Raw genomic sequence first — 47,053 nt, 5'->3', positions numbered from 1 at the left:
CGCTTGTAATCGTAGGTGCGACGCTCCGCCTGGCCTGGCCGCATCGGCAGGAGCGGCTGTGTCCGATCGAGCGCCTGGATCTGCGACTTTTCGTCGACCGACAGCACGAGCGCGTGCTCCGGCGGGCTCATATACAGGCCGACGACATCGCGGACCTTCTCAACGAAGTGTGGGTCGGTCGAAAGCTTGAACGTCTCGCTACGGTGCGGCTGTAGCCCGAAGGCCCGCCAAATTCTGGCGATCGCCGTCTGGCTCATCCCAAGCGCATTGGCCATCGAGCGCGTCGACCAATGGGTCGCGTTATGCGGCTTCGTCTCGAGCGTCCTGGTCACGACGCGCTCGACCTGCTCATCCGTGATCGTGCGAGGAGCCCCGGACCGAGGCGCATCGCTCAATCCCTGCAGGCGATGCCGAAGAAACCGACCTCGCCACTTGCTCACCGTTTGTCGCGAGACGCCGTTCGACGCGGCGATCTCGCCGTTGCTCTTGCCCTCCGCGCAGTCCAGCACGATGCGGGCACGGTCCGCCAGCGCCTGCGGAGACTTGGGCCGGCGTGCCCAGCGCCCCAAAGTCTCGCGTTCTTCAGCAGTCAGGACCAGAGGTTCGAGTGGGCGGCCAGTTCGAAGTCGCATCTTCCCACTCACCTCCATGTGTTGAGGGAGGGGATCGTCCAAAAAATGTTCGCGTTCTTCTAACTCAGGACACTAGTCCCCCAGCCGATGAACGATGAAGCACGTGAATTGCCTGGGTTTCGATGGGCCGCCCCTCACGTCAGCAAGCGGCATCAGCTCGGGGGAGATCCCCCGCCAGAGTTCGCGTCCGCGGAATGGCCCGCTGGCTCTCGGGCGGATGCTCGGCGTCATGCACATCCGCGGTGACCACGGCGCGATCGGGCACGAATGGACAGTCGTCCGGTTTGTCGGGCAGCCCGCGAAGTTTGTCTCTTCCCACCCACGGTTTGCCCGTGTACCGTGTTCCCTCATGGCAGAAGCTCGATCCACGGCTCAGCCACGCGGCACGTCTGCTTCCGGGACGTTTGTCCGCTCCCTGTTCAACTTCATCCTCACCGCACTCTCCATCGGCGTCGCGGTGATGTGCGTCGTCAATGTCTTTGCCTCCTCGATCGAGGTGGATCGTCTGGCGAACCAAACTACCTGTCAGGGTCAACCGGCGACTTGCGAAGCACAGTACACGATGTGGGAGCGAACTCCTTGGGGGCACACGCTCCAATTATCGACGCCCGCAGGGATGAAGACCGTGCAGTGCCAGCGCGAGTACCTCCTCGTCGGCGCGTGGAGCTGCGCGAAACTCGGCAAGGCACCCGAGCCAACCGCGAGCGTGAGCGCCGTGCCATCCGTCGGGCCGTCATCCGCCCCGCCGCGGAGCGTGGTGCCGAAGGCCAAACCCCCGGGGCCACGACCGATGCCGTCATCTCCCATGGCAACCCCCACGAACGCGATGGGGAGCCGATAGGATGCCGCGTCGGAGTTGGAACGAGCGCGACCGCGGCGGTAGCATCCTGCGCATGCGTGCGGCGATACGCGTGGGCATCGTGATCGCGGCCGGTTTCGCGGCAGCGGCGCTAGGGCCGTTCGCGTGCGGAGGTGCCAACATCGGCTCTAACTGTCCACCGGAGGTCCCGGACGAGTGCTGCCCTTGCCCTCTGCCTGAGTTTTGCCCGGACCCTGAGCATCCGGGGTATACAAGCCCAAACCCATCCCCTGGGACTGCCCGAACGCGTGTGATGGCCCGCAGCCGCTGCCGCCCAAATGTTCGGACGGGGGCGCAGATGGCGGCATGTCCTCACTCTGCACGGGCGGTGCGTGTGTCTCGCCAGCGCCCGACGGATGGAAGCTGGTCGCCTTCTTCTCGGACTGGCGCGAGCCGCCGCCGTGCCCGGTAGAAACGCCGATCCTCGCGTTCGAGGGGCTCCCTGCGCCGCCTCCTCCGTCCTGCGGCGCGTGCACATGCGAGGCCCCCGAGGGCAAGTGCAGGTTGCCGGAGACGTGGACCGTCAGTTCCGCCGGCTGCGACAATCCTGGGGGCGGTGTCAAGACAAACTTCGACGCCCCGACAAACTGGGACGGCACCTGCAACCAGGACAAGGCGATCCCCGCCTCGACGCTCTGTGGCGGGGTACCGTGCGTCCGTTCCATCACGATCTCTCCGCCGGTGATCGAGGAGCTACCCTGCAAGCCACACGCGGACGGCGATCCGGAGCAGCCCCTCCCGAAGGCATGGAATGGCGGGCCACTCACCCCTATCGGCCGGGCGTGCATGAGCGACAAACCGTGGCCGAGCTGCACCGAGCAGGCGGGGAAGGTCTGCGGTCCGGCGGGGGAGGACTACTCCTCGTGTATCCTTCGCGAGGGAGAGCATCCGTGTCCCGAGGGGTGGGGTAGCGAGAGGCACCTGCTCTACGGAGACATCCAGGACAACCGCGAATGTTCGGCGTGTTCATGCGGACCGCCGACGGGCGGGACGTGCGCCGTGTACGCGGCCGTGTTTGGTGCTCCAGCATGTTCCGAGGCCAAGGCCGGGGGCGAAGTCTCCGCGGGCATGATCGCGCCCTGCCACGACGTCATGCCAGGCGCCCCGTTGAGCGGGAAGACGGCCGACTTGCTGAACTACACGAAGGGCACGTGTATGCCGAGCGGAGGTGAGGTCGTGGGCGACCTCGTCCTCGCGAACGCGGCGACCGTGTGCTGCGCCGCGGCCACGAGCTAGGGCTACGGGAGCGCCCACACGATCGACGAGCCGACGCCAAGGCTGACCGGGAAGGGCCGCCAGAACTCCGGACGACGGGCCACGATCGTCGGGGGGAGGATGTTCCACACCCCTTCGAGATCCAGACGCAGGGACAGTGGCCCGAAGATGGGCGCCGCAACGGCTCCGCGCAGGCCAGCACCGAGGAAACCGCTCAGCCCACTGTCTGCGTGCGTTGCGTTCAGTGCTGTCGCCTGAATCGCGCCTGTCGCCAGCAGCCCGCACGCCATCACGGGCCCACGCCGGAGGCAGCCCGCGGCGGTCGCCGAGGTCACGTGCACCTGGACCTCCGTGAGGCCAACCGGACGCGTCCTCCAGAGCGGCATCCACCGAAGATAGAGCTCGGCGACGAACGCTCCCCATCGACGCCCAACGAGGAACTGCGGGCCGATCGCCGCCTCCGGCGCGAGGTTGTACGTGGCAGCCGGACCCAGCCCCACGAAGTAGCGCCTCGGCACCGCAACCGGCGACGGGGAGGGGGCCGGTGGCGGAGGCTTCGGCGTCTCGCAGACCGGGCACGGCTTCGGCTCCGGCACGGCAGCCGGGGGCGCGGGCGGCGGCGGCTCTGGCGGCACGAAGGCGCCCATGAGCGTCGCCGCATCGAACGCCGACCAGAACAGGATCTTGAAGCACTCCGTCGTCGGGGAGTAGTCGTGCCCGGCCTCCCCGAGCGCTTCCCCGGTCGAGCTCTTGATCGTCACCTTCGCTGACTTGCCGCCGTCGGGGAGCCGCTTTACGCGCACCTCGAGCACACGAGCCGCCGCTGGGTCGAGCACGCTCGGACGCACCCAGCTCGTCAGCGCGGTACGGAAGTCGCCCGGCTGGTTGCACGCCGCGGGGAGCGACCGATCTGCCTCGAAGTCCAGCCGGTGGTGCAGCATCTCACCCGCAAACGATTTCGATGGTGAAAGCGCCAGCCCCGCAACCACCGCCACAGACACTCCGGACCAACCGCCCTTCTTCGCCCGAACAACCGTTGTCCGGGACACACGATCGGCAACATCGCTGAACATCTTGAGGGCGCTGCAGATTTTTTTCGTAGATCGCTCCTGCTGGCGACATTTACGGTTGTGGGCACCTCGCGCATCGAAGGACCTGACAGTCCGGTGGACACCCCGCCCGGCGACGACGCCACGGCAAGCACGGATGCACCGGCAGACGCCCCCGGGGTGCCCGTCGAGCGGCTCCGCCGATACAGAACGGCGATGGCGGACGTCGCGCGACGAGGCGTTGGGGATGAGCATCATGTCGAGGACGTCGTCCATAATGCGTTCGTCGTGGCGTATGGCAAAGAGAAATCGAACTGGCCAGAACCAGAAGACGAGGGCGGGTGTTTGGCGTGGTTATGCAGAATCGTCCGACTGCTCGTGCTGAGCCACCGGCGCAAGTACCGCGAGGAGCCCATGGCGCCCGAGGATCTCGAGCAGCTCATGGTTCCGGAGGTGGAGCCGCGCAGTTATGATGATATCCTATCCGCGCAGTCGGCGATCGACACATTGAGCCCAGAGCAGCGGGATCTGCTGGAACAGCATTTCTTGCACGAAAAGCCGCTCTCCCAGATTGCCCAGGAACGCGGCGTCGCTTACACGACGGTCGTTTCGCAGTTCCACGGCGCGCTGAGCGATGCGCGCGCGTTCGTGGAGAACGACAAGCCCCCGTCCAGGCGCCGGCGCACGCGGGTCGCGGCTTTCCCGCTCGTGCTGTTCGCCATGTTCGCGCGCGAGGCGCGCGCGGCAGTCTCCGTGGCGCGGGCGCGCGTGGCGGCGTCTCTCACCCGTTCTCCGATGCGCTTCCTCGGTGGTGTCGCCGCGGCGGCAGCATTTCTCGGGGCCACGCCAAGTGATGCGCCCTGCGCGATGCCGCACGATCCCGATGGGGCATATGCGCAGACGGTGGCCGCCGGCGCGGTTCACGAAGACCCCATCGCGCCTTCTGTCGAAAGGTGCGAACGCGTCGAGCGGACAGAGTCGCTTACGCTTCCTCCGATTCCGACGCAAAAGCCAGCGGCGGCTCCGCGCCCGCCTCCACGAGCTCGGCCGTATGTGGAACGGTCGCTCGGTCAGGTGGTCGATGCGAACGCCGTGCGCCATGGCGATCTAAAACCGCAGTAACGGACCAGCCTGCCAGCAAACGACCCGCAGAAGGGGGCGATGGGGCACGGTTCTCTGGGCGAGCGTTCCCATCGCCCTCTCCTGGGGGTCGTTTGTCGCCGATCTCAGGCGGCGGCGAATCGAGGCGCCCCTTTCCACGCGCACGCCCTCGATTCGCCGCCGCCTCGGATCGGCGACGCCCACGGAGGAACCATGAATGCGTCACAGGACGTGGACGACGAAGCAGCAACGACGGTGATGGACCGCTCGGCACTTCCGCCGCAGAGCGGGACGCGCATAAGCGTGGCGCATTCCGAGCCGCCGCGCGACACGATCGTGGATCGGCCCTCTGCGTGGAGCCGTGCTCGAGCGTTCGTGGACGCCGTGGTTTTGCGTGTCCGCGAGCGATTCCGTAAGGCGCGCCTTTCTGATCGCCTTCCCCCGCTGCCGCCTCCGCGATCGGCAAGGGCGACCCGCGTCTCCGCAGGCGTCGCCGGCCATGACGAGCGCGGCGAGTTGCTCCTGCTCGAGCTCATGCGCGTCGACGCGGCCTACCAGGACGCGGCAATCTACATCGTACACTACGCGCGGGCGCTCCGTAAGCTCGGGTACGACGCATACGCCGAGGGGCTCGTTCATTTTGCTCTTTCGAGGATGCGTACCGACGCCGACGGGTTCGTCTCCGTCGCACGTTTGCGTGACCGCGTTCCCGAGCTTTCGTATTCAGGAGCGCTCGTGCCCGCGCTGCTTCGGCTGCAACGGAGCGGCATCGTGACGCTTACGTCAACGAGCGAGGAAACCTCACGGCGCCCGGAGCGGGTGCAGCTCCGGATCCCGTTGTGACTGCAGGGAGATCGACGATGGAGACGCTGCAAACCGAGCTTGTGCTCGCGAGCGATGGGATAATTTACGTGAACGTCGAGGACGACCCGCCTCCCGGTCGACGCGTGTTCGTTGGTTACGCACTGACCGCTAAGGAACGGGCGCAACATGGCACGCGCAGGCTGCTCCGGTGGGCGTGCCTCCAGACCATTGCGCTCGGGAGCGATGGGTGCGTGTACGTCGAGGATCGCGCGATCAACGCCGAGGGACGCAAGATGTTCCGCGGGTACGCCTTGACCGACGAGGAAGCCGAGCGCGTCTTCCAGGAGCTCCATCGTACGGCGCTCAACCTGACGATCGCCGCGCTGCGGGCGAATAGGGGCATGATGGGCGGATCCGCCCCGCCTGCATAGCCGCATTCCGCCACTCCCCTTGGCCGCGAGGCCGCACAACATGTACTCCCGTTCGGAGGAACGCCCGGTCGAATGGTCGATGACGGTGCGCGCAGTCCTGCCGAGCCGGCGAAATGGCTACTTCCAAGCGATCCGAGGGACAAGACGTTCGGGCTTTGAAGGTGGACGTTCCGGCTGCGCTCCGATTGCAGCTCAAACGTGAAGCACTCGAACTCGATGTCTCCGTGCGGGAGTACGTCCAGCGGATCCTGGAAAACCGCCTCCCAGCGGACATCATGGCGAAGGTCGAGGAGCAGGCGAAAGCGAACGGGGTGAGCCCGACGGAGCTTTTGATAAATGCGCTCCGAAGCGCCGGCGTCATTAGCTGAGCACGTCCGGGCGGACGTACATTGTGCAGGATGAACTGATTGCACCTTGAACGGGTGAACGTCGGGGCTACGTTTCTCGCCCATGGCGGCACGCACCTGTCCCATTCAAACGGGACGTGCGCCAGGAAAAGCCTGGCGAAGGAGGAAGATGAACTGAAACCTTCGATAGCAACCCGCGGGTGAGAGTCCCGACCGGCCAAGGTAGGGCCGCCAGCCGGAAGCGAGTCTTGCGTGGTTCACGGGTAACCGTGGCTGCGAAGCGTAGACAGCGGGCGTGCGGGCCGTGTGATGGAGCCCCGAAAGTTGAATTAGTCGTGGAGGCCGACGCCGTGTCTCAAGCGGAAGGCAACACCGACGCGCCGAAAGAAGGGCACTGCCCAAAGGCCTGGCGCGGAGGCTCCACCGGGGTCTGAGAGCAGGGCACGTACGCATGGGTTGCCCAGGAACCTGGGAGGCCCCGCCACCTCCGCGCGGCAGGAGAGCGCGGTAGCGCCAAGCGACGGCACAGGAGCGAGGCGCCAGGGGCGGCGGGGAGTCGGAGCGCCGCAGTAAGAGCAATGAAGTGGGGGAACCGTCCCGAGGGACCCCGCAGAGCAAAGGGCGGCGCCGGTTTACGGAACCGCTGGAGGGAAAGATGACGGAGACACCGAGCTCCACCAGCATCTCCACGAAACTCGAGCGGATAGCGCAGCAGGCAAGGGAAGCGCCCAACATGGCGTTCCAAACCCTCGCCCATCACATCGATGTCGACTGGTTACGCGAAGCATATCGGCGCACACGCAAGAGCGGGGCGACGGGCGTGGACGGGCAGACCGCGAAGGAGTACGCGAGCCACTTGGAGGAAAACCTCCGCTCGCTGCTCGATCGCGCGAAATCCGGCACGTACCGCGCGCCGCCTGTGCGGAGAGTCCATATCCCGAAGGGTAGCGGTCCGGAAACGAGGCCGCTCGGTATTCCGACCTTCGAGGATAAGGTGCTCCAGCGCGCCGTTGCGATGGCGCTGGGGGCCGTCTACGAGCAGGATTTCCTGGACTGCTCGTACGGCTTCAGGCCCAAGCGCTCGGCGCACCAAGCGCTGGAAGCGCTGCGCGACCGGTTGATCACGAGCGCGGGCGGGTGGATCCTCGAAGTCGACATTCGCAAGTTTTTCGACAATGTGGATCATGGGCACCTTCGGGCCTTCCTGCGCCGCAGGGTACAGGATGGCGTGCTTCTGAGAGTCATTCAAAAGTGGCTCCACGCGGGCGTGCTCGAAGACGGGTGCATTGCGTACCCGGACGCGGGCACGCCACAAGGCGGCGTGATCTCGCCGCTTCTGGCGAACATCTTCCTGCACGAGGTCCTCGACGCCTGGTTTGAGCATGTAGTCAAGCCGAGGCTGCGGGATTGGGCAGTGCTCGTTCGTTATGCGGACGACGCAGTGCTCGTCTTCGGGCGGGAGGAAGACGCGCGCCGGGTGCACGACGTGCTCGCGAAGCGATTTGCGAAGTACGGGCTGACGCTGCATCCGGAGAAAACGAGGTTGATCCCGTTCCGGCGCCCCGACCACCGCGCGTGGCGAGGTAAACCGGGGCAAGGTCCTGGCACCTTCGATCTCCTCGGCTTCACCCATCATTGGGGACGCGCGCACAGCGGGAAGTGGGTCGTGCGACGGCGAACCGCCAGGGATCGCTTTCGCAGGTCCGTGAGGCACGTCAAGGACTGGTGCAAGCGATACCGCCACAAATCGATGCGCGAACAGCAACGGAGCCTTTCGTTGAAGCTACGCGGTCACTACGGGTATTTCGGCATCGCCGGCAACTCGGAGGCGATCGGACGCTTCTACCAGATCGTCTTTCGGATCTGGGGCAAATGGCTTCGACGCCGCTCTCAGCGTCGAGGGACGTGGGACTCCCTGGTCGAGAAGATGAATCGGTATCCGTTACCGCAGCCGCTTCTTGCCCATGGACAAGCCACGGCCGGGCGGCGGACAGACCAATCACCTGTAGCGAAGCCGTGATCGAGGAGCCGGATGCGTGAATTGCGCACGTCCGGATCTGAGAGGGGCCGGGGCGGGCAACCGCCCCGGCCTACTCGACAGGTGAGCGGTGAATCCGCAGTTACCGACGAAGAAGTATCTCCTCGAAATGGCTGATTTGTTGTGGCGGCGCGCAGTGGAACGTATCCCGGCCGGGGTGCTCATGGAGGACGAAGAAGCGCTCATGGACGCGCTTTGGGAGGTGCGGCTGCCACCGCAGCCTGGCACCGCGCAAGAGCGCGAGATCGATCTCGCCCTCACGATCGAAGCGATGTCCGCCTGCTTCGACGGACAGATCGCTCTCATGTGCCTGCCGCGGTGGGCGCAGTGTGGATACCCTGAGATTCAGCTTCCCGAAACCTACGCGGCAGCGCTCTTGGCGACGACAGTCACCGAGGATGTCCTCGCGTGGGTCCGCCCGCCGTTCCGTACATTCGTGCTGGAGGTGCCCAATGCGCTACTCTCGCTCGACACCCAGCAGGGACAGTCTCCCGTTCGCGTGATTCTCGTACATCACGACCCGAAGCGCGAGAAGTGGGCATACGCTGCCTGGACCGCATCGACCGCGTGCATGTGGAGGTTTGGTGTGACGACGGCGGACCTCCTACCGCCGTCGCTGCCCGACTTCGACCTGACGGAGAGCTCGCTCTTCCCGATGACCGTGACGGAACACGACGAGCGTGTCGCCGCGCTGATCGGGCGGCTCATCGTGAACACGTGTCTCGCGATGACCGATCCCGCGCGCGTCCGCGCCCCTTCGGCCCCGCTGGGCAAGAGGAAGGGCGCGGGGGCCCGACGCGGAGCCGACTTGCCGAGGACGATGGTTTTTCGCGTCGGCAAGCCGCTCGAGAAGGATTTCCGTCCGGCAGTGCGGGATTACATCGCAGGGCGGAAGCGCAACCTGAGCGTCCAGACGTTGGTCGCAGGGCACTGGAGGATGCAGGCTCATGGGCCCGCGCTGTCGCTGCGGAGGCTCATCTACATCGAGCCGTACTGGCGCGGGGACGCGGACGCGCCGATCCACGTGCGGCCCATCCGGCTCGGATGACGCGCGCGCGCCAAGAGCGCGTCGAGGCATTGTACCGGGCGCATTCCGCTGCCATTCGCGCGAGGCTAAGGTGGTTCGGTCTCAGTGGAGCGACGCTGGAGGATTTGCACCAGGAGGTGTTCGTCATCGTGCTCCGTCGGGTAGAGGATATCCCGGAGGACGCGAGTGCATGGCTCGTGCAAGTCGCGCGATGGGTCATCACGAATCATCGACGGCGCCGCCGAAACATATCCGAGGTGCTCGACGCGGAGGCAGGCATGGGTGCGCCTGCCCTCGCGGAGGACGTGGAGCTCCGCGAGCTCGTGCGTCGCGGGCTCGAGGAGCTCGGCGACGCGGAGCGGCAGCTCGTGATCCGGCACGACCTCCACGGGGAGACGGTGGTCGAGATCAGCGGCGAGCTCGGGCTGACGACGCGACGGGGCTACGGGCGCCTGTACGCCGGCCGGGAGCGACTTCGCCGCATCTTTCTGGACGATGAGTAAACGCCCACGGCTTCGCCGGATCTGCTGCAGGAGGGCGGGCGCCTCGCGCTGAAGCTCGCGGCGGATCGGCGCCCAGCTAAGGCTCTTGTGGCCCGGCGCGAGACGCGCAAGCATCCTCCTCATGACAACCACACGCGATGCGGGGCAATTCTCGCGCCCCGCCCCAGGCGAGGCATGCCCGGAAGCATGGTTCGAGGCCTTCACAACCGGGCTGCGGGGGGAGGAAGCCCTGCTCGCCATGCTTCTGCCACGTGTCGCGCCGGAGGTCTCCGTGGTTGCCGCCGCAGCGTTGGGGCTCCAGCGCGCGGCCCCCGAGGAATCTCTCGAGCTCCGGCTCGAGGCGCCCACTGGCGACGGCCTAACGCGCGTCGACATGGTCGTTTGCCCCGCTGGCAGCGACAGTCGCTGGGCGTTCGAGTGGAAGCTGCTCTGGCAACTCGGACCTCGCGAATGCGTGGCCGGCATCCAGCGTGATCTGGTGAAACTGCAGGGGCGGCAGCGAAGCGCTGTTGTCGTGTTCGCGTATGCGGTTCATGAGGCGCCGGCTTATTGCCACGCTCGGGTAACCAAGGAGTCCCTGCCGACCACAGTTGCACATGCCGTCGAGAAACTCGGCCAGCCCTACCGGAGCTCTCCCATGTTCACCATCGAACAGCTCGGGATCCACGCCAAATACCAGGTCCTGGCATGGGTGCCGAGATGACGAGGCAATCCTCCTTCCGCGCCGGTCTGCTCCTCTTCCCCGACCTCACGCAGCTCGACCTCACGGGCCCTTACGAGGTGCTCGCACGCCTACCGGACGCCGAGGTCCATCTCATCGCAGGGAGCGCGGCTCCGGTGAAGACCGAGCACGGCTTGACGATGCTTCCCTCCACCACATTCGCGGACGCGCCGCCGCTCGATCTCGTTTGCGTGCCGGGTGGGTTCGGTGTGAATGCATTGCTGGACCACGAAGAGACGCTTGTGTTCTTGCGGAGGATCGCAGCGCGTGCCCGGTACGTGACCTCGGTCTGCACGGGCGCGCTGGTGCTCGGTGCTGCGGGGCTCTTGCGCGGCAAGCGGGCGACCACGCACTGGGCGTCGCTCGAGTTCTTGCGCGCATTCGGCGCGGAGCCCGTCGCCGACCGGGTGGTCGTGGACGGCGCGGTCATCACCGGTGCAGGCGTGACGGCCGGGATCGACATGGCTCTGCGCATCGTCGCGGAGCTCGCCGGGCCCCGCGTCGCCGAGCGAATCCAGCTCATGATCGAGTACGACCCCGATCCCCCCTTCAACGCCGGCTCCCCGCGCGTCGCCGAGCCCGCCCTCACGGCCGAGCTGCGGGCCGCGCTCGCCCCGCGCATGGAGGCGCGTGCCGAGGCCGTGCGACGCGCGGCCGAGCGTCTCGAAGGCCGAGGCCCGAACGCGTGAACGCACCGTACGGGCGCGCCTCGGTGCACTGCGCCAGGGCATGCTCGGGCGATGGTAGGGACGGAGCTCGGGCGACGGCGGCTCCACGGTCGCGGGGGCCGGCGTCGCCACTGGCTCGATGGCGGGAGGTTCGCCCGTCCGCGTAACGGGGGCAGCAGACTCCTCCGACGCGGGCTGCGTGGCAGGGGGCTGGACTTCCGCTGCAGGTCGAGCCGTTGCAGGTCGGGGCTGCTCCTCGCCACCCCAAATCCCCCGACCGAGCTTCATCCCATCCCGCACCCCCCGCCGAGCCCTCTTCGCCGCATTCTCCGCCCTGCGTTCATTGAGCTCGAACGCGAGCACGAGCAGCTCCTTCTGCCTCTCGTGCATGGCGAGGTCGTGGTCGAGGATCATGCGGACGAGGCTTGCCGTGTCCGCGCCGTTCGTCGGGCTCGCATGAAACGACTTCCTCGCAGGCGCTGCGAACACGACCCGCTCCGAATACGCCTGTACCGAACCCGTCTGCGTGCACATCGCGACGAGCTGGTACATGCACTCTCCTCCGTAAATCGCGAGGATCTGCTCCCAGCTCCGCAGCTCGGCGCCGAGCCACGGGCGCGGACAGCACTCGAACGTGCCATCGGGCAGCCAGCGTTGGATGAGGACGAAATCGAAGCGTCGGCAATCCGGTCCGGTCTCGGTTGCCGCTCGAGGGAAGAGCGGGTGTCCGGTGGGATCTGCGTCGTTCGTCGCGTTCGCGGCCATGGTTAGCGTTTCCTCAGTTCTTGCGTGATCGATCGTAGAAGTACATCGGGAACGGCTCCGTGCCCTCCGCCGGCGGCACGCGAACCATCTCGCCGTTCGACAAGTCCACCCACGCCCCTCGTGCTTTCGATGGGGTTTTCGGATCGCACACGGCGGGATCGTTCGGCAGCGGGGTCCGAACAAATCCGTCGGGGGGCATGGCCGGAGCAGACTGCGACTCCTGCGTGGGCTGTCCGTCCCACAACCCCGTCGTGACGGCAATTCCCATCGCTAGCACAAACAGAAGCTCGGCGTCAGGGTGGCGGATTTGGCGGAGCTCCGAGCTGGCATAGGCCATGGCCATCGGTACCAAATAGGGCTTGCCTATCGCCTCAGGCGTGCAAACGAGATCCTTGATGCACGTGAAGTACGCAGCCACAGGGTCAGGTTGGAGGTAAAGTCGCCCATAGAGCAGGATGACCATGGGATGGGGAACTCCAGCAGGTCCATTCATCATCGTCATACCTCCCGTTTGGGGGTTGGTCTCTCATTCAGTGCGGAACGAACTTCCTTAGCTTGTCGATGAACTCATCGGTGGAGGACGAGCTTTCGGTCGCCTCGCCAACGAGGCGCATGAATTCGGCAGGCGACATGACAGAGACCCCGGCACCCTCCGGCGAGGGATTCGAGACACCGCCCTGCTGCGGCGACGGGACCGGGGAAGTCGCCGCGGGCGAGGGCTGCGCGTTCGGGCGTCCGTAGAGCGGCGGCACATGCTGCGGCACTGGCTGCGCCACCGGCGCCGGAGTGGGCACGGGCTGCGGGCTCATGGGCTGCGCGACGGGCGTAGGCGCCGGCTGCTGCGATGCCGGAGCCGGGGGCGGATGGGGGAACGGGTACGGATACGGGTATCCAGGAGGCATCGGAGGCGACGCCTGCGGGGGGAAACCATTGCCTACCGGTGGAACCTGCGGCGAGGCTACCGGGGGCGGTGGCCATCCCGGCATTGGGGGCTGCATTGCCATCGCCTGCGCATACGCCCACGCCTCCCAGCCCGGGGGAATCGGATACGGATAGGGATAGGGCATCGGGGGGACGAAATGCGGGGACGCTGGGGCCGGCTCTAGCTGGGGTTCAGGCGGCGGCGCCTGGGGAGCGGGCTGCGGCTGCGGCGCAGGGGCTGCTGCCGCGGGCGGTGAAGCCATTTTCGCCATCAGAAAGCTCTGGATGAGCCCCATGATGTCAAAGCCGTCATCGCCTGCATCCCCGCGCTCCGGCGCTGGCCCACCCGCAACGCGGATCTCCTTGGCGATCTCGAGTCCACGCTCGAGACCGCGATCATACTCGGGTCCCTTATTCTTCGCGTTGAGCACCTCGCGAAACAGATCCATGCTGAAGTCGTTTTTCGGCCGATCGACCGCGAGCTGGAGGAGCGAGGACTGAAAGCTCGCCGCCGCCGCAGCACTCGCCGCCTGCGCCTGCGCTTGGCTTTCGATCATGCTTTTCATCAGGATCAGAAACTCAGGCGACTGCGCCGGTTGCGGCGGAGGAGGAGGCGGCGGCGGAGGTGGCGGAGGCGGCGGCGCGTAGTAATAAGGGGGAGGGTGTCCCGGTGGAACACCCGGAATGGGGCCATGCCCCGCTTGCTGCGCCGATTCCGTGGCGGGTCGCTTGCGCTCCTCGTGGTGGAACGGCTTCCGCGCCGGTCCCGCGAAGTACATCTTTTCGGAGTACGCCTGGAACCGATGCGTCTTCCCACAGAACGCGGTGAGCTGATAGGTGCACTCACCGCCGAACATGTCGACGACCTGCTCCCAGCTCCGCAGGTCGGATCCTCGAAATGCCTTGGGGCAGCACTCCTTGATCCCGTCGTACCAGCGGGTGACCTGGATGATGTCGAAACGGCGAGGGTCCGGACCGGTCTCGGTCTCCGGACGAGGGCAACCGGGGAACACTGACCCCGCGGCGCCTCGTGATGTTCTGCGGGTTGAGGGGCGCTTGCAGCTTGCTCCGCGCTTCACCATTCAAGCATGGGCGGAAGAGGAGAACGCGAAGGGACACTTCTGCGCGTGCGGCTGCGGCCAGCGGGTTCGTGTCCTGCCGATGCACCGCAAAAACGCGATTCCCAAGTACGTTCCGGAGCACTGCCCGAGCCGTTTCGGCGCAGAGATCCAAGCGCTGCACGCTCAGGGCCTCATGACGGCGACCGATCTGGCGAGGGAGTTGTGTCTACAACGGAAGGCCGTTCATCCCTTTGCGGATGAGATCATCGGCCACACGCCGCGCGTAGGCTCCCGCCAGATTCGCGTCTTCACGCCCAAGCAGGTCGCCAAGCTCCGTGCGGAGCTCGCGAGAAGAGCCCATCCGCGACACGACCTTACTGATGCGCAATGGGCGAAGGTGGCGCCCATCGTGTCGCCTCCGCCCAAGCAGAGATCGGGGCGGGTTCGAGCAGACAGGGCCATGGTCAATGCCATCCGATGGATCCAGCGAACGGGTGCCTCGTGGAAAGCGATGCCAGATCGGTATCCGCTAGGGTCGACGTGCCAGGTGCGCCTTGCCACATGGAATCGGGATGGCACATGGGCGAGGGTTTGTCAGGTGCTGGCCTGACCCCTCCGACCGGCTGGGGTGGCCGCCTCCGCAAGGACCCCTGGCTGGGCGGGGATCTCGCCGCTTGGCCCCCGATGATGGTTGGGACCGCCGCCCGGGGCGGCAGGTGGCGCGCTCTAGATCCGCGGCTTGCCGAACGAGACCGGCTTCTTCGAATAGAGGGTGAGGATATTGTCGATCGTCAGCTTGTGGGCGACGAGCGCCTCCTCAATCTTCTTTTCCGAGATGGCTGCGAAGTCGACGTTGGCGAACTCGCGGTAGAAGGAACGGACGGCCTTCCGCAGCGCGTTGAGTTGGGTCTGCGACAGGATCTCGACATCGTCGTGGAATGCGGCGCTCTTCGCGAGCTTCTGCGCGGGGTGGATGATGAGCCGTTTGACCGGAACGTCGCCGTAGTTCTTGGCGAACCACGCGGACGAGTTGTTCATCTGCTGGGACTCGTCCTTGTGGATCTCCGCACGCGTCACATCGATCTCGCTTTTCGCTTCCGCGAGTAGGTATTGTTTCTCGCGGAGCGCCCAGAGATTATCCGGCCCCTCGCCCCAGTCCTTGTCGGGCCGCTCCGCGACGAAGCCGAGCGCGCGTCCCAGCTCGTCCCACGCGGCCTCGAAGCGATCGGCGCTCACTCCGAATTGAAGGCGATCGAGAAGCTCGGCGACACGAACCTGGAGCTGCTCACCGTCGCCCTGCTTGACGACCCACGCCTTTATCAACTCGGGCCTCTTCTGATTCACGATGGTGATGCGCTTGAAGTCCATCCCCGTGCGCGGCTTCAGCAGGCGCCGATTCCTCTTATGCGCAGCGGCTTGCAGCTTGTCGGCCTCCGTCTGCGAACGCGCGTATTCGTAGCGGGCCTTCTCCTGCAAGTACCAGCCTTGCTCGGAGGGGTCAGCGGCCTGGTTCCCGAGCTTATCGACAATCGCGATCGCCCCGTCGATGTTACCGTCCTGGAACTTCAGCTCTGCGGCACGTTCGAGCTCGAACGTCGATAGCGCGACGAGGTTTGGAGTCGGTGTCGCCATCGCGTTCATCTCCTCCTTGTAGTATTCGCGCCATCCATCGTCGCGTCTGAGCGACTGATTTATGACGTTCACCAGCGCCGTCGTCGCCTTGCCGTCTTGAACCTCTGTTGTCTTCGCGAGACGAGCTACCTCCAGGCCGATCTCGATTTGCCGTTGCGTCTGCACGGACAGGAAGCGTCGCCCCTCGGCGGTGCGGACTAGCGCTACCAGGTCGGGACCGATGAGGAGGATGACCGAGCTGTCCTTCTCGCCACGGACGCTGCGCCCAAGACCTTGCTCGATCTTCCGCATGATCGCTGCGGTGATCATCTCGCTGCCCGCCACGCAGTCGGCCATGTAGCGATCGAGCAGCGTCTCGGCGACGGGCTTGGAGTCGACGATTAGAATGCGACACGCCTTGTCGGGGAGATCGACGCCGTCGTAGCGATTCACCAGAACGACCGTCTTCTCGGCTTCGCCCTTCCTGAGGCGCGCAACGACCTCCTCAATGTCGCTTGTCTCAACGACGTGGGCGCCGACCGCCCCCCAGTCCTTCGTCCGCGCGAACCCGGGGACGAGTGCCACGACACCGTACTTTCGATCGGGCCGCGGCTTGCCGAACCGGTTGACGATCTCGGACCGGTCGAGCGAGTCGTCAATCAGCGACGGGATTAGGATCATCTTCTCGCCGAGCCACTTTTGCTTCTCGTAAACGAGCGGCTTCTGCACGACGTCCGGAGCTAGGCCAAGGCCGCGAACGAGGAATGCGTCGTTCGCTGTCGTGGCCGACATGAAGATGCGTGACGCCTTCGTGTACGTGCCGAATTCTTCGAGCGGTGGCAGGTACGGCGTGATCTGGAGCTTCTTGCCCGAGACGAGGCAGACGCAGTCGCGGAGACGATCCTTCAGAAGCGGCCAGACGTACTTGACCGCTTCCGACCCTTTCGCAGACGCGAGGACCCTGACCACCTCGTCGTGCTTCTCCTGCCAGGCCCAGTAGGGGACCATGAGGACCCCGTTTGAGTCGCCCGCCTCGATGTCGGCGAACGTTCCGGCTCCTTGCTTGCGGAGCTCGTCCGCGAAAAGGTCGCGAATCGATCGATACGCGGCGGCGTCGTTGTCGAGGTTGATCGTGAACGCGTCGCGGATGGCGTCGACGCACGCGTGCGCATCATCCATCAGGAGCGTCCCGACCTTGATCGACTGCGTCCCGCGTCCGAACTTGGTAAGGCCGTTGAAGAGCTTCTGCACCGTCGTGACGAGGATCTTCTGACCTTCGAGGAATTCCGGAGGAAGGTCAGGCTCGGCGGTCACGATGCTGATGCCGAAGCGGCTCGCCTCATCACACGTCTGAGCAACGAGATACTTGTTCGGGCAAAGATAGAGCGCAGGTCCCTTACCGGCGTTGAGCTGCGACTGCCCGATCAGCAATCCGACGAGCGTCTTTCCGTCGCCCGTGTGGAGCTTTAGCACCAGGTCGCGGGCATTGCGCCGATTGTCGCGCCACTCCACGAGGACGCCCTCCTGAGCAGGGCGGAGCGGACCGGTGTTCGATGCGGGTTCGAGCTTCTCGTAGTAGAGCTTGATCGGATCCGTGACCTGCTCTTCGACGCGTTTCTTCGTGAGTTTCTTGAAGTCGATCAAGCGCGCGCATCCTTCCCCATGCGACCCGGACACGCGGGCGCGGCGGGGCCGTCAGCATGCGCATCAGGCGCGCGGTGCGCTAGCCCTGGCGGGAGGATTTGCGTTGGCGCCAGCCACGAAAGCTAACCGGCGGCGCGGCGGAGTCCGTGTCGACGTGAGGTGGAATGCTTTACGCTCGGCATCCAGCTCAGAGAGGTTCCACACGTGCGGATGGGAAGGTCGCGCGGACCAAACATGGGCCAGCGCCGGCGCGCCCGCCCTTCGACGACGCCCCCCAGCCCGCCGCTTTCCTGCCGTCATGCGGCCCGCCACGGCATCCCCACCGCCTCCCGCGCCGACGCGCCCTCCGCCGAACGGCCCGTGACCCCCGACGCGCGGCGTGAGCTCCACCCCGAGATCGCGAACGCGCCCCGACGTCCCGAGTGAATCGCACCATGCGTCACCTCACTTGCTTCGAGCACAGACACGTAAGAACTGCTCACCGAACGCGCTCAGCCGAATCGCTCGGCCGGTTATGTTCCTTACGCTCGCTTGGACTGCGCCGTGATCGGTCCAACGCTTAGGCTGATATAGTCCTTCGGCCCACGTTTCTTCGCTTAGGAGCTTCAAGCGAAGAAGGTTGTCAAGGTATGAGTCGCTTAGCTTTGGATGTCCAACTCTAGCATCAACACAAAAACGCTCATACTGCGCGGATATGTGCTCGCCATCGGGGCCATCCACGTGTGCCCCACAATCGTCAACCCGCTCAGAAAGCCTGAACTGGTGAGGTAGGGCTGCGATCTTGTTCAGGATGACGGCTTCGTCAGGGCTTAGTTGTTGAACGATTTGAGTAAACGCTGGATGAACCTCGTCCGCGGAGTGCCTTCTCATTGCCGATGCCAGAAGATTGGCGTACATCTCGCGCAGTTGCTCCTGGGTGGCACAGAAAGACAATTGCAAAAGAACGGGGCCCGCGATGTGAGCTGGAGGAGCTTGGACGTCTTCGGGTCTGGAGCCGGCTAACCTTTCTGACAGTGCTGCGTTGAGCCAATCGCGGATCTTCTCTACGCCCCAAACGAGGTCATGAAGCGGCGCCAGTTTATCGTGAATCAACCTATGGAGTCGTGCTTCGCTCATGAGCCGATCGCCGATTGATTGCAGAGACGAAGCGTCGAGCACATGTAGAAAATGAATCGTAATAGAGTCCTGGTCGCGCCAGCCGGGCGTGTCGCGCTCGATTCGCTCAACTTCGTCGCGGGCGAAGGCGTAGCGGAGTTCGCGCACCTCCGGACGATATAGGACATAGACCGGGCAATTGCCGTTGAGAAGGTAGTTGATGTTGTCTGTTGAGACGGACAACGACAAGGCGCCATTCTTGCCAGGAATTAGTCCGCGGCGCCCCTTCAACTGGAGCTGGGCGCGGCAATTGGTGCCTTTCTCGGAATCAACAAGCTCTAAGCTGGCATCGACGCCTAGATCGTCGACGCGCTCGTCGCGTAAGATGATACGATCGTGTGGCAAAATCGCAGCCAGAGCCGCGAGGCTTTCGCGTTGAAGTGCCGAATTTGCGTCCGAGGTAGGAAGGGGGCCGAGAACTGGGTGGCGAGCCATAAGCTTTTACTCGACTAAAACATGGTTTATGAGTCCCGCTACGCCGCCATTGGCCAGCAATACACTAGCTAAGGCGCGTGCTCATCTCCCCACCAGAGAACATAGCTGAGGGCTTCCCTTCGTTCGTCATCATAGACGATTCCTTTGCTTTCAACGTATGTGGACAGAGTGTCATGAGCGTCTCGAACCATCCTTTTTGCGATCGCTTCCAAGAATTCGATAGCTGCAAGAACATCATCGCGGTCAATCACCCTTGACTCCCAGAATGCTTGGTACTTGGTCCCCGTTTCGGCCAATCTGGGGTTTGCTGCCAAATAGTTCATCGTGTACATTCCGCCATGGCGTACTAACAAGTTACGATCACGAAGGAAGGTCGAGAACCTTTGGGTCTCGTCTTTAGAGAATGGAGCGATGTTCAGAATAGCGGCATACACGGCATTGATGCTATGCGCGGTGCCAAAGTCGTATTTCTCCGCCAGAAGGAAGCCGATCCTGTGGGCTATCGACGGTCCGCAGCTAGCAATGAAGCTCGCGTCGACTGTTACATCATGTCCGGAGTTCTTCAGGTGTTCAATGAGCCGGGGCTCGATGTTAATCAGAGACGCGAAGTGGTCCTTGCAGAACGATTCAAAATAAGAGAGCGCGCCGACAAAACAAATCTCCTGCAGTCGATCAATGCCCCTGCCGGGTCGAGCGCGCTCTGCCGAAATTGCACGGATATCGTCGAGCGTCATGCGAAAATACATACCGGTTGGAACACCGCCGCAAAAGTAGTCGAGTGCCGCCGGCTCACACTTGCCGCTGGAGGTATCACCGCTCATCTTTCGCCGTCTCCGAATCTGTTCGGGATCCGAAGCTACCCAAACAGGGAGTGTGTGGCAAGACGCATCCGTGAGGGTCGCCAGGGGGCTGAGGGGAGGCGGGCCGAGGCGGGGGCAGTGAGGTGGACGCGCTGGCCGCGCCAGCATGGCGAGGAGAGGAGCGTTCAGCTCAAGATCACGGCAGTCGGGGAAGCATGAGGCAGCTCCGCCCGATGCCAAGAGTCGAGCATGGGGCGGGTCCCCGAGAACCTCACGAGGCGACTCACACCGGAACCTGCACCTCAACGTGGGTAACGCCCTCACGGAGGATCTCCGCCATCGGGTCCGCCGTCCTGGTCTGCACCAGCGTCACGACGCCCTGTTCTTCGAGGCGGATGAGCGCCGGCAGGATCGTGCGCTCGTACGGAAGGTGCGGGAGCTTCTCGCGCAGCCGCGCGACAGAAACACGGCCGTCCTTGTCAGAACGCAGCTGTGACAGCGCCAGATGGGTAACGAAGTTCGCGTAGGCGGCTTCCCCCTCACGACGGGCGGCCAACGCTTCGCGAGCCACCTCGATCGCCGCTCGCTGATACACCGGGGACGCCAGCACCACTTCGAGGAGCACAAACTCCCCGTGGTCATGATCGGCAATGTTCCCGAACGAGACGCCCGTCACCTCCCGCGAACGCGGCGGAGGAACGGGTGGGAGCCGTTCGGACACACGCGGCGCGCCGAAGAAGGCATCCGCCACTGCATCCCAGAAAGACGTCCACGCCGCCTTCAACCGCAACCAGACCGGCAGCGCCGGCGGCCCTACAATCGTGTCGCGAACGGGGAGCTCGGTGAGCGTCGTCCGATCCTGGACGACGGCGCCAGTGGGCGTGCTCGCCACTGCTGCCATCCCGGCGCCGCCGTCCACGAGCGGCGATCCCTGCCACAGGTGCGTTGCCTCGTCCTCGTCATCCCCCATTGGAACGGGCGTCGGTCGGTCTTGCTGGGCGAGCATGACACGATCTCCTTCCGGATGAAGGCTCATCGCCCGAGGACGAGGCGTGCGCGCACCATTCCGCTTTCACAGGACCTGGCCATTGCCATGACGCAGTCAGGCGCGCGACGGCGCCTCGTCCTCGAGCGACAAGCCAAGGAAAACCTCCCCCTCCCGGGCCGATCACGGTGCCTTTTCTGGCCTTGGCGCGCGAGCAGTCAGCAGGTCGCAATCGACCCGGGAAGGGTGAGGCCGGGGGTCGTTTATGCCCAGACGCCCCCAGCGAGCCCGCCTGCACGGGAGCGCAGGCGGGCTCGCTGCGAGCGTCGGGTTGTACCGCCCGTCAGATGGATATTGGCCGCACGTCGATCACGGTGACAGCGAAGCCCGAGATTTTCCCGCGCGGCTCGATGCCGCCCTACGCCTGCTCGACGGTGAGAGCGAGGCCCGTGGCGCCGCGTTTGGCGGCGAGCTCGGTGGCGTGCCACGTCCGGATTGGGAGGTCGCACGGGCGGAGCATGTAGAAGATCGCGACCATGCCAGGGGCCTGGTACGCCACGAGGTCAACCCCCGGGAACACGGTCCACACGAAGCGCCGGTCGTCAGCGAGGCGAGACAACACGCCCGTGATGCTAGCGCGGCGAGTTTGTCCAGGGAAGGACTTACTCGATGATCCAGTGCGATCTGCGGCAACAGAAGGTGATCGCGCTGCTCTTGTTCGGCGACGCCGATCCCTTCCGGCGCCCAGCGCCCAGACGGTTTTCTCGCTGGCCGCGCTCAACGAATGGATCGCCGAGCGCGTGCGGGAACTCAACGAGCGGCGGATGCGCGTTATCGGGGAGGCGCCTCAAAGGACCTCCCGGATGGGGGGATCTGCTGGGGTCGGGCTCCACCCTTATTCGCATACCATGCAACCGCAGCCGGGTGGTCCCGAAGCGCTCGTGCAGCTCCGCGCGGTGAAGGCGCAAGAAGGCGAACTGTCGACGGCGCTTGCCGAGTCGGTCCACCATCTCCTGCTCTGCTCCTTCAAGTTATTCAACACAAGCACGGAAGACCCGAGGGAAGTGTGCAAGCAGCTTACGCTTTGTGCGAGTCTGAACGCGGCGTGAGCGAGGATCAATGTTTGCTTTGCATTGTGGTGAGGTGCCACGGCGACGGAGCCACACGGACACGCCGGTGCATGATTGAGAAAACACGTAGAGCATGTAAATGAAAGGGGGACCGAATGAAATCTCTGGTCGCGCTTGCAATGGCTGCTATCAGCGCTTGCTTTTCAGTGCGGACCGCCATGGCCTGGGACCGCATCACCGGTGGCAGCGTAACCAGCATTTCGGTCACGCCGGACGGCTTTATCTACGGCGTCGGCCTGGACAAAGCCGTGTGGCGCACGCGTCCCAACGAGACCTGGCAACGCATTACCGATGGCAGCGTAACCAGTATTTCGGTCACGCCGGACGGCTTTATCTACGGCGTCGGCCTGGACAAAGCCGTGTGGCGCACGCGTCCCAACGAGACCTGGCAACGCATTACCGATGGCAGCGTAACCAGTATTTCGGTCTTGCCGAACGGCAAAATCTATGGCGTTGGCCTGGACAAAGCCGTGTGGCGTACGTGTCCAAATGGGACCTGGCAACGCATCACCGACGGCAGCGTAAGCAGCATTTTAGTCCTGTCCGATGACGCGATTCTCGGCGTCGGCCTGGACAAAGCCGTGTGGCGCACGCGTTCTTATGGGACCTGGCAACGCATCACCGACGGCAGCGTAACCGCGATCTCAGTCGTGCCCAATGGCGATATCTATGGCGTCGGCACCGACAGCGCCGTTTGGATAATTCGAAACACCTTGTGCGATGCCAGTTGCAAGCTCACCAAGATAATACAAGACCTTGATGAGGACGCTCGGGGCAGGATCTGGAGCCTGGATGCTAATGATTCCGTCCAAATTCTAGCAGGACCCGAGAAGGACGCAAGTATATCTGCCCCCGCGCAGGAGATGGTCAGTGCCGTCAAGCTGGACCTGGAGGGAGGGGACAAGCTCATTGATATTAGCACGCTGGCCGATATTACGGGCGATTGGCCCAATGTGCTGGCTACCACGCTCAAGGCCGTTGAGGCCAGAGCTGCCGCCAACAACACCGCGCCCGTGGTTCGAATCTACATCGGCCTGAGTGGCTACTTCAGTGGCACCTACGACCGGTGGCTCGATACCGCAAGTCGCTGGTCTGGCCTCTTGCCGGACTTTGGCATCGCCGAGTTTAACTGGAACAGCCACCTCAGAGGAGTGCTAAGCAAGCTGACCGTACAGCTCGTCGGCAATAGCCAAATGCAGATTTATATCGGCGGTGGGCGCAGCCAGAAAGACACCAATTGGAACCACTCCAAAATTGTTGCGGTCGATGGCACCCGAGCCATCGTCGGAGGCCACAACCTGTGGAGTGAGTACTTCGGCACGCAGCCGGTGTTCGATACCTCCCTCAGCGTCGTGGGTAATTCGAGCAAAGCCGCACACCGCTTTGCTGACCAACTGTGGCGCATCCATCAGCGCGACTTCCCATCTGGCTCCAACGGAACCCATATTCTGCGGTGGGAGGGCAACATCGTCACTGAAAACGTGACTGGTATTCCGACCTCGACCGAAATCCTGCGCCAGGGTGGCGGCACGATGGGTAATATCCAAATCTTGAGTGTGGGTCAGCTTGGCAAAAGTGAGTACCCTAGCCAGGTAAAGAAGGCGGTGATAAGGATGATCGATGTGGCGGAGAAGAACATTTACATCTCCCAGCAATCGATTGTACACCCCTTCGTTAGTAACCCGCTGCTCCGCTTATGGTACCAGACCATTGATGCGCCCCTGGTGACCGGATTGGTGCAGAAGGCGATTGCTGGGGTAGATGTCAAGCTCGTGCTCTCCAACGAGAATGCGCCACACAACACCAAAGCTAACATGCCTACCCGGGATATTCTAAAACTCATTTGGCGCACCGCCGTGCTTCATGGCGTTGGTAATACCCGCGATAACCGGACGAAGTTCTGTCACAATTTCTATATTGGCAACCTGCGGGTTGGTTGCTATGACACCTACCCTGGAGGTACTCAGTCGTTTGCCAATCACTCAAAGGCCATTCTGATTGATAAGCAGGTGTTCATGGTCGGTTCGCACAACCTGTACGAGCAGGACCCGGCACAGCTGAGCGAGTTCGCCTACGTGGTCGCCGATAGCAGCAAGGCGGAGCAGTACTACTACCAGTACTGGGAGCCGGTGCTAGCCGACTTCGCGCGGACTGTCTATAATGATACCCAGTGCTTGAGCATCCTCAGCGAACGCGATGAACTGTGAGTGCCCCGACCAAGTAGGTCCTTTGCCGGCGACCGCATCTTTTTACGTACAGCGCCGGGTGCAAGGAGGGGGGCTTGGAAGAGGGCGTACCCCATCACGGCCAATACGGCGCTTGGCTACCCCGAGCCGCGATACGACGCAAGGCGGGCCTCTTAGGCCAAACCTCGGTCATCACACGGGAACCCGCAGCTCGACGTGGGTAACGCCCTCGCGGAGGATCTCCGCCATCGGGTCCGCCGTCCTGGTCTGCACCAGCGTCACGACGCCCTGTTCTTCGAGACGGACGAGCGCCGGGAGGATCGTGCGCTCGTACGGAAGATGCGGGAGCTTCTCGCGCAGTCGCGCGACAGAAACCCGGCCGTCCTTATCCGGACGCAGCCGTGAGAGCGCCAGATGGGTGACGAAGTTCGCGTAGGCGGCTTCCCCCTCACGCCGGGCGGCCAACGCTTCGCGAGCCACCTCGATCGCCGCTCTCTGATACAGCGGGGATGCCAGCACCACTTCGAGGAGCAGAAACTCGCCGTGGTCGTGGTCGGCGATGTTCCCGAAGGAGACGCCCGTCACCTCCCGCGAACGCGGCGGAGGAACGGGTGGGAGCCGTTCGGACACACGCGGCGGCGCGCCGAAGAAGGCATCCGCCACTGCATCCCAGAAAGACGTCCACGCGGCCTTCAACCGCAACCAGAGCGGCAGCGCCGGAGGTCCGACAATCGTGTCGCGAGCGGGGAGCTCGGTGAGCGTCGTCCGATCCTGGACGACGGCGCCAGTAGGCGGCGATCCCTGCCACACGAGTGTTGCCTCGTCCTCGTCATCCCTCGCTGGAACGGGCGTCGGTCGGTCTTGCTGGGCGAGCATGACGCGATCTCCTTCCAGATGAAGGCTCATCGCCCGAGGACGAGGCGTGCGCGCACCATTCCGCTTTCACACGGACCTGGCCATTGCCATGACGCAGTCAGGCGCGCGGCGGCGCCTCGTCCCCGAGCGACGAGCAAAGAAAAAACCTCCCCCTCCCGGGCCGGCCGATCACCGTGCCCTTTTCTGACCTGGCGCGCGAGCAGTGCAGCGTCGAGAAACCGGCCCGGGAAGGGTGAGGCTGGGGGTCGTTATGCCCAGACGCCCCCAGCGAACACGCATGCACACAAGGGCGCATGCGGGCTCGCTGCGAGCGTCGAGGTGTACCGCCCCTCAGATGGATATTGGCCGCACGCTGATCGCGGTGACAGCGAAGCCCCAAATTTTCGTGCCGGGCTCCGACGCCCTACGCCTCCCCGACGGTGAGGGCGAGGCCGGCGAGACGCCAAGTCGGGACCGGGAGGTCGCACGGACGGAGCATGTAGAAGATCGCGACCATGCCAGGGGCCTGGAGCGCCACGAGGTCAACGCCCGGGAACACGGTCCACACGAAGCGGTGGTCAGCGAGGCGAGGTTCCACGCCCTGATGGTAGCGCGGCGAGTTTGTCCGGGGAAGGACCTACTCGACGATCCAGTGCGATCTGCGGCAACAGAAGGTGATCGCGCTGATCTTGTTCGGCGACGCCAAGCCCTTCGGCGCGCCGCCAGAACTCGAGCACGTGCCGGGGACATACGTCACGCCCGTGACCGCCTTGGCTCCGATGGCGCGCCCAACGGGGAAGACGTCGATGCACTTGTCGTCGGTAGACCCGAGGCTCGCCTGCTCGAACTGAGACGCGCACGCGGCATCATCGTAGAGACGAAGCGACCCCGCGCACGCGCTCCCCGCCGGCGCCCCGCATTCGCACGCCTCGCAACCGCGATCATCGATCGGCTCCTCGGGGTACATCTCGTGCCGCTCGAAGTTGTAGTTGTCCGGGCACGGCTCCATCACGCCCTTGCCGTGCACGCAGTAGAGAAACTCGGGGCCGGGATCGGCCACGCAGTACTCCTTGATCGCGCTCTGGCCGCACGTGTCGTCGTTCGTGTTCGCCATGCACGCGAGCGCGCCGAGCTTCCACTCCGTCTTCGTGGTGAACGCAGGCGCGGCGCTCGTCGCCGCGCAGGACTCGCTCGTCGGACCAGGAAGCGCCGAGACCAGCACGGACTGCGCGCAGAGCTCGCCCCCGCAAGACGCACCGGCCGGGAGCGCGCCCGCGCTCGTGCACGCCCCGCTCCATCCCGCGGGCCCGCTGAACGGCAGCGTCACGGCTGCGCTTTCTGCGCACGTCCCGGCACGGATCTCGATCGTCTGCGGCGGCCCACCTTCGCACGTCCCTTCCGAGGGCTCGCACGCGCACGCCTCGCACTCGGCCGGCGGCGCGACGAGCTGGTCGAAGAGGCGGAACTTCTCGTTCGGCACGCCTTCAGGGCAGAACTTCGGGAGAGCGTCCGCTTTGTCGAACCGGACCGAAACCGGAACCTCGCTCCAGTAGCCAGCGCCGCCGCTCGGCACGGGCACGCAAGCCTGCGTGCAGGTGCTCCCGGCCTGCGGTGTGGGGCCGGGGTTGAACATGTCCGCGTCGCCCGCGTTCGCGTCGGCGCCCGCATCCGCGAGCATCGCTTTGCATAGTTCACTTGGAAAGAGGTTCTCGGGGTCGCATTCTGCGACAAAGACCGTGTCGGCGCCGGAGCATGCGACCACGGTGACGAGGAGGCTCGTCGCTACGAAACCAATTGACGTTCGCATGATTAAAAAGTCCATCCCGCCCCAACCTGTACCCCCGCCATGACAGGCGGTTGAGAGGCCAAAATCGTCTCACCGGCCGCGATCTTGACCCCGCTCGAGAGACCAAGAACATCGGCCGATGCCTGAATAGCGAGGGACTCGGTAACCCGCAGCTTGGCGCCCAGGCGCCCACCCGCACCGGGCTTCACCCCCACGACGCTTGCCGGCTTGTAGCTCTCCCCCGAGGTTTCTACCCTGATCACGCCGAGGTGCCCGAGCACGCAGCCGAAGAACCATCGATAGTGCCCGCAGGCGCTCAACACCCCTCCTGCCGTCATCGCGTCGATCGGTTGGCCTCCGACACCCGACGTCAGCCACGCCGCCCGCCCCTCCAAGCCAAGCGACACGTGCTCATGTACCTGCATGCTGCCGCCGAGCACCGCCCCCACCGCTGGCTGCCACGACGCGACGCCGAACACCACGACCGGCCCCGCGCTGATCGAGCCGCGGACGCCGCTCTTCTTCTCGTCGCCGAGAACACCACCGCGGATGGGCTCCCGCTTCGGCTCGTCGTCGGGGGGCTCCTCGACGTTCGTTGCTGGATCGAGCTGGCGCCGCCGGAGCAGCCGCTCCGGTGGATCAATGGGCGCGAACGAGGGAAGCGGACGCAGAGCCAGCGTGTAACGCAGTGTCCCGCCTTTGATCGCCTTGAAATCGATGACCGCGTCCTCGAATCCCTTGAGCGCCGCCCGCAGCTCGTGCTCGCCGGGTGGGACGAAAAGAATGAAGCCCGTGTGTCCTTCGCGATTCTTGGGCACGCCGTCCAGCGTGACATGCGAATGCGGCTCGGATACGGTCACCTCGACGCGGCAAACCTGCGAGATCGCGACGTCGTACGCCGTGAGCCAGGCATGCCGTTCCTCGGGCGAGACCTCCGGCCCGCGTCCGCGTTCGATCGCGTCGAGCAGGAGATCCGCTGCCTGCAGCGGGTTGCGCAGCTCGACGAGCAGCGCCCCGAGCCGCCCGCCGACGATGGGGTCTTCCTTGATCTTGAAGGCTTCGGCGTACGCCATCGCGGCCTCGGGCAGCTTCCCTGCCGCCCGCTCGCGATCCGCCTTTGCAACCAGGGCTGTGAATCGTGCGGCCTGGACGGCTTCGTCCACCGAAGGCTGCGGCGCTTCCTCGGCGAGCGCAGGCGCCACGAGTACAAGAATTGCGGCAATGACGAGCCCAGACCGCAGCATGCGGTCAGGATACCCGATCCGGGACAAACCGGTCAAGATGGGCGAGACAAACCCCCGCGAAGGAAGATGACCTACCGGTTGCCCTTCGGGAGGAACGAGAGGCCCGAAAGATCTACCACGACTGCGGGGCGCGTGACGCTCCGTGGACCTTGAGCACGCGCACGAGTCGGCGCTTTCACCGGCTTGACCGTGGAGTCGGACATAGGTTCCACGGGAGCCCCCCGTGGCTCGTTCGGCCCCTGGGGAGCCTCCTGCACGGTGGCGACGATCGGCGTGCGATACCGGAGCCCGGCGCGCGCGAGGGGACGCTCGGGCCCTGGCGCGAACAGGAGCAGACCGATGATCACGCCCAGCGCGTTCCCCGTTGGGTGGACGAAGCCGAAGAGCTTGCGGAGCCGTTCGAGGCGGGAGGCGTGCCCCTCCCCGACGAGCCACAGGAACGGCATGAAGCTGCGCAGATCGTCGCGCGAAAGCCCGCTCTTCTTCAGGAGGTACGTGCGGGCGCGTTCGAGCCGCTTCTTGGCCAAGGCTTCGGAGATCCCGAGCTTCTCGGCGACCTCCTGGTGCGACCGTCCCTCGATGCCGACGAGCAGGAGCACCTCGAAGAACTCGGGAGGCATCTGCTCCATGGCCTTCGCGATCTTCCGCTGCATGTCACGCCAGTGCGCGATGCGCTCGGGGGAGGCGAGCGGTGAGGGCGTGCACTCGGTCTCGCCGTCCTCCGGCGAGAAGCGCGCGTCGTAGCGTCGCTTGGCGCGGTCACGTTCGCGGACGACGTTCGCGGCGATCCCGAGCGTCCAGGCGCGGACGTCTCCGGCCTCTGGGTCGTAGTTCTCCTGGCTCTCGACGGCCGCGGCGAGAACGTCCTGCGACCTGTCCTCGATGCCGTCGTTGCCGTTGGCGCGCTTACGGCTCTCACCCGCAAGGAAGCGCTGGACGTCGGCGCGCAGTTCGACCAGCAGGGTGAGGAACCCGGAGCGGGCCCCCGGCTTGTCCTTTGGCTTGTGCCCCATGACGACGTATTGACCGCACGGCAGGAAAGGTGACTCAAAAATTTCCCGCACCCGTCGGCGGCCCGCACATGTGTAGCCAAGTGCACCAAACAAGCCCTAGCGACTGTTGACTCTCGTGGCTCCTGGCGTGGCCACTTGACGCCAACGTCTTTTTGTGCGCCCATTCCGATGTAACGAGCGCCTCACTTCTATCCTGCAAACATATGAGCGACGAGCTGATCATCCCTAACCGCTTCGAGTCCATTTTGGCGGATCCAAAGCTGAACCCGCCGACGCCTCTTATTCTGCCGGTAGAGCATGACCTCGCCCTGTTTGATCGACTGCACCGACGCGCGAGACTTCAGGGAGGTGGAGTGCTTGCATTCCTTCGCGGGCAGACGGGCACAGGCAAGACGACGGCTGTCTACTCGGCCGCCGCACATATGTCGGATCGATTTGCTAGCGTCAAGCTAGTGCCAGAAGAAGTGGCACTCAAGGATATCAATAACTGGCTGAGAGCCAACTTACCCCCAACAGATGGGCGGACACACATAGTCCTACTCGACGGGCGAGAGATAACGGATGACACCGTTGGTCTTTCGCAGTTTCTTTCTGGCCTCAATCAGTTTCTGCGCCGGAGGAAAGACGTTGTTGGCTGTTGGCCTACCAACGACACCGAATGGCTCGCATCCCTGCGTGACCTTGCACAAAAGATCGGCGGAGAAAATTTCACGCCTTCAGATGCCGTGATGGAAATTCATGGACCTGACAAATCCATGTGGGAAGCAGCCCTCGAACGATTGCTGATTCAGCTCGATCTGGAGCTTGACGACCTTGCACTCGATGAATCGGCAGTGAGGCAAATCGTTGAGTCCGAGTCAACCATAGGTAATTTCCTGGGCAAGATCGGGGCGATGATCACCGATCGAGTGAATGACGTACAGGCTGCAAAGCACCTCCCCTTGGTCATGTTTGTGGTCAGCTCGGGCTCTGACGTCGCAAGCGAAGCAAATCGAATTCGACGCGCAAAGTCGTTACTGCTAAAGGCGCCCGAGTTGTTGGCGTACTCCCCGCAATCACGTGCCGGAAAGTGGTGGGCTGCTCGCTCTGGAAATCCTGAGCACCATCTTGGTTACATAATATCGCTCTTCAGGTCACGGTTAGCGACTATGACACCGAGCCCGGTCTCATACGCATGTCTTCACTACGGGCCCACACAGCTCAAGCAAGCTGTAGTGGCTGCCGGCGTTAAGGAGCATATCTCCAACGCCCGTGTAACGCTTCAGGCAACCGATTTTTACCGCTACCTGACCAGCACAACCCTGAATGAGCTCACCTCCGGAAAGAAGGGAAAGACGAGCGACGCAACGGAGGAAGCGTACAAGGGTGTCCAGGCCCTTTCTGCACGTCGTCACAAGGATATCAATGTGGCGATCTGCAAGCTCATTTCGTCGACATTATCGACGTTTAGTGTACCGGACGACAAGTTCGAGGTTGACGGTGGAGACGGCAATCTGTTCACCGATGCCGTAGCCACAAACTCGGGCGAGGAAATCTACCTCGAGTTCCATCACCTAAGTCCCGAGAACTGCGTCGCGTCAAAGATGGCTTCATACATCATGGAAAAGCTTCAGATGTACGCCATACACTACAATTTGGTTCCCCGATAATACCGGAGAGGCGAGCAACGTCGCGACTCGTGCGGGGTCAGCAGTCGAACCGCCCGCTCGCGTCGTCATGAGCGATGAGGCGTATACGCGCGACCGTACCTGGCGTTCGGTGGTGGGTTGGTGGCGTGGGGCACGTATTTGGTGCGGGCGGGCCGACTTTACTCTTCGACCCAAACCTTCAGGGTGAAACTGTAGCCGGAAAACGCGTCCGCCCAACCGTGCACCTTGACTTGGTTGCTGTCGATGGACTCCACGTAGACATCTGCATGTCCCCGGGTATTACGCGTGAACTCGTGGCGGGTGACCTTCCTGCCGCCGAGCGGGTAGCTGTAATTGTCTCTACCTCCAAAAAGGCCACGGTTGACGTTTTCAGAGACATCGACAGCCAGGACTTCAGCTGCCTGCGCCGCGGTGCTGGCCATGGTTGCCACGGCGAGCATGGCGACGCTCAAACTTTGAAAGAACAGCCTCTTCTTCATGGATCCCCCTTCCGGGCATCGTTCCGCGAGCCCGTCAAGGACGGAACGTGGCCAAGCTGGCGGTCTGCAGCAAGTGCTATCTGACGTCAAAATCGCTGGCCTGGCTTGTGATTGTCTGCACAGCCACCACGTTTCCCAGCAGGCTGCGCACTGGAGGGGGATGAACATGAAGATTCTCGGCGTTCTGGCGACAATCGCAGTGGCTACGTACCCAAGCCTGGGAGCCGCCGAGCAGTTGCCCGTTTTTATACACAATTTCTATGCGGACGGTGACCCCGGGCAATGTAACGGCGCCGCTTACGGCAAATCCATGACCTCGATGGGCCAGTGGACTCCTACAATCCGTTTTGATACCGATGGTCGGTCAGGTGGTTGCTACCAGCAGTTCTCTGTTTACGATCCTGCTGGTGTCCTGGAAGGGCTCACGCTGCAAGTCGAGTTCTATCCGGATGGGAGAGAACAGTGTGACAACCCTGGGCTCAAGACCATTCCTATCCACGGCGACGTCATCGCCGCCATGGAGCGCATGAGCGATGCCTATCGGGTCGATACTGATAACCGCGCTGGAGGTTGTCAACAACGTTTCATCTTGGAGGGGCGGGATGATATTGCACTGGATGTCAGCTTCTACGCCGACGGCAATGCCGGACAATGTGGCAACCAAGGGACCCACACGGTTACAGCCGGTCGCCCTGTGACTCTTCGATTGGATATGGATAACCGTTCCGGCGGTTGCAGGCAAAGCTTCCGACTGCGGAAGATACCGTAGGCTTCCCCGGTTATCGCCCTGCTCGTTTCACATCGACGCGAGTCCGCCCCGGTCGCATGGGCGGGGGGCAAGGGTGAGCGCTGCGAAGATGCCGAGGAGGGCTAGAGGAACGGAGCGCGTTTGCTTGGGCTGCTCCTGCTTCCAGAGCCACGGGCCGAGATGGCGCGCGGCGAGCTCGGGCACGACGCGCACGAGCCGCGTGGGCCGGCGCGTCGATGTCTGCGCTCGCGTACGAGTACACGTGGAGAGCGCCCTCCGTCGTGACGACGGGCGCATCGAGCGGGCCCGCGCGGTCGAGTGGCCACCCCGTCGCCATGCGGAGGACCCGCGCAGTCGAGCAGAACGCTCTGCCCTGCGGCAACCGCTCCGTATACCCCTGCATCGTGTGCGTGGCGACAAGCAGAACCCTCCCCGCACGAGCCTGGCTCGCGACGTCTCGAAGCCAGCCGATCTGCCACTCCTCCGGCGGCCACGACGCATGCGTTCCGTCCGCGAGCAGATACGCGCTCGCGCTATGTGGAGCGCCCTGACGCGCTGGCACCCAGCCGAGTAGCCGATCAACGCCACGCGCGAGACCTCCTGCACCCCGGCCTGCCGATGCGCGAACTCCAGGAGCTCGCCCATCATGGGCCCCTTTGCGAGCCCATCAGCGATCACGCACGGCTGCGGTCCGAACGCTGCACGCAGCTTCGGATCGAGGTCGGCGCCCACGAGGAACGCCAGGACCAACGGCCGCGGATGTCCTTCCCCTGCTTGAACAAGTCGAAGCGCCACACCTACCTCCGCGTCATTCCCCTTCACTCACTGCGCGGCGGCGGCGGGGCCCCAGGCGGGACGAGACCGGGCGGGACGAGGCCGGGAACACTATGAACGCCCTCCAGAAGCCGCTGGCCCGCGAGTTCCTGCTCGGCGCTCATCGGCAGACCAGGTATGCGAGGGAGCGTGAGAGCAGATGCCGGCGGACCTGGTGACGTGGGTGCTGCTGGCGGGATCGCCGCCGTCGCGGCGGGGGCCGTCGTCTTGGGGGCCGCTTTCGTGCGCGCCGTTGGCTGCGGCGACGGCTGGGGCGATGGCTCCTCTAAAGGCACGCCCGTGTCCCGGGGCTCCGCGGACTCCACCCGAGCTTCCTGAGCGATCAGCCGCTCGCGCGCGCTCCGGAGATGCGCGTCGACCCCCGTGTACCCGGCGGCCATTGGAACGGCGCGCGGGGGCGTCAGCCGGTAAGTGAAAAACCCCGAACACAATGCGCCAACCATCGAAAATAGCAAAACACTCGTTCGTTTCATCGAGGAGTCTCATATACCAGATCGTCGCCCCACGGGTTTGTCAGATGGAGCCCGACACGGCGGGTTCGTCCCGAACAAATCCAAACGGTCGAGCAATTACCGAGCCAGTTCAAGGCCCGCCATGAGCCCCAAAATCGCCACTGCGGCCGCGCCGAGCCCCCCCGGATGCCGAAGGCGACGAAATTCGATGTCGTCACCGTAGAAGAAGCGCAGAATCGACCAGCAATTCCAGCCATGCATCGCAAGCCACTGCGCCCCGTTCTGGCTCATGCAGCCACGGTTGCCGGGATGCGCCTTGAGCGAGAGCGCCGTTTGTTTGACTTCGTTCCCTCTCCGTCCAAGGTTGTACGTCACCCACCGTTCCGTGTTCGTCGGATCGTCGCTGGGGGCTCCATCCCTGGTCCATAACGCGCCTGCCACGTAATTGGCCAGGATCAGTCGACCGTTGTGGTACATCACAACGCCACGCGTACGCGCCACCGCGTCTGCACATTCAGGGGTGGCCACCCGACCGAACAACTGAAAGCGTTGACTATTCGGTATCGGCGTGCTCCTACCGAGCGTCGGGTGATCGCGCATTGCACGCAGAACGAACGTTCGCGCTGCGATGGCGAGCGCGCACTTGGCCTCCGGCGCAGCGTGAAGATGCTCGCCCGCGATGACACGCGGCAAGTAATCTTCCTCGAAGGGTAGCTCTCCCTCGACCGTGAGCACCGTGAGCGCTGACTCTGTCGGCTCACCTGAATCCTGCGCAGCCTGCCAAACCGGTTCACGCATGACGCGCGCGTCCTCGAGCTTGCGAGCCCACAGCGAATCCGGCAGGTGATCGTGATCGTGGCGCCACCCTCGCCAGCGGAGCGCCTCCGAGATCGCCGTGACGTCACCCCATTTGAGCGCCTTTGCCGTCACTGGTTCGCGGTAGAGCCCGCGAAGCAATGCCGGGATGGCTACGGCTGCCGCGCCGCGAAGGACCGCCCCCACGGCTTGCAGCTCCGGGGGGCTGATCCGCTCCGCACCTACGGCATTGCTCCACGCTTGAAGTAGCGCGACGCGCATCGCGAATGGGTCCACGAGACTCACCGCAAGGCGCTGTGCGTCACGAAGATCCCGCACTCATGCATGGGCGAGGTCCCCGGATGCAGCCAAACAAGGGCTTTCGCTCGCCCATCGTCGCTCTCGAAACGAAACGACCACTGCGAGACCAGTCCGGCATACTTGGCCATGGCCACCACCTGCCGCTTGTGAATGAGCGGCCCGACGACAACCGTGGGCAGGTCCGCGAGTACGGGCTCCGGACCGAACAGGGGATCCCGCAGGGTGAGCGTGGCGGCGACACGCCAGCGGGGAGGCGGAGAAGCCCGCTGGAGAGGGAGCTGCTCCATGATCACAACGCAATGCGTAGACGGACCGAAGTTCGGGCTCGTCTCCACCGTGTTGCTTTTCTTCTCGCTGTCGATCTCCACCACGCTCATCGTCTCCTCCGCGCCTACGTGCGACCGCGGTTCTCGTGCTCGAAGCTGATCCCATTGAGCGAGAGCTGAATATAGAGCCCGATCGAGATAGGCTTGCTGGGAGTTCCGAGCCCGATATCGATCGGCTTGATGGGGAACGCGATGTCGTCCTCGACCCTGATGATCGCGGTGAACGCGCCCTCGTCGCTCTTCTCGGGGTTGTCTGTGAAGATGTAACCATCCGCCACGGGGAGCACCGGGGCCCCGCCCGATGTGCGAGCCAGGCTCTTGACCTTGGCGTCCGGCACGTTGCGCAGGTGGTCGATCAACAGGGTTTGGTTGATTCCGTTGCCGCCCGTCCTGCGCTTGTCCCAGTTGAAGTAAAGCACCCCCGAGCGCCTCAAGGCCCGGTACAGCAGGTTCTCCCCACTGAAGTCGTGGAAAATCTGCTGCGGCAAGAACGAGCCCGAGTCATCCCAGATCCACACCTTGCCCGTCAGAATGTCGGCGTGGGCCTCCGCTCCCTGGATCTGGCTGATCTCGGACTGCTCGTATCGAATCCGCAGCCCCGCCTCCTGCATCGTAATCGACCGGATGAGAAAGTCCTGCTCGTTGTAGGTATTCTTCGACGGCCTTTGCAGGTTGGTCCAGTTGGTCGTCACCTTGCCAGGATGCGCGCCCATGTACATGACGTCATCGTCCACCGCACGGTCGAAGAACTTGTAATCGCCCTTCGGGATGCGAACGACGCATTGGCCCTTGGTCGAGCCCACGACGTTGCAGACGATCTCGCACGTCGAGTAGTAGTGGCCCTCCTGGCGAGCCACGTACGGCTGCCCGCGCGCGCTCCACTTGGCCACGAGCTTGCGCATTCCTTCAGCCGGCGCGACCATGTTGGGCGGCAGCTTCGGCTTCTTGCTCTGCGCCTGCGCGCGCTTCTTGCCGACGGCCACCCCTCGCGCACGGGAGCGAGCCTGAAGGGTGCGCAGCTCCTCGACGGTCACCGTATGACGGCCGCGCCGCTTCAGGGCTCGCACGTCGCCCGTGTCGCCGTCCTCGGCCGCGAGCTCGGCGCCAGCGGTCTCGTTGTCGTCGTCGTCAGCCGGGCCGGCCGTGTCCATGTCCATGTCGTTCTCGGGGGCCGCGGTCTCGCCGTTCGCGTCCGCAGCGGCCAGAATGTCGGCGACGTCTTGTGCATTGCTCATGATCCTTCTCCTCCTCGTTCATGTCGTCGGCATGGAAAACACAGGAATGCGCACGTACTCGCCCGTCGGCATTTGGACCCAACCGGAGGCGAGGACAGGCGGGGCCATGGTGGGCCCCTCCGTTCCCATGGCGGGCCCCTCCGTCAACTTCTTGGGGGGAGGCGCCGGGTACTGCGGCCCGGGCTGCGGCTGCGGCGTCGGCGTCTTCGCCTGCGCCTGCTTCGATTGCAATGCGTATGCACTCGCAAAGAGAGCGCCGCCCACGGCGAGCACCGCATTCGCATACGGGTTGCCGCGCTTGCGCAGCAGGTAACCGATCGCAATGACCCCAAGAGGCAGGAGCCACCAATGGTCCTTCACCTCTTTGCTATTCTTGAGGTCGTCGAGGTTCGCGAGCAGCGCCACCACTGCGCCCGCGCCTGCGACGAGCAGCACGCCCTTCCCGGCACTTTGGACGAAGCGCTTGACACGCCGCCTCCTCGCTCCCCCGCGTGGGACCGCCACGAGCGACCTATCCACTCGGACGGTCTTCTTATCTCTTTCCGCCATGGTTCATGACCTCCTTTGTTTGAGCAAGAAAATAAGCCCCCACCAGCACGAGGGCGAGCGTGGTCATTGATGTCGCGACGCGCGTCGCCTCCCGGGCAAACTCCCTCGCCCCCTCGAAAGGACTGGGCAGCGGCCGGCCCTGCATCGTCGCGAGTCTCCTTTGATCGTCCTCCAATCGCATCAAAAGCGAGCGCTCCTCCTCGCTGAACGGCAACTCCTGCCCGACAGCGCGTTCGCGCTCGACGTGCAAGGTCAAGACCTGAATGGCCATGGCCTGGGCCGAAAGAAGCCTCCTCGTGACCTCGTCGTCGAAGTTGATCCTCACCGCAGCATGGGCACCCAGGTAAACGGCAGCCAGCGCGCAGACCGCTGCGAGAGCCACGACGACGATGGTCACGACGACGCCGGTATCCGTCACCCCGGCTCCGACGGTAGGGTTTCCCTCGTCGGTCTGCGCGTCTGAGATCGCGCGAAGACCGCTCGGCGACAAGAGCACGAGCGTTCGTGCAATTGCAGAGCCCGCAGCGTTGCGCTCGTCATTGCTGTAAAGCCCAGGCCGGAGATCGCCCAGCTCGATTTCGCGGTACGAAACGGGCGCGATCCGGAGCGATAGCAGCACGAGTGCCCGGAACTGGCGCACGCGTGCCTTTGGGTCGAGCTTCATCCAATCGCCACGCGTCGCCGTCATGAGGGCGGCGTACGACACGCTGTCCAGATCCGACTCCCGATGAAACCATCGAAAGAATCGCGGGGTCTCTCCTGGGGCAGGTGCCGGCTTGGTCTTCCACCACCTCCACCACCAATAAGCGAACAGCATCGTGGCACCAGCTCCTCTCGTTCGCGATGTCAGGAGAACGCGATCCCAGCGCCGAGCAATGCGAGCACGGGCAGGAGGCTCGATTTGGTATCGCTACCCTGCGTGGGGTTATTCGGGTCCCATACGACGACGGGCGGATTGTCGGGCAGATCCGGCATATCGGGCGGCCACGGTTGCGGCTGCTGATTGCCCCCCCAGGGCTGCGGAGAGTTCGGTACCTGCTGGGGCGTTTGAGGCCATGGCTGACCGGAAGGCGACTGCTGGGCAGGACCCTCGCCCACACCATATCGAGCTTGGAGCCATCGAAGCTCATTGGCCCGCGCACGGAAGGCCGCTGCTGCGACGGGAAAGCCGTAGGTCTGATAGTACGTGGCCGCCGAATCCAGGTAACCCGCATTGCCAGCCTGAAGCTGCTGCCGGACGAGTTGCTGGCTCTCGGGCGGCATGTTTTGATCGAGGCTGGTCCTGATGTATCGCAGGGTATATGCCCTCGAACGGAACCACGTGCCGGCCACGGGGAAGCCACCCTTCCCACATTCGCAAGCCACTACCTCGAACTTGAGCGGCGGCTCGAGCTCGCTTCGCATGTAGGTGCGGAGCGATTGCGCCGTGGCTGCGGGCATGTGGCCGTCAACCTGCATCTTGTCGGCCCATAGACTCGCCGCTCTCCACCGAAGCGCCTGCCCCGCCATTGGATAGCCGGACTGTTCGAGTTGAAGAGCCAGCACGTCGAGTTTGAGGGGATCTGCTTCGGTCGAGAGGACTTGCCGCACGCCAGCCTTGCCGGCCTCCGTCATGTGGGCGTCGAGCGGTACGCTTTCAGGGCCGGAGGTCGTTGCCTGTTGGGGCGGCTGTGCGCCCGCCTGAAACGTCGGCGCTGGCGCCTGGATCTGAAAGCCGGGAATGCCGAGGTTTTGAAGCCATGGGGGGACCTGCAAGCCGCCCGGAAGCTGAAACCCGCCGGAGGGCGCAGGAGGCGTCGTGGCCGGCGTCGTGGCCGGCGGCGTGGCCGGCGGCGTCGGTGCGGGGGACGTTTGCGCAGGCGGCGTCGGCGAAGGAGGGGTCGGCGACTGCCCGAGGCCCGGGATGTTCGGGATCTGGAACCCGCCGGGGAGCTGGAACCCACCGGGGAGCTGAAACCCGCCCGGGAGCTGCGGCCCGTTCGGCGACGGCTGGGGCTGCGGCGACGGCTGCGGCTGTGGCGTGGGCTGCGAAGGCGCCGGGGCTTGCTGCTGCGGTATCGGCGCGGGGACGGGCTGCTGCGGCCCCGGCTGCGGCAATTGCATGGGCAACCCGGCCTGCTCCGTTTCGTACAGGGCGTTATACGTCGCCTGGTCGAGCTCCCCATCGATCCGAACCATCCGCAAAGGCTGGTATCGATTCCACCAGAACTGGAACGATTGAAGTGCCATCCTGGTACGTGGCGTCCAGCTATTCGTGATGTCGAGCGGCGCTCCGCCGAACATGTGGCCGAAATCCGCAGGATTCGCTGCTCGATGGCGCTGGTTCCAGTGCGCGAGCATGAACTGCACCTGCCCGATCACGCCCATGTCCATCGTCGTGTTCTTCCCGGGCGCTGGCAGGCCCGGGTCGGTTGCGGAGGACGGCGTGGAAGGAGTTGCCGGCGACGGCGACGGCGCTGGCGATGGCGACGGTGACGATGGCGTGTTCGTGCTCGGGGCCGGAGCGGGCGCGGTCGATCCGTTCACCGGCACGGCGAGATTGCTGGCAGGCCATGCATCCGGGATGCCGAGCTCCTCGCCCGGGGTCAGGGACTTCCAGTTGTTCTTCTGGCTGTTGAGCGGCTTGTGTGGGTTTGCCGCGCGGAGCTCGGACCACCAGTTTCGATCACTGGCCCCGAGCTTATTGGCAATCGCGCTGGGAAAATCGCCCTTCTGGACGATATACTTGCGAGACGTCGTGAGCGGCGCGCCCGTATCTCCACGGGTGTATTGAAGCCATCCAGGCGGGATGTTCCAGATGGGCGAGGCGTCCATCGGTTTCTGTGGATTCGCTGCAAGCAACTCCTGGACGCGCTCGGTTTGCCCCGTAAGCTTCTTCGTGATGCCGTACGGCGTTTCGCTGGGCGTCGCATGGTAGGTTCCCGTCGCCGCATCGACTCCCGACACGTCGCGGGCCGAGCTGACGCCGCCAGAAACGACCCGGAGCACTCGCGGGTCGATGTCCTTCATTGCAGGCATATCGCGGAGGACCGCCGCGACATACTCGTCCTTCAACGGAGCGATCGAAATGTGACCGGCAGGCTTGGGCCTCGCGGCCACCGGCGCGCCCGTGTCGTCGTACTCCTCCCACGATTCCTCTTCCGGAAGTTCCGGCTCATCGGGCGGCGCCACGTCGACAGGTGGCGGTTCCGACGAAGCCACCGCGGGCGTGGGCGCCCGCGTCCTGGTGCTGGGGGGCGGCGGAGGCGGCGTGGAGCCGGTAGGGGGCTTGGGAAACTTCACCCGCCGCGTGGTCGGAGCGGATTGGGAGTTTTGCGCCTGCTGCGAAGGTAGTGTCCCAGCGGCGCGCCTGCGCTTGTACTCTGCCGGGCGATATACGCGCAGCTTGGCCTCCTCGGCAAAGGCCGGGTTTCCGGTCTTGCGCGTCTGCGCTTCGCCATCCGCGAGGATCCTCTGCTCGTGCTTCGTCAATCGCTTCTGCTGCGGGGGCCGCGCCGCAGGTTTACGCGCGGTCGCACCGCGGATGGCGGATTCGATCAGGTTGCCGCCGATCTTCCCGATCCCAGCGCCGATCGTCGCGCCCGCGGGCCCGAGCAGGCTCCCCAGTCCCGTACCTGCGAGGGTCCCGAGGCTCCCACCGATACCAGCGCCCCCGCTGCCACCTCCGCCGAAGAGCGAACCCAGGACCTGCGAGAAGTCGCCCGTGTCTTCGACGGGGGCCGCCGCATCGCCGTAAGGATTCTCGTCCCACGGGTCGCCAGTGTCGAATGATAGAGTGATCGCTCGTGACATTATCCATCCACTCCCTTCTCGGTTTGCGACGTCGTTGCCGAGGTTTGAGGTCGCTTGACGCTGCGCGGGCAGAGAGCCCAGCGGCATTTCGTGACCTTGACGCGGTCTGGCTCGACGATGACGGTAGCGTCGACGTCGTACTCGTTCCCCACGGGTCCAGCGAACCGGCCGGCCTTATTGAAATGTGACACCACGAGCACCGTCGGGGCCAAGCCCGACACGGCATCGAGCAGTTCGGTCTGCTCCGCGAAACCGCGCGCCCACCGTTGCAACGAATCGATGACGATCACGGCTGCATCTCGCGGCACGACTTCCAGCGCGTCGCGAAAACTTGCGCCCGCTCCTGCTCTCCCGCGCTCGCGGCTCACCAGGCGGACACGCTGCGTGGACGAGCCCGTCCTCGGGAAGAGCTCGCGCACGATGTCCCTGTTTTGCTCGGCGTCGAGCCAATACGCGAGGCTATCCAGGCGTTCGGCCATCTGCGCCGCGAGCTCGCCACAGAGGGTGGACTTGCCCGATCCAGGTATCCCGCCGACGAGAATGTTCATGCCCAGCACGACGCCCCCCATTGCCTCAGCAAGGATCGCCGGAAATTGCTTTGGCCTGAGCGGAGTTCCGCCTTCCAGGGAGTCGACGATGATGCCGGGCGGCGGCTTGATCGGTATCGGCTCCCACACGTATGCCCCGCACGCGCAGAATCCACCGCAAATCTCGGGCCGGCGCCGATGACAAACGGCGCAACGAAGCGGCGTTACCATAAGCCCCCTTACCAGTAGTTGGTGACTGCTCTCCAGGCGGGCGGAATATCGTTTATGCCGGAATTGAGAATCGTCGGGTCAGCGCGGCGCCACTGCCCGCCGATCATCACTTCGGCGAGAACGTGCGGAAAATCCTCGGCTGGACGCACAGGGTAGATCCGCGCGCGGATGCCACAGGCACGACAGAGCGCCACGAAAACTCGAGTCTTCGCGTCACAATCGCCGAATCCACGCAGAAGGGTCACCGACGAGTCTTCCAGGACCTCGCGCTTGGGATCGCGCACGTAGTCGATTGCGTATTGACAGAACCGGAGAATCGCGGCAGGGCGGTCCGCAAGGGGCAGTTTGTTGAAGACTGCCGCCCAACGTTGGATCTCGTGCTGCCACACATCCGCCGCTCCCGCTTCGGCCATGTAACGGGCCTTCGCGAGATTCGAGGGGAAGTGAACGATACCCATCCGGACAGTCATGACAAACCACCTCCCCCGGGCTTGCCCAACAGGGCGCGGAGCATCGGGCGGAGTTCTTCAGGCAGAGCCGCTTCGAACGCCGGGTCAGCGGCAGCCATGGCGATCACTCCTGGCACGGCTGTTGTCGTGGCGCTCTCCTCGACGCCCTCGTCGTCCGATTCGTCGTCATCATCATCGTCGTCGTCCGGTGGGTCCGCCGTGCTCGAAAGAGGCAGGGGGAATCCACCACCGCTCATGAGCGCAAAGGCGGTCATCGGGTCGAATGGTGGCGATGCCGGGAAGCCGGGAGGTGGCGCGAACGGCGCCGGTGCCGGGAAGCCCGGGGGTTGCGCGAACGGCACCGGGAAGCCGGGAACCTCCGCGAGGGGCCCGGAGGGCGCCGACGCGTGCAGGCCCGCGATGATCGCCCGCAGCGGGGCGAGCGGATCGAAATCGTGGTTGGCCACGTCGAGCTCCTCGTCCGCCACAGCCGGATCCCCAGCGACGGCAACCACCGTCGGCGTGACGGCCGCGAGATCCTCGTCCGCCACGGTCGGCGCGACGAGCGCCGCCTCGGCCACGGCCGGCGTAACCGTCGAAGCGTCGACCAGCTCCGTCTGGGCAGCCGGCGCGGGTACGTCGTCGCCCACCGTCGGCGCGGAGGTCATCGTGGCGTCCTCCTGCGCAGGGTCGGGTGAAGCAGGAGCAGCTTGCGGCGCTGACGGCGCCACGCTGACCGCTGAGGTCACGCTGGCCGCCGGGGCTGGACTGGCGGTCGGCGGCTGAGGCGCGAACGGATACGCCGGAGGCACCACCGGCGTATTGCCGCCCATCGCGTGCGCGTAAGCGGCGGCCCATGCCTGGTATGCGGGATGCATCATCCCGTACAAATGGGCGGGTAAGTACGGCCAGGGCCACGGCGAAAACGGGGCGGGAAACCCCGGGGGGCTCGTCGGCGACGGTTGGGACTTCCGCGTCTTCCGCGGCCGGGTCGGCGCCGGTTGCGTTGCAGGCTGCGGCTGCGGTCCCGATGAAACCGAGGTCGGAGCTTGCTGCGCTGCATTCGTCGGGGCAGCGCTTGCTTTCACGGTCATGAAGGTTTTGATCAGGCTTGCGAGTTCGCCGAGGTCGTCGGCCTTGCTCGTTCCGCCGCCCGTCCCGAGCACTTCCTTGGCGAATTCCACCCCCTGCATGAACTGCTTCGTATTCCCGCCACCGCCGTTAAGGGCTTGCAAGAGGGGCACGGTGTCGCGCAGCAACTCGAGCGGGTTCTGCGCCTGCCGCTCCAGCAACCGCTCCAGCAACTTGCTTACCAGCGCGGTCTGGACGTTGGATCCGCCGTCCTGTCTATCGACCAAGAGCTTCAGGACGGCGGCGTTGCTCTCGAACATGACGCGCATCATGGCGACCATCATTTCGCTCCCGCCCGCGGCTGGATAGGGCGACGGCGCACCATAATAACCTTGCGGTGCGTGTGCGGGGCTCGGCGAAGGCGCCGGGGGGACGTCCACAAACGGCTTCGACGGCCCAGGGAAGCGCATCCTATCGGACCAGGCCGAGAATTGATGCGTCTTCGCATCTTGCGAGACGAGCTGATACTCGCCGCCGCCATACATGTTGACGATCTGCTCGTAGGTCCGAAGCTCGGAGCCCTTGAAGGTCTTCGGGCAGACCTCCATTTTTCCGTCGGGCCCCCAGCGGCGGATTTGAATAAGGTCGAATTTACGCATATCGGGGCCCGTCGCCGTTTCCGGGCGTGGAAATAGCGGGTGCCCCCCAGCGTCAGACGCGCCGGGCGCGTCGGAATCCGGGCTGCTCATATTCGCCCCTCCTAGCTTCCGGCCATGGTGAACCTCGACAACTCGGCTCTGCAACGGTTTTTTCTGGGAGACAGTCGAATTCACCGGACGAACGCAATGAGGCCATTCCAAACCGACCGCTAAGTGCCGGAAGCGGCACTCGATTTCCCGCTGTCGAGCAGGGTCGTATGTACGGACATTCCTGACTGCTGGTTTGCTCAGCATCCGCGCGTACCATGGGCGCACACTCGCGAGGCGAGGGACTCAATCCACGGATATCCTTATGCTTTCCCACGCGACGCGACCGCGCCTCGACGCACGCATGTGTCACGCGGAGACGAACCAGGGGGTGTCGTACAGAACTCGTGAAGTTTTCCTTGTGGTTGCAGTGGCCTCCTCGCAGATCGCCACATCGGGCCAGAGAACGGCCACGATTTGGGCCACTCTGACCCCATGCTGCCCCAGCTCGCGCCCTTGATGCGCCGTGGGGACGGCCTGGTCCTGAGATTGGGGACCCGCCCGGACGGGGGCCATGCGTGTCGCGCATCACGTGGAGGCACGCCTCGGGGCTCATTAGCACCCGGAAACGAGCTCGATGCACGGTTCAGGCCACAAGACGAAATTGCCGCTGGTTCTGCGGTTTTGCGCGAGGTCCCGCTCGGAAACCCCTGTTTCACGGCTGGTGCCGATCGAGTCGCGCCACTTTTCGATCCACTTTTCGCGTTGTGGCACGACCCCCGGGCGCACATTCGGATGTTTCACGGACGCCTGTTCGCGGTGAAGCCAACATTCCCGGAGAAGTGACGCCAGGCTTGGAGGGCACGCGGCAGCAGAAAACGCGAGGCTCGAGCGCAGTATCCCTTCCCTGGCTCGGGGATTTTGGCATCACGTTCGCGGAAGCCCCCTGTTTTCGAGGGGGCAATTTCGCGATGTGCCACTTTCCGATCCACTTTTTGCATCGCATGGGGCAGCGCTTGCGAGACTTGCCGATGGACCTGCGTCGAAGCTCGAGCGTCCGAACAGAAAAGTGGATCGAATCGTGGCCTGGCGCGGCTCCAGACTACGGTGAATCAAGGGGCGGGAGCGCGCTGACCGCATCAAACACGGCATAACGAGCACGTCGATCTCGTACTCGCAAACCATCGAGATTACTCGCGAAATCGATTGCGGTCGGGCGAGGGTTCGTGGTAACGATTGACGGCCAGGGAGATGCGTCCGGGCGAGGAGGAGGGGGAACCTCGCCGGGACTTGCGTTTCGGGAAGGAGGGCGGACATGCCGGACTCACGCTCCGACTCGTCCACGACCATCACGGCGACGTCTACCGGGTCGGTCCAACCGAATGGCACCGCTGGAAACGGAGGAGGACGCGCCTCGCGCCCAGCGTCTGCGAACGTGGAACCGAGCGTCCTCGAGCGCCCCGCTCGGCGCATGCGGCGCGTTTCCAGCAAGACGGCACCTGCCGTGCTGCAGTCGTTCGTGGTACACCTCACGCCATCTCCCGAGGGGGGTCCCAGCGTCACGGCGCGCATCGAGCCGACCTCCGAGGCCGCGGCGGAGCTCGTCGGTCAGGGCTTCGAGTTGAGCGATGCGATCCTGGATGTCGTGAGTAGCCTCCTCGTGGAGATCGCCAGAGAAGAAGGGCTGGAGGATCCATGAACGGCAACAGGCTGCAATCTTGGGACGAGGGCGCAAAGCCCCCGGAGCGCTGGTGGGCGTTCTACGTGCGTGTAACACGAGAGGAGAGCGTAAAGGCTGACCTTTCCATCCCCAACCAGTGCGCCCGCGCCCGCGAGCTTGCAGCTCAGCGTCGTTGGTACGACTACCGCATCTATATCGAGCCAAAGCACGTCACGGCCGAGCTCTGGACCGACAAGCGCCCCGCGTTGAAGCAACTCCTCGACGACATCGCCGCGGGCAAGGTCGCCGGCGCATGCGCACGGCATACGGATCGATTCTGGCGCAACAACGAGATTCAGGCGCGTTTCCTTCGCTTGATTCGAGAAGCGGGGGTCGAACTCTGGGACTTCACGAACCGCTACGACTATAAGAGCGCTCATGGGCGCTTTTCTCTTCAGGTGCTCGGCGCTGCGTCTGAGCTCGAGGTCAACCTGACTGGAGAGCGCATTCGCGAGATGAGACGTGGTAAGGCCATAAAAGGAAAGGTGGGTGGTGGGCCGCCGCCTTTCGGTTACACGTCGCAGTCGCGCCGTATCAAGGATCTCGTTGCCGCGGGGGTGTCCGAGGACGAAGCTTACCGGAAGGCGTGCCTCGAATACCCCATCGGAAAGTGCTGGTACGTTGACGAGAAAGAGGCGGAGATCGTCCGGCTCGTTTTCCACCTGTACACGTCGCCGCTGTATCGGTATGGGTGCCGGCGGATCGCGCAGCATCTACATGTGCATGGGTATAAGACCCGTGAAGGCTGCACGTTCCTTGGAACCCGCGTCTGGAAGATCATCAACAATCCGGCGTACGCTGGATTCACAGCGTTCGACGAAGCCTCCTACGAGGAGCGAATTCCGTCACGACTCCCGCGGTACAAGCAGACCCGTTACAAGGGAGAGCACCCTGCGCTCATCTCCGAGGAGACTTGGGTCCAAGCGCAGCAAATAAAGACGTACGAAAACAATGTCAAACGTGTAAGGGCCAAAGCGAAGCCAAGGGAGCAGTTCGCGTTGACTGGCCTCATGCGATGCCCAGGCTGCGGAGGACCCCTCTCGGGGAAGAACTCGGGTCACAGCGAGCGACGCTACTATTTCTGTTCGCGGAGACATCTCGGAGGGAAGACGATATGCTCGTTTCCGGTCATTCAGGCGGCCGAACTCCATGAAGCCGTTTGGAACTGGTTGCACGAGGTCTTGTCGTCGCCTCCTCTGGTGATGCAGCATTGGGAGCGCCTTCAGAAGAAGCTCCAAGCAGAGCCGCCGACCGCGCAGCGAAAGCTTGCAGCGCTGAAGAAGCGTCGGGACGCGCTCAAGGCGTCGATTGAAAAGTATTTCAAGGTCTTCGAGTCGTCGAAGGACGACACGCCAGACGCAGCGATCCTGGATCGGGTCCGTGCGCTACGCGCAGAGCTTCGGGGGGTGGAGGCGGAAATCGAACAGAGCGATGCGCAGCCGAGCCTCGCGCCCCGAACCGTGAGCGTGCAGCAGGTGCGAAAGTATCTTGATACGCTAAAAAAGCGCGTCGAAGGGGACGACTCCAGCCTTCGGTCGCTCATCCAGCAGTTCAGGCGGGATCATGGGTTCGAGATCAGACCCGTTTCGAACACCGACTTCACCGTGGCCCTGACACTGCCGGTCAGAGAGTTGGTCGATAGCGGCAAGACGAAGCGCGTGGTTTCCGTGCTGGGGAGCAAGGGTTCCCGCGCGGGGTCAGTGTTACCAGGATCCGGAAAGAGAGGGTGTCCCCCTGGATCTGGATCCTGCTCGGCAGACGAATCCTGCTCGAGCTCTCCGGGCTCGTTTTTGTTTTTCATGGGCCTCATTGAGTCATGAGATAGCCGATGCCAATGCGCAAGCAGAAATCGACGGTTCGCTTTCCCGGTCGCCCAGGCGCCTGGGCGCCTATCCATCCGCACGCTGGCGAATTGCTCAGTGGATCCAGCCCACTTGGCGCCCATGACCGTGCACAAAAGTCAGGAACTCCCTGACGCCTTCAAAATCGCGCCGCGGCAGAGCGATTGAACTGTGATTTCGTGGAATGATCTCAGCGACGGGATCGCGGTCTGCGTCGGGTGCTCGGGGTGGAGCCTGTAGAGCGTCAGTAAAACTGACCCCCTGGCGACACTAAAACTGACCCCCTCCCAGGGCTCGGTGGAGGAGGAGACGGGGATGTTGGACAAACTCTGGGAGAAGACACCTCTGGTAGCGGAGGTGCA

General features: G+C 64.2%; 40 protein-coding genes. 16 read left to right on the top strand and 24 right to left on the bottom strand.

The features are described from left to right. The coding region (locus QHF85_RS42600; protein ID WP_281333204.1) for an IS630 family transposase at positions 1-632 on the bottom strand (632 nt) is incomplete at its 3' end. Positions 633-1,797: 1,165 nt separating this feature from the next. Between QHF85_RS42600 and QHF85_RS42595 the strand changes: the two genes are divergently transcribed. Continuing rightward, a complete protein-coding gene (locus QHF85_RS42595; protein WP_281333203.1) occupies positions 1,798-2,727 on the top strand; it encodes a hypothetical protein in 930 nt (309 codons plus the stop codon). A 2-nt stretch (positions 2,728-2,729) separates the two neighbouring features. Here the strand turns inward: QHF85_RS42595 and QHF85_RS42590 are convergent, their stop codons facing one another. Further along, entirely contained in the window at positions 2,730-4,031 is a 1,302-nt protein-coding gene (locus QHF85_RS42590) for a hypothetical protein (protein ID WP_281333205.1), read from the bottom strand. On the opposite strand from QHF85_RS42590, the gene QHF85_RS42585 reads away from it, so the two are divergent. From QHF85_RS42585 to QHF85_RS42545, 9 genes are all read left to right on the top strand, one after another. Then, positions 3,972-4,877, top strand: a complete 906-nt coding sequence (locus QHF85_RS42585; protein ID WP_281333202.1) for a sigma-70 family RNA polymerase sigma factor — start codon at positions 3,972-3,974, stop codon at positions 4,875-4,877. The two genes, QHF85_RS42590 and QHF85_RS42585, sit on opposite strands and share 60 nt — an antisense overlap. A gap of 192 nt (positions 4,878-5,069) precedes the next feature. Next, positions 5,070-5,699 carry a hypothetical protein gene (locus QHF85_RS42580; protein WP_281333201.1) on the top strand — a complete coding sequence of 210 codons (630 nt, stop codon included), beginning with the start codon at positions 5,070-5,072 and terminating at the stop codon, positions 5,697-5,699. A gap of 17 nt (positions 5,700-5,716) precedes the next feature. Next, positions 5,717-6,091, top strand: a complete 375-nt coding sequence (locus tag QHF85_RS42575; protein WP_281333200.1) for a hypothetical protein — start codon at positions 5,717-5,719, stop codon at positions 6,089-6,091. A 113-nt stretch (positions 6,092-6,204) separates the two neighbouring features. Then, the gene (locus QHF85_RS42570) at positions 6,205-6,459 is read left to right on the top strand and encodes a hypothetical protein (protein ID WP_281333199.1); all 255 of its coding nucleotides are present in this window, start codon (positions 6,205-6,207) and stop codon (positions 6,457-6,459) included. Positions 6,460-7,093: 634 nt separating this feature from the next. Continuing rightward, positions 7,094-8,458, top strand: coding sequence for a group II intron reverse transcriptase/maturase (gene ltrA / locus QHF85_RS42565; RefSeq protein ID WP_281333198.1), 1,365 nt, complete (start codon positions 7,094-7,096; stop codon positions 8,456-8,458). Between the two features lie 127 nt (positions 8,459-8,585). Continuing rightward, on the top strand, positions 8,586-9,524 hold the full coding sequence (locus QHF85_RS42560) for a hypothetical protein (RefSeq protein ID WP_281333197.1): 939 nt from the start codon (positions 8,586-8,588) through the stop codon (positions 9,522-9,524). Next, entirely contained in the window at positions 9,521-10,006 is a 486-nt protein-coding gene (locus QHF85_RS42555; protein ID WP_281333196.1) for a sigma-70 family RNA polymerase sigma factor, read from the top strand. The genes QHF85_RS42560 and QHF85_RS42555 overlap by 4 nt, the downstream gene beginning before the upstream one ends. A gap of 121 nt (positions 10,007-10,127) precedes the next feature. After that, positions 10,128-10,709, top strand: a complete 582-nt coding sequence (locus QHF85_RS42550) for a hypothetical protein (protein ID WP_281333195.1) — start codon at positions 10,128-10,130, stop codon at positions 10,707-10,709. Beyond that, positions 10,706-11,416, top strand: a complete 711-nt coding sequence (locus QHF85_RS42545; protein ID WP_281333194.1) for a DJ-1/PfpI family protein — start codon at positions 10,706-10,708, stop codon at positions 11,414-11,416. The genes QHF85_RS42550 and QHF85_RS42545 overlap by 4 nt, the downstream gene beginning before the upstream one ends. 757 nt (positions 11,417-12,173) lie before the next feature. On the opposite strand, the gene QHF85_RS42540 is transcribed toward QHF85_RS42545, so the two are convergent. Beyond that, positions 12,174-12,623, bottom strand: a complete 450-nt coding sequence (locus tag QHF85_RS42540; RefSeq protein ID WP_281333193.1) for a hypothetical protein — start codon at positions 12,621-12,623, stop codon at positions 12,174-12,176. Between the two features lie 67 nt (positions 12,624-12,690). Next, on the bottom strand, positions 12,691-13,647 hold the full coding sequence (locus QHF85_RS42535) for a hypothetical protein (RefSeq protein ID WP_281333192.1): 957 nt from the start codon (positions 13,645-13,647) through the stop codon (positions 12,691-12,693). Positions 13,648-14,137: 490 nt separating this feature from the next. Here QHF85_RS42535 and QHF85_RS42530 point away from each other — a divergent pair, with 490 nt between their 5' ends. Then, entirely contained in the window at positions 14,138-14,752 is a 615-nt protein-coding gene (locus tag QHF85_RS42530; RefSeq protein ID WP_281333191.1) for a transposase, read from the top strand. A 116-nt stretch (positions 14,753-14,868) separates the two neighbouring features. On the opposite strand, the gene QHF85_RS42525 is transcribed toward QHF85_RS42530, so the two are convergent. The 5 genes from QHF85_RS42525 to QHF85_RS42505 form a co-directional block, all read right to left on the bottom strand. Continuing rightward, positions 14,869-17,397 carry a DEAD/DEAH box helicase family protein gene (locus tag QHF85_RS42525; RefSeq protein WP_281333190.1) on the bottom strand — a complete coding sequence of 843 codons (2,529 nt, stop codon included), beginning with the start codon at positions 17,395-17,397 and terminating at the stop codon, positions 14,869-14,871. Positions 17,398-17,841: 444 nt separating this feature from the next. After that, complete coding sequence (locus tag QHF85_RS42520) at positions 17,842-18,987, bottom strand: Abi-alpha family protein (protein WP_281333189.1); 1,146 nt, start codon at positions 18,985-18,987, stop codon at positions 17,842-17,844. Positions 18,988-19,055: 68 nt separating this feature from the next. Next, positions 19,056-19,808, bottom strand: coding sequence for a hypothetical protein (locus tag QHF85_RS42515; protein WP_281333188.1), 753 nt, complete (start codon positions 19,806-19,808; stop codon positions 19,056-19,058). 262 nt (positions 19,809-20,070) lie between these two features. Further along, positions 20,071-20,793: a hypothetical protein gene (locus tag QHF85_RS42510; RefSeq protein WP_281333187.1), complete on the bottom strand. Its 723-nt coding sequence runs from the start codon at positions 20,791-20,793 to the stop codon at positions 20,071-20,073. Between the two features lie 397 nt (positions 20,794-21,190). Next, positions 21,191-21,394 carry a hypothetical protein gene (locus tag QHF85_RS42505; RefSeq protein WP_281333186.1) on the bottom strand — a complete coding sequence of 68 codons (204 nt, stop codon included), beginning with the start codon at positions 21,392-21,394 and terminating at the stop codon, positions 21,191-21,193. Positions 21,395-21,997: 603 nt separating this feature from the next. Here QHF85_RS42505 and QHF85_RS42500 point away from each other — a divergent pair. Then, a complete protein-coding gene (locus tag QHF85_RS42500) occupies positions 21,998-24,109 on the top strand; it encodes a phospholipase D-like domain-containing protein (RefSeq protein WP_281333185.1) in 2,112 nt (703 codons plus the stop codon). A 171-nt stretch (positions 24,110-24,280) separates the two neighbouring features. On the opposite strand, the gene QHF85_RS42495 is transcribed toward QHF85_RS42500, so the two are convergent. From QHF85_RS42495 to QHF85_RS42475, 5 genes are all read right to left on the bottom strand, one after another. Continuing rightward, complete coding sequence (locus QHF85_RS42495) at positions 24,281-24,964, bottom strand: hypothetical protein (protein ID WP_281333184.1); 684 nt, start codon at positions 24,962-24,964, stop codon at positions 24,281-24,283. A gap of 403 nt (positions 24,965-25,367) precedes the next feature. Next, on the bottom strand, positions 25,368-25,541 hold the full coding sequence (locus tag QHF85_RS42490) for a hypothetical protein (protein ID WP_281333183.1): 174 nt from the start codon (positions 25,539-25,541) through the stop codon (positions 25,368-25,370). A gap of 39 nt (positions 25,542-25,580) precedes the next feature. Beyond that, the gene (locus tag QHF85_RS42485) at positions 25,581-26,750 is read right to left on the bottom strand and encodes a hypothetical protein (RefSeq protein ID WP_281333182.1); all 1,170 of its coding nucleotides are present in this window, start codon (positions 26,748-26,750) and stop codon (positions 25,581-25,583) included. Positions 26,751-26,752: 2 nt separating this feature from the next. After that, positions 26,753-27,973, bottom strand: a complete 1,221-nt coding sequence (locus QHF85_RS42480; protein ID WP_281333181.1) for a hypothetical protein — start codon at positions 27,971-27,973, stop codon at positions 26,753-26,755. 71 nt (positions 27,974-28,044) lie between these two features. Then, on the bottom strand, positions 28,045-28,986 hold the full coding sequence (locus QHF85_RS42475) for an RNA polymerase sigma factor (protein ID WP_281333180.1): 942 nt from the start codon (positions 28,984-28,986) through the stop codon (positions 28,045-28,047). A 203-nt stretch (positions 28,987-29,189) separates the two neighbouring features. Here QHF85_RS42475 and QHF85_RS42470 point away from each other — a divergent pair, with 203 nt between their 5' ends. Next, positions 29,190-30,635 (top strand): hypothetical protein, encoded by a 1,446-nt coding sequence (locus QHF85_RS42470; RefSeq protein WP_281333179.1) that lies wholly within the window; start codon positions 29,190-29,192, stop codon positions 30,633-30,635. A 158-nt stretch (positions 30,636-30,793) separates the two neighbouring features. On the opposite strand, the gene QHF85_RS42465 is transcribed toward QHF85_RS42470, so the two are convergent. Further along, the gene (locus QHF85_RS42465) at positions 30,794-31,114 is read right to left on the bottom strand and encodes a hypothetical protein (RefSeq protein WP_281333178.1); all 321 of its coding nucleotides are present in this window, start codon (positions 31,112-31,114) and stop codon (positions 30,794-30,796) included. 166 nt (positions 31,115-31,280) lie between these two features. Between QHF85_RS42465 and QHF85_RS42460 the strand changes: the two genes are divergently transcribed. Further along, on the top strand, positions 31,281-31,883 hold the full coding sequence (locus tag QHF85_RS42460) for a hypothetical protein (RefSeq protein WP_281333177.1): 603 nt from the start codon (positions 31,281-31,283) through the stop codon (positions 31,881-31,883). Between the two features lie 1,382 nt (positions 31,884-33,265). Here the strand turns inward: QHF85_RS42460 and QHF85_RS42455 are convergent. The 9 genes from QHF85_RS42455 to QHF85_RS42415 all read right to left on the bottom strand — a co-directional run bounded on the left by QHF85_RS42455 (position 33,266) and on the right by QHF85_RS42415 (position 43,103). Then, the gene (locus tag QHF85_RS42455; RefSeq protein ID WP_281333176.1) at positions 33,266-34,225 is read right to left on the bottom strand and encodes a SpoIID/LytB domain-containing protein; all 960 of its coding nucleotides are present in this window, start codon (positions 34,223-34,225) and stop codon (positions 33,266-33,268) included. A gap of 20 nt (positions 34,226-34,245) precedes the next feature. Beyond that, a complete protein-coding gene (locus QHF85_RS42450; RefSeq protein WP_281333175.1) occupies positions 34,246-34,641 on the bottom strand; it encodes a hypothetical protein in 396 nt (131 codons plus the stop codon). Positions 34,642-34,655: 14 nt separating this feature from the next. Continuing rightward, positions 34,656-35,825 carry a hypothetical protein gene (locus QHF85_RS42445; protein ID WP_281333174.1) on the bottom strand — a complete coding sequence of 390 codons (1,170 nt, stop codon included), beginning with the start codon at positions 35,823-35,825 and terminating at the stop codon, positions 34,656-34,658. An 18-nt stretch (positions 35,826-35,843) separates the two neighbouring features. Further along, the gene (locus QHF85_RS42440) at positions 35,844-36,260 is read right to left on the bottom strand and encodes a hypothetical protein (RefSeq protein WP_281333173.1); all 417 of its coding nucleotides are present in this window, start codon (positions 36,258-36,260) and stop codon (positions 35,844-35,846) included. 97 nt (positions 36,261-36,357) lie between these two features. Next, complete coding sequence (locus tag QHF85_RS42435) at positions 36,358-37,062, bottom strand: hypothetical protein (RefSeq protein WP_281333172.1); 705 nt, start codon at positions 37,060-37,062, stop codon at positions 36,358-36,360. Between the two features lie 158 nt (positions 37,063-37,220). Beyond that, positions 37,221-40,253, bottom strand: coding sequence for a LysM domain-containing protein (locus QHF85_RS42430; protein ID WP_281333171.1), 3,033 nt, complete (start codon positions 40,251-40,253; stop codon positions 37,221-37,223). After that, positions 40,166-40,843, bottom strand: a complete 678-nt coding sequence (locus QHF85_RS42425; protein WP_281333170.1) for an AAA family ATPase — start codon at positions 40,841-40,843, stop codon at positions 40,166-40,168. The genes QHF85_RS42430 and QHF85_RS42425 overlap by 88 nt, the downstream gene beginning before the upstream one ends. Positions 40,844-40,932: 89 nt before the next feature. Continuing rightward, complete coding sequence (locus tag QHF85_RS42420) at positions 40,933-41,394, bottom strand: transglutaminase domain-containing protein (RefSeq protein WP_281333169.1); 462 nt, start codon at positions 41,392-41,394, stop codon at positions 40,933-40,935. Continuing rightward, on the bottom strand, positions 41,391-43,103 hold the full coding sequence (locus tag QHF85_RS42415) for a hypothetical protein (RefSeq protein ID WP_281333168.1): 1,713 nt from the start codon (positions 43,101-43,103) through the stop codon (positions 41,391-41,393). Before QHF85_RS42415 ends, QHF85_RS42420 begins: the two co-directional genes overlap by 4 nt. A gap of 1,498 nt (positions 43,104-44,601) precedes the next feature. On the opposite strand from QHF85_RS42415, the gene QHF85_RS42410 reads away from it, so the two are divergent. Together QHF85_RS42410 and QHF85_RS42405 are read left to right on the top strand one after the other, a co-directional pair. After that, a complete protein-coding gene (locus QHF85_RS42410; protein WP_281333167.1) occupies positions 44,602-44,829 on the top strand; it encodes a hypothetical protein in 228 nt (75 codons plus the stop codon). Next, positions 44,826-46,670 (top strand): recombinase family protein, encoded by a 1,845-nt coding sequence (locus tag QHF85_RS42405; RefSeq protein ID WP_281333166.1) that lies wholly within the window; start codon positions 44,826-44,828, stop codon positions 46,668-46,670. The genes QHF85_RS42410 and QHF85_RS42405 overlap by 4 nt, the downstream gene beginning before the upstream one ends. The last annotated feature ends 383 nt before the right edge of the window (positions 46,671-47,053 follow it).

Source organism: Polyangium sp. 6x1, from assembly GCF_029946515.1.
Lineage (GTDB): Bacteria > Myxococcota_A > Polyangia > Polyangiales > Polyangiaceae > Polyangium.
This window is presented reverse-complemented; position numbering and strand designations above follow the sequence as displayed.

Coding starts and splice junctions, on each gene's coding strand:
- QHF85_RS42595 (WP_281333203.1), top strand. CDS start 1,798: ATGTCCTCACTCTGCACGGGCGGTGCGTGTGTCTCGCCAGCGCCCGAC.
- QHF85_RS42585 (WP_281333202.1), top strand. CDS start 3,972: ATGGCGGACGTCGCGCGACGAGGCGTTGGGGATGAGCATCATGTCGAG.
- QHF85_RS42590 (WP_281333205.1), bottom strand. CDS start 4,031: ATGGACGACGTCCTCGACATGATGCTCATCCCCAACGCCTCGTCGCGC.
- QHF85_RS42580 (WP_281333201.1), top strand. CDS start 5,070: ATGAATGCGTCACAGGACGTGGACGACGAAGCAGCAACGACGGTGATG.
- QHF85_RS42575 (WP_281333200.1), top strand. CDS start 5,717: ATGGAGACGCTGCAAACCGAGCTTGTGCTCGCGAGCGATGGGATAATT.
- QHF85_RS42570 (WP_281333199.1), top strand. CDS start 6,205: ATGGCTACTTCCAAGCGATCCGAGGGACAAGACGTTCGGGCTTTGAAG.
- ltrA (WP_281333198.1), top strand. CDS start 7,094: ATGACGGAGACACCGAGCTCCACCAGCATCTCCACGAAACTCGAGCGG.
- QHF85_RS42560 (WP_281333197.1), top strand. CDS start 8,586: ATGGCTGATTTGTTGTGGCGGCGCGCAGTGGAACGTATCCCGGCCGGG.
- QHF85_RS42555 (WP_281333196.1), top strand. CDS start 9,521: ATGACGCGCGCGCGCCAAGAGCGCGTCGAGGCATTGTACCGGGCGCAT.
- QHF85_RS42550 (WP_281333195.1), top strand. CDS start 10,128: ATGACAACCACACGCGATGCGGGGCAATTCTCGCGCCCCGCCCCAGGC.
- QHF85_RS42545 (WP_281333194.1), top strand. CDS start 10,706: ATGACGAGGCAATCCTCCTTCCGCGCCGGTCTGCTCCTCTTCCCCGAC.
- QHF85_RS42540 (WP_281333193.1), bottom strand. CDS start 12,623: ATGGTCATCCTGCTCTATGGGCGACTTTACCTCCAACCTGACCCTGTG.
- QHF85_RS42535 (WP_281333192.1), bottom strand. CDS start 13,647: ATGAAAAGCATGATCGAAAGCCAAGCGCAGGCGCAGGCGGCGAGTGCT.
- QHF85_RS42520 (WP_281333189.1), bottom strand. CDS start 18,987: ATGGCTCGCCACCCAGTTCTCGGCCCCCTTCCTACCTCGGACGCAAAT.
- QHF85_RS42515 (WP_281333188.1), bottom strand. CDS start 19,808: ATGAGCGGTGATACCTCCAGCGGCAAGTGTGAGCCGGCGGCACTCGAC.
- QHF85_RS42510 (WP_281333187.1), bottom strand. CDS start 20,793: ATGCTCGCCCAGCAAGACCGACCGACGCCCGTTCCAATGGGGGATGAC.
- QHF85_RS42500 (WP_281333185.1), top strand. CDS start 21,998: ATGAAATCTCTGGTCGCGCTTGCAATGGCTGCTATCAGCGCTTGCTTT.
- QHF85_RS42495 (WP_281333184.1), bottom strand. CDS start 24,964: ATGCTCGCCCAGCAAGACCGACCGACGCCCGTTCCAGCGAGGGATGAC.
- QHF85_RS42485 (WP_281333182.1), bottom strand. CDS start 26,750: ATGCGAACGTCAATTGGTTTCGTAGCGACGAGCCTCCTCGTCACCGTG.
- QHF85_RS42480 (WP_281333181.1), bottom strand. CDS start 27,973: ATGCTGCGGTCTGGGCTCGTCATTGCCGCAATTCTTGTACTCGTGGCG.
- QHF85_RS42475 (WP_281333180.1), bottom strand. CDS start 28,986: ATGGGGCACAAGCCAAAGGACAAGCCGGGGGCCCGCTCCGGGTTCCTC.
- QHF85_RS42470 (WP_281333179.1), top strand. CDS start 29,190: ATGAGCGACGAGCTGATCATCCCTAACCGCTTCGAGTCCATTTTGGCG.
- QHF85_RS42465 (WP_281333178.1), bottom strand. CDS start 31,114: ATGAAGAAGAGGCTGTTCTTTCAAAGTTTGAGCGTCGCCATGCTCGCC.
- QHF85_RS42460 (WP_281333177.1), top strand. CDS start 31,281: ATGAAGATTCTCGGCGTTCTGGCGACAATCGCAGTGGCTACGTACCCA.
- QHF85_RS42455 (WP_281333176.1), bottom strand. CDS start 34,225: ATGCGCGTCGCGCTACTTCAAGCGTGGAGCAATGCCGTAGGTGCGGAG.
- QHF85_RS42450 (WP_281333175.1), bottom strand. CDS start 34,641: ATGAGCGTGGTGGAGATCGACAGCGAGAAGAAAAGCAACACGGTGGAG.
- QHF85_RS42445 (WP_281333174.1), bottom strand. CDS start 35,825: ATGAGCAATGCACAAGACGTCGCCGACATTCTGGCCGCTGCGGACGCG.
- QHF85_RS42435 (WP_281333172.1), bottom strand. CDS start 37,062: ATGACGGCGACGCGTGGCGATTGGATGAAGCTCGACCCAAAGGCACGC.
- QHF85_RS42430 (WP_281333171.1), bottom strand. CDS start 40,253: ATGCCGCTGGGCTCTCTGCCCGCGCAGCGTCAAGCGACCTCAAACCTC.
- QHF85_RS42420 (WP_281333169.1), bottom strand. CDS start 41,394: ATGACTGTCCGGATGGGTATCGTTCACTTCCCCTCGAATCTCGCGAAG.
- QHF85_RS42415 (WP_281333168.1), bottom strand. CDS start 43,103: ATGCGTAAATTCGACCTTATTCAAATCCGCCGCTGGGGGCCCGACGGA.
- QHF85_RS42410 (WP_281333167.1), top strand. CDS start 44,602: ATGCGGCGCGTTTCCAGCAAGACGGCACCTGCCGTGCTGCAGTCGTTC.
- QHF85_RS42405 (WP_281333166.1), top strand. CDS start 44,826: ATGAACGGCAACAGGCTGCAATCTTGGGACGAGGGCGCAAAGCCCCCG.